The organism is Gilliamella sp. B14448G11 (assembly GCF_016101765.1).
GTDB classification, from domain to species: Bacteria; Pseudomonadota; Gammaproteobacteria; order Enterobacterales; family Orbaceae; genus Gilliamella; species Gilliamella apicola_N.
Map to the genome: position 1 here is coordinate 1 of NZ_JACFPX010000017.1, position 57,671 is coordinate 57,671.

The 57,671-nt window shown below is 31.4% G+C and carries 45 protein-coding genes, 2 tRNA genes, 1 other RNA gene and 2 pseudogenes; 21 read left to right on the forward strand and 29 right to left on the reverse strand.

The window, feature by feature from the left end; genetic code table 11:
• Positions 1-332 precede the first annotated feature (332 nt).
• Entirely contained in the window at positions 333-2,276 is a 1,944-nt protein-coding gene (locus H3S88_RS10475) for a U32 family peptidase (RefSeq protein ID WP_198227922.1), read from the reverse strand.
• A gap of 549 nt (positions 2,277-2,825) precedes the next feature.
• Here H3S88_RS10475 and H3S88_RS10480 point away from each other — a divergent pair.
• Positions 2,826-3,812 carry a glycosyltransferase gene (locus tag H3S88_RS10480; RefSeq protein WP_198227924.1) on the forward strand — a complete coding sequence of 329 codons (987 nt, stop codon included), beginning with the start codon at positions 2,826-2,828 and terminating at the stop codon, positions 3,810-3,812.
• Positions 3,813-3,881: 69 nt separating this feature from the next.
• Here the strand turns inward: H3S88_RS10480 and H3S88_RS10485 are convergent, their stop codons facing one another.
• The 19 genes and pseudogenes from H3S88_RS10485 to recO form a co-directional block, all read right to left on the reverse strand.
• Positions 3,882-8,003: a CDP-glycerol glycerophosphotransferase family protein gene (locus H3S88_RS10485; protein ID WP_198227926.1), complete on the reverse strand. Its 4,122-nt coding sequence runs from the start codon at positions 8,001-8,003 to the stop codon at positions 3,882-3,884.
• A 70-nt stretch (positions 8,004-8,073) separates the two neighbouring features.
• Positions 8,074-9,156: a stealth family protein gene (locus H3S88_RS10490; RefSeq protein ID WP_198227928.1), complete on the reverse strand. Its 1,083-nt coding sequence runs from the start codon at positions 9,154-9,156 to the stop codon at positions 8,074-8,076.
• Positions 9,157-9,190: 34 nt separating this feature from the next.
• Positions 9,191-10,405, reverse strand: a complete 1,215-nt coding sequence (locus tag H3S88_RS10495) for an acyltransferase (protein WP_198227930.1) — start codon at positions 10,403-10,405, stop codon at positions 9,191-9,193.
• Between the two features lie 32 nt (positions 10,406-10,437).
• Positions 10,438-11,631 carry a capsule biosynthesis protein gene (locus H3S88_RS10500; protein WP_198227932.1) on the reverse strand — a complete coding sequence of 398 codons (1,194 nt, stop codon included), beginning with the start codon at positions 11,629-11,631 and terminating at the stop codon, positions 10,438-10,440.
• 404 nt (positions 11,632-12,035) lie between these two features.
• Positions 12,036-14,126 (reverse strand): capsular polysaccharide biosynthesis protein, encoded by a 2,091-nt coding sequence (locus H3S88_RS10505; RefSeq protein WP_198227934.1) that lies wholly within the window; start codon positions 14,124-14,126, stop codon positions 12,036-12,038.
• Positions 14,127-14,155: 29 nt separating this feature from the next.
• Positions 14,156-14,803, reverse strand: a complete 648-nt coding sequence (locus H3S88_RS10510) for an ABC transporter ATP-binding protein (RefSeq protein ID WP_198227936.1) — start codon at positions 14,801-14,803, stop codon at positions 14,156-14,158.
• Positions 14,803-15,606 carry an ABC transporter permease gene (locus H3S88_RS10515; protein ID WP_198227938.1) on the reverse strand — a complete coding sequence of 268 codons (804 nt, stop codon included), beginning with the start codon at positions 15,604-15,606 and terminating at the stop codon, positions 14,803-14,805. Before H3S88_RS10515 ends, H3S88_RS10510 begins: the two co-directional genes overlap by 1 nt.
• Positions 15,606-16,505 carry a hypothetical protein gene (locus H3S88_RS10520; protein ID WP_198227940.1) on the reverse strand — a complete coding sequence of 300 codons (900 nt, stop codon included), beginning with the start codon at positions 16,503-16,505 and terminating at the stop codon, positions 15,606-15,608. The genes H3S88_RS10515 and H3S88_RS10520 overlap by 1 nt, the downstream gene beginning before the upstream one ends.
• A 28-nt stretch (positions 16,506-16,533) precedes the next feature.
• Complete coding sequence (locus H3S88_RS10525) at positions 16,534-17,673, reverse strand: polysaccharide biosynthesis/export family protein (protein ID WP_198227942.1); 1,140 nt, start codon at positions 17,671-17,673, stop codon at positions 16,534-16,536.
• Positions 17,674-17,761: 88 nt separating this feature from the next.
• An RNA gene (gene ffs / locus H3S88_RS10530) (signal recognition particle sRNA small type) lies at positions 17,762-17,857 on the reverse strand.
• Between the two features lie 152 nt (positions 17,858-18,009).
• Complete coding sequence (locus H3S88_RS10535) at positions 18,010-18,303, reverse strand: integration host factor subunit alpha (RefSeq protein ID WP_039126771.1); 294 nt, start codon at positions 18,301-18,303, stop codon at positions 18,010-18,012.
• A 5-nt stretch (positions 18,304-18,308) separates the two neighbouring features.
• Positions 18,309-20,696, reverse strand: a complete 2,388-nt coding sequence (gene pheT / locus H3S88_RS10540; protein ID WP_198227944.1) for a phenylalanine--tRNA ligase subunit beta — start codon at positions 20,694-20,696, stop codon at positions 18,309-18,311.
• Positions 20,697-20,712: 16 nt separating this feature from the next.
• Positions 20,713-21,696: a phenylalanine--tRNA ligase subunit alpha gene (gene pheS / locus H3S88_RS10545; RefSeq protein ID WP_198227946.1), complete on the reverse strand. Its 984-nt coding sequence runs from the start codon at positions 21,694-21,696 to the stop codon at positions 20,713-20,715.
• Positions 21,697-21,906: 210 nt separating this feature from the next.
• Positions 21,907-22,260, reverse strand: coding sequence for a 50S ribosomal protein L20 (rplT, locus tag H3S88_RS10550; RefSeq protein ID WP_024496189.1), 354 nt, complete (start codon positions 22,258-22,260; stop codon positions 21,907-21,909).
• A 32-nt stretch (positions 22,261-22,292) separates the two neighbouring features.
• Positions 22,293-22,490, reverse strand: a complete 198-nt coding sequence (gene rpmI, locus H3S88_RS10555; protein WP_025315575.1) for a 50S ribosomal protein L35 — start codon at positions 22,488-22,490, stop codon at positions 22,293-22,295.
• An 84-nt stretch (positions 22,491-22,574) separates the two neighbouring features.
• A complete protein-coding gene (gene infC, locus H3S88_RS10560) occupies positions 22,575-23,114 on the reverse strand; it encodes a translation initiation factor IF-3 (protein ID WP_025315574.1) in 540 nt (179 codons plus the stop codon).
• A gap of 27 nt (positions 23,115-23,141) precedes the next feature.
• Positions 23,142-25,067: a threonine--tRNA ligase gene (gene thrS / locus H3S88_RS10565; protein ID WP_198227948.1), complete on the reverse strand. Its 1,926-nt coding sequence runs from the start codon at positions 25,065-25,067 to the stop codon at positions 23,142-23,144.
• A 287-nt stretch (positions 25,068-25,354) separates the two neighbouring features.
• Positions 25,355-25,588 (reverse strand): annotated as a pseudogene (locus H3S88_RS10570) (carbohydrate kinase); the annotation flags it as partial.
• Between the two features lie 617 nt (positions 25,589-26,205).
• Positions 26,206-26,898, reverse strand: a complete 693-nt coding sequence (recO, locus tag H3S88_RS10575; RefSeq protein WP_198227950.1) for a DNA repair protein RecO — start codon at positions 26,896-26,898, stop codon at positions 26,206-26,208.
• A 153-nt stretch (positions 26,899-27,051) separates the two neighbouring features.
• Here recO and H3S88_RS10580 point away from each other — a divergent pair, with 153 nt between their 5' ends.
• From H3S88_RS10580 to H3S88_RS10655, 16 genes and pseudogenes are all read left to right on the forward strand, one after another.
• Positions 27,052-28,680 carry a Na+/H+ antiporter gene (locus H3S88_RS10580; RefSeq protein WP_198227952.1) on the forward strand — a complete coding sequence of 543 codons (1,629 nt, stop codon included), beginning with the start codon at positions 27,052-27,054 and terminating at the stop codon, positions 28,678-28,680.
• Positions 28,681-29,187, forward strand: a complete 507-nt coding sequence (locus H3S88_RS10585; RefSeq protein WP_198227954.1) for an SCP2 domain-containing protein — start codon at positions 28,681-28,683, stop codon at positions 29,185-29,187.
• 330 nt (positions 29,188-29,517) lie between these two features.
• Positions 29,518-30,591: an alpha/beta fold hydrolase gene (locus H3S88_RS10590; RefSeq protein ID WP_232352542.1), complete on the forward strand. Its 1,074-nt coding sequence runs from the start codon at positions 29,518-29,520 to the stop codon at positions 30,589-30,591.
• 828 nt (positions 30,592-31,419) lie between these two features.
• Positions 31,420-32,853, forward strand: a complete 1,434-nt coding sequence (gene sbcB, locus H3S88_RS10595; protein WP_198227958.1) for an exodeoxyribonuclease I — start codon at positions 31,420-31,422, stop codon at positions 32,851-32,853.
• Between the two features lie 103 nt (positions 32,854-32,956).
• Positions 32,957-33,412: a CidA/LrgA family protein gene (locus tag H3S88_RS10600; protein WP_198227960.1), complete on the forward strand. Its 456-nt coding sequence runs from the start codon at positions 32,957-32,959 to the stop codon at positions 33,410-33,412.
• Entirely contained in the window at positions 33,409-34,098 is a 690-nt protein-coding gene (locus H3S88_RS10605; protein ID WP_039126739.1) for a CidB/LrgB family autolysis modulator, read from the forward strand. The genes H3S88_RS10600 and H3S88_RS10605 overlap by 4 nt, the downstream gene beginning before the upstream one ends.
• Position 34,099: 1 nt before the next feature.
• Positions 34,100-34,729, forward strand: a pseudogene (locus tag H3S88_RS10610) (ElyC/SanA/YdcF family protein); the annotation flags it as partial.
• A gap of 155 nt (positions 34,730-34,884) precedes the next feature.
• Positions 34,885-35,613: an arginine ABC transporter ATP-binding protein ArtP gene (gene artP / locus H3S88_RS10615; protein ID WP_065737096.1), complete on the forward strand. Its 729-nt coding sequence runs from the start codon at positions 34,885-34,887 to the stop codon at positions 35,611-35,613.
• 21 nt (positions 35,614-35,634) lie between these two features.
• Complete coding sequence (locus H3S88_RS10620) at positions 35,635-36,369, forward strand: transporter substrate-binding domain-containing protein (protein WP_039126734.1); 735 nt, start codon at positions 35,635-35,637, stop codon at positions 36,367-36,369.
• Between the two features lie 133 nt (positions 36,370-36,502).
• Positions 36,503-37,234 carry an arginine ABC transporter permease ArtQ gene (gene artQ, locus H3S88_RS10625; RefSeq protein ID WP_198228132.1) on the forward strand — a complete coding sequence of 244 codons (732 nt, stop codon included), beginning with the start codon at positions 36,503-36,505 and terminating at the stop codon, positions 37,232-37,234.
• 9 nt (positions 37,235-37,243) lie between these two features.
• The gene (artM, locus tag H3S88_RS10630) at positions 37,244-37,921 is read left to right on the forward strand and encodes an arginine ABC transporter permease ArtM (RefSeq protein WP_198227964.1); all 678 of its coding nucleotides are present in this window, start codon (positions 37,244-37,246) and stop codon (positions 37,919-37,921) included.
• Between the two features lies 1 nt (position 37,922).
• A complete protein-coding gene (gene uvrC / locus H3S88_RS10635) occupies positions 37,923-39,758 on the forward strand; it encodes an excinuclease ABC subunit UvrC (protein WP_198227966.1) in 1,836 nt (611 codons plus the stop codon).
• Between the two features lie 109 nt (positions 39,759-39,867).
• Positions 39,868-40,422 (forward strand): CDP-diacylglycerol--glycerol-3-phosphate 3-phosphatidyltransferase, encoded by a 555-nt coding sequence (gene pgsA / locus H3S88_RS10640; protein ID WP_039126723.1) that lies wholly within the window; start codon positions 39,868-39,870, stop codon positions 40,420-40,422.
• Between the two features lie 223 nt (positions 40,423-40,645).
• A tRNA-Leu gene (locus H3S88_RS10645) sits at positions 40,646-40,733 on the forward strand.
• A 17-nt stretch (positions 40,734-40,750) separates the two neighbouring features.
• Positions 40,751-40,826: transfer RNA gene (locus H3S88_RS10650), tRNA-Gly, on the forward strand.
• A gap of 313 nt (positions 40,827-41,139) precedes the next feature.
• Positions 41,140-41,241: an Arm DNA-binding domain-containing protein gene (locus H3S88_RS10655; RefSeq protein ID WP_198227968.1), complete on the forward strand. Its 102-nt coding sequence runs from the start codon at positions 41,140-41,142 to the stop codon at positions 41,239-41,241.
• Positions 41,242-42,471: 1,230 nt separating this feature from the next.
• Here H3S88_RS10655 and H3S88_RS10660 read toward each other — a convergent pair.
• Genes H3S88_RS10660 through H3S88_RS10670 form a run of 3 tightly spaced genes read right to left on the reverse strand, consistent with a single transcriptional unit; the run spans position 42,472 to position 48,411 of the window.
• Positions 42,472-43,680 (reverse strand): restriction endonuclease subunit S, encoded by a 1,209-nt coding sequence (locus H3S88_RS10660; protein WP_198227970.1) that lies wholly within the window; start codon positions 43,678-43,680, stop codon positions 42,472-42,474.
• The gene (locus H3S88_RS10665) at positions 43,673-45,310 is read right to left on the reverse strand and encodes a class I SAM-dependent DNA methyltransferase (RefSeq protein ID WP_198227972.1); all 1,638 of its coding nucleotides are present in this window, start codon (positions 45,308-45,310) and stop codon (positions 43,673-43,675) included. Before H3S88_RS10665 ends, H3S88_RS10660 begins: the two co-directional genes overlap by 8 nt.
• Positions 45,310-48,411 (reverse strand): type I restriction endonuclease subunit R, encoded by a 3,102-nt coding sequence (locus H3S88_RS10670; protein ID WP_198227974.1) that lies wholly within the window; start codon positions 48,409-48,411, stop codon positions 45,310-45,312. The genes H3S88_RS10665 and H3S88_RS10670 overlap by 1 nt, the downstream gene beginning before the upstream one ends.
• A 529-nt stretch (positions 48,412-48,940) precedes the next feature.
• On the opposite strand from H3S88_RS10670, the gene H3S88_RS13385 reads away from it, so the two are divergent.
• Complete coding sequence (locus H3S88_RS13385; RefSeq protein ID WP_255519211.1) at positions 48,941-49,075, forward strand: hypothetical protein; 135 nt, start codon at positions 48,941-48,943, stop codon at positions 49,073-49,075.
• 165 nt (positions 49,076-49,240) lie between these two features.
• On the opposite strand, the gene H3S88_RS10675 is transcribed toward H3S88_RS13385, so the two are convergent.
• From H3S88_RS10675 to H3S88_RS10695, 5 genes are all read right to left on the reverse strand, one after another.
• The gene (locus H3S88_RS10675; protein ID WP_198227976.1) at positions 49,241-49,444 is read right to left on the reverse strand and encodes a hypothetical protein; all 204 of its coding nucleotides are present in this window, start codon (positions 49,442-49,444) and stop codon (positions 49,241-49,243) included.
• Positions 49,445-50,068: 624 nt separating this feature from the next.
• On the reverse strand, positions 50,069-50,527 hold the full coding sequence (locus tag H3S88_RS10680) for an SMI1/KNR4 family protein (protein WP_198227979.1): 459 nt from the start codon (positions 50,525-50,527) through the stop codon (positions 50,069-50,071).
• Positions 50,528-50,746: 219 nt separating this feature from the next.
• The gene (locus H3S88_RS10685; RefSeq protein WP_198227981.1) at positions 50,747-51,148 is read right to left on the reverse strand and encodes a hypothetical protein; all 402 of its coding nucleotides are present in this window, start codon (positions 51,146-51,148) and stop codon (positions 50,747-50,749) included.
• A gap of 530 nt (positions 51,149-51,678) precedes the next feature.
• Positions 51,679-52,200, reverse strand: coding sequence for an Imm15 family immunity protein (locus H3S88_RS10690; RefSeq protein WP_198227983.1), 522 nt, complete (start codon positions 52,198-52,200; stop codon positions 51,679-51,681).
• 422 nt (positions 52,201-52,622) lie between these two features.
• Positions 52,623-52,841, reverse strand: coding sequence for a hypothetical protein (locus H3S88_RS10695; protein ID WP_198227985.1), 219 nt, complete (start codon positions 52,839-52,841; stop codon positions 52,623-52,625).
• A 555-nt stretch (positions 52,842-53,396) separates the two neighbouring features.
• Here H3S88_RS10695 and H3S88_RS10700 point away from each other — a divergent pair.
• From H3S88_RS10700 to H3S88_RS10710, 3 genes are all read left to right on the forward strand, one after another.
• Positions 53,397-53,624, forward strand: coding sequence for a hypothetical protein (locus H3S88_RS10700; RefSeq protein ID WP_198227987.1), 228 nt, complete (start codon positions 53,397-53,399; stop codon positions 53,622-53,624).
• Between the two features lie 69 nt (positions 53,625-53,693).
• Positions 53,694-55,049, forward strand: coding sequence for a salicylate synthase (locus H3S88_RS10705; protein WP_198227989.1), 1,356 nt, complete (start codon positions 53,694-53,696; stop codon positions 55,047-55,049).
• A gap of 29 nt (positions 55,050-55,078) precedes the next feature.
• Complete coding sequence (locus H3S88_RS10710; protein WP_198227991.1) at positions 55,079-55,270, forward strand: phosphopantetheine-binding protein; 192 nt, start codon at positions 55,079-55,081, stop codon at positions 55,268-55,270.
• Between the two features lie 517 nt (positions 55,271-55,787).
• Here the strand turns inward: H3S88_RS10710 and H3S88_RS10715 are convergent.
• Positions 55,788-56,705, reverse strand: coding sequence for a helix-turn-helix transcriptional regulator (locus H3S88_RS10715; RefSeq protein ID WP_198227993.1), 918 nt, complete (start codon positions 56,703-56,705; stop codon positions 55,788-55,790).
• Positions 56,706-57,671 lie beyond the last annotated feature (966 nt).

The window sequence follows — 57,671 nt, forward strand, 5'->3', positions numbered from 1 at the left end:
GACTGTTCGTGAAATTCGATAAGTCAAAGTGTCTGATTGTCCAATCCCGAGCAGGTACAAGATGTCACAAATTTTTCAGTTAGCATTGTGATTTAGCGCTCTGCTTGTAAATTTATATCGGTTCGCATAATGTATATTATGTTAAATATAATTTATTGAAATGTATTTAAGTACCGGCCAATATCATTTAGTCCTCTTTTCTTCTCTTCTTTTATTTTGAACTTAATTGTTATTCTTGACTTTTATAAGTCACTATTAATTATAATCTGTATAATATAAGGCTCATTAAATAATGAGCCTTATATTAAAAATTCTCTTTTTATAATAGAATTTTAACTTTTGACCATTAAAATAATATCACTACCAGGTAATGGCATTTTTAATATATGTTTTTTTATTTTTCCCCAAATTTGCATTTCACAAGCTTTGCAATTAAACTTCAGTAATAATTCTTCATTATTATTTTGCACTAATTTCATGGGTGTTACTTTAGTTTTAACACCTTGTATACCTTTAGCTTGCTTTGGACATAAATTAAAAGCAAATCTTAAGCAATGTTTAGTTATCATTAATGGAGCGTCATCTTTGACTTCGTGGGCTTCATAAGCACTTTCAATTAATTCAACACCGTGTAGACTATAGAATTCTCGAGCTTTTTGGTTATAAACATTAGCTAAAAAACTCAATTGTGTTTCTGGATACATTGGCGTTGGGCTTATTTCTGGTTTTCGTATATTGCGCTTATAATTTGTTAATCTTTCTATAGTGAGTTTATCAATAACTTCTCGTCTTAACTGATTGAGTTGGCTATTACGAATAAAATAAACTTCTGATAAATTTATTTTGAGATCTAAAAGATAATAGATTGTATTTCCTAGTTTAGATATATTTTCTTGAATATTTTTAAGAATCTTATCTGGCTGAGTAGCAGGTTCAAAATTTCCTTTGAGTGCTAATTCAACACTAATACCCTCTTCACTTATTGCTATTAAGCTAATACCATCAGTACTATTTCGGAGTTCGAATGAAACACCAATGCATCGTTTACTCGAATCTTTTAGTAAATTTTGTTGCCATACATGATCTAAATTTCGATTAACAACATGTGGCAATTTAATAGAATAAAGCTGTTTAGGTATTTCATTAGGGTAAATGCGGTAATGATCTCGTGATATTTTTTCGACTTTGTCCGCTCTAAATCCAAAAATATCACGTTTAATTAATACATTAATTCCATCACCATTATTTAATGTGCTTTTGGATTTAATATCTAAAGTTTTAGATGTAACTTTAGTTATTTCGCCAATTTGTAAACCAATAAATTTTGGGGAATCAAAAGCACCAATATTTGGCTTTCTACCATGAATAAAATAATCTGTACTTCCTCTATGAAATGTTCGATTAGGGTCAGGTGTAAAAAAGTGTTCAACTCGACCGCTAGAAGCAGGAACTAAATCAGATGATTCATCTAAAATTTTATCCAATTTTTGCCGATAAAATGCTGTTATATTTTTGACATAACTCAGATCTTTATATCGCCCTTCTATTTTAAATGATCTTACCCCTGCTTGAACTAACCCAATTAGATTGTCCGATTGATTATTATCTTTCATAGATAATAAATGTTTTTCATAAGCAACAATTCGACCTTTATCATCTTTTAAAGTATAAGGTAATCTACACGCTTGTGAGCAATCTCCTCGATTAGCACTTCGTCCAGTTTGAGCATGAGATATATAACATTGGCCAGAAAAAGCTACGCACAGTGCACCATGTATAAAAAACTCAATGTTTGCATCAGTATTCTGATTAATATTAGCAATTTCAGTTAAATTAAGTTCTCGAGCTAACACAATTTGAGAAAAACCAACATCAGAAAGGAATTTTGCTTTTTCAGGTGTCCGAATATCCATTTGAGTACTAGCGTGTAAATCAATTGGTGGAATATCCATATTCAATATGCCCATGTCTTGGACAATTAAAGCATCGATTCCAGCATCATACAATTGCCAAATCAGATTCCTTGCTGATTCCAATTCATTATCATGAAGTATAGTATTTAATGTAACAAAAATTTTTGCATAATATTGATGAGCAAATTCAACTAATTGTGCAATATCGCCAACCGAATTACCGGCATTATGTCTAGCGCCAAAATTTGGTCCGCCAATATATACAGCATCTGCACCATGTAAAATGGCTTGTTTAGCAATTTCGATATTTTTGGCTGGGCTAAGAAGTTCTAATTTATTATTGGTGCTTTGTTGATGTAGCATTAATGACTCTTTTTAAAAATACAACTTAAAATGATTAGCTCACGAGTAAGAATCGAATGTTATAATTAATTTAGTAATTCTTGTCAAGAATTTTCAGGAAAGCATAGTTTGAGTAAAATTATACCCATACTATTCATTTGTTTTAGTATAACTATCTAGATAACATCCTGTTTATATATATTTATGTTACCTAGCACTTTATTAACGGCAATTATAATGAAAACATTATTAGCAGCAGGATAAATATAATTCTTTTTTACTCGCGATACTCCACATTACTCTGTTAACTAACATCATTAATAAAGCGTTTAAATATTAATATATTTATTAAAAGATAATACTTGTATATAAAATGAAACGAGAATTTAATCTAAAACATATAAGTTATGTAGATTAATTTGACCTAATTATTGCAATAATTAAAATACTAACCTATGGTACTTTAATAGTGAAAATATTTTATATAATTAAATTTATACTATAATATGTAGTTCTATTTTTAGACTTTTCCTTGTTAAGGGATTTTTAAATAATTATTTAGGGAAAAACATGAAAAAACAGGCGGTATTTATTGCGGGCGATGAGAATATTTATTTTCCCGCGCTCGTTGCTTTGGAAAGTATTAATGAACACAATGAAGGTATATTTGATCTGTTTATGTGTTTTGATGGTAGTAAATTGACACCATCTATGCAACAAACATTAAATAAATATTCGATAAATTTTGTTGATACTAAGGAATTAAGCAAATTTGGTATTGAAGAAAAATTTTCGACTATGATTGAAAATCATTGGCCTATTGATATTTTTTATAATTATGCATTACCTATTTATCTTGGTGAATTAGGTTATACTTATTCCTATAAAGTTGATTATGATATTCTTTGTGTTGGTAAATATATATTAGATGAAATAGAACCTTGTGATGTTTTTTTTTCCGGGTGGTCTAATAAAGTAGATTTAGAAAAAGAAAATATTGAAAAAGAAACTATTAAAAAACTCATAGATGAAAATATAATTTCAGGACAAAGTATTGATTACATGAATGTAGGATTTCTTGGTTTTAATAATAAAATTTATACTGAACAAAATTTTTTCGAAAAACTATCTGAAGTTTACCAATTACTTAAAAGAGAGTCTCCTAATGCAAAATTATTAGAACAAATTGCTTTTGCATTAGTCATTGAAAGTACAAAAGGAAAATTCAAGAAAATTCCAGAAACTTATAATCATCGAGTTCTATCCACACGAGAAAGTGATGATAATTTTGAGTTTGATACTAAAAATATCCATTTTATTACAAAATTTAAACCTTGGAAAAAACTTGAAAAAAATATAATCAAATGGTCTATTTTTAATAACGGAAGTCATATATATTTATATAGAAATTTATGGCTTGATTATGCATCCAAAATAGAGGGATTTGAGATTTTCTGCATGGAAAAACCATTAACAGTCAAACAACTTGTAGGAATGGAAATGCATGTTGTTCGATGCTTTAATGAAAAAGTTAACTCATTAAAAAACTTTAATTAACGGATAAGTTATCTTGTTATTTATTGACAACCTCTATATTGATAAAAAGGTTGTCAATTGAATAAAATATCATTTTTTCTCAGAAAATTTAATAATTTTATCTAAATTTGCCATTTCATTACTTACAAACATTGTTAATCCTTTAATGTAACAAGATAAAACTGACGGCGGCATCAACTGGTACTTATTATCAAATATCTTATTTAATAAATTAACTACTTTTTGATAATTTTTCTGAGCAAGGGACACTTTTGCCATTTGTATATGGCATTCTACATTATTAGGAGTGTGTTTTTCGAAATCGTCTAATAACTCATTTGATTTTTCAAATTGCCCTATGTTACGAAAAATATCAGCTAAAATTAATTGTGGTATATATTTTTTCAAAAAATATACAGATGTACTAGAATTTATTAAAGGATTAAGCTGCATAATAGCCCCACCCCAATTTTGTTGTGTCATTTTCACGAGCCCATTTAATATATCTAATTCATTTTGTTCAAATAATCCTTTTTCTAAAAAATCAAAATTAATTTTAGCTGTATGCAGCGAATTGGGGATATAGTAGCAACACGTTAATTGATAAAAAAGATCTATCACTTTTTTATCATTGATTTTTTCCCAATATTGAAACGCTTCTTCCCATTTTTCTTGAGTCATTAAAATAAATGCTTTGGTTTTATTATCTTTAATATCTTCAATCCGGACTTTTACATTATTAAAAAACAGAGATATTTGATATTTTCGATAACCAGCCTCTGCTAACATTTGTTGTGCAAGAATTTTCCAATATCCTTCTTTCTTCAATAAAACTTTAGAGCAAGCTATGATTTCATCCCAATTTGCAGACATATCTAGTGCTTTAATGTAAAGATTCAAAGCTGAAACAGGAATTATCATATAGTTATTATTAAATGTTTTCTTTAAATGAGAGAGCACATTAGAATAATCTTCTTTCATTAGAGATAATTTAATTTTCTGTAATTCGAATTCAAAATTGTCCGTTTTGTGTTTTTCAAAATTAACTAACTGTGTTTGACATTTATCAGGTTCATTATTTTTCCTATATACATCTGCCAGAATTAATTCAGGAAAAAATCTTTTCAAAAAATTATCTTTTACATTACTTTTAAGTAGAATATTTAATTGTTCTATAGCATCATTCCAATTTTCATTAGATGCTGATATTAATGCATTAATTAATAATGACGTTTCTTTATCATATTTTGAGTGTTGCAAAAATTCATTTTGAACTTTAACAACATAATCATTATTAGTTAAATACTGACAACAAATTAACTGATAAAAGAATTTAGAGCTTGAATTTTCCTTTACTTTACTCCAACTAACATAAGCATTCTCCCATTGTTCTAATCCCATAAAAAGAAATGCCTTCACTTTATCATTTTTAATATTATTAATATCAACAGGAAATATTGAAGGTTTTCTCTGATAGTAACATGCTTCTGCTAAAATAAGTTGTGCTATATCTTCTTGAGTTTTATCAAAGGATAATAATCGTTTAGCGCGCTCTATAGCTATTGGCCAATTAAGTTCTTCATACGCCCTTAACAGAAAATCAGCTAGTATTGTAAAATTTACTTCCTCAAGCGCTTCATTAGGTTTATCTAAATCTTCAATAGCTTGAAAAGTCCTTTCACAGCATTTACCATCTCTGTAAGGGTAAACATTTTTAATTCTTGAAAAATACGGTTCTTGAATAGCAAAATCATTTTTAACAATTTCTTTTAAAGCATTAGTCAAATCTTCTTCTGTCGTAACAACAGGACCAAAAGCATGTTTTCTATAATCAAAATAACCTTTAGAAAAAGTATGTTTCCCTGAAAAAAATTCATGTTCATCAAATTGATAGTATATAATCTGTTTTTCAATATATGCCATTTCAAAGGCAATAGATGAATAGTCTGTGATAAGAAGTGTTGATTTCAAAAATAATTCTTGAATGCTACAGTTTTCAGAACGCCATTGTTCTATATATGAGGGTATATTAAATTCGTCCAAGTATGGTTCTATATTTTTATGTAGTGCAAAAATAACTTTTATTCCATCATTCGTTATTTTTTTTAACTCTTCGCTATGTATGAAACTTTTCCAATGTACAGCATAATCAGTTAACATAAAATCAGGATTTTTATCGCGCTCTGAACGATCTGTTTTTGCTTTAGGTAAAATAGAATCACGCCATGTAGGCATTATTAAGATCGTTTTTTTATCTGATGCAAATTTGTCTTTTTGAAAAAATAATGCATCATGCCTTGGTAAACCTGTTAATTTTACTTCTTTATTTGTTAAAAAGTATTTATCGTCAAATGCAATTGAATTGAACTCCGGTTCTGTACTCGTAAGCATTATACTTACATTTTTCTTGGTATTAATCCAATTTGATAAATCGTCTTTAATCACACCGTGTTGTAAAAATACAAATTGTTGATTTAACATTGATCCGTCAGGAAAATAATCATTAACATATTTATCAATATGACTACTCACTACTTTTGATGCCGTTCTTAATAATTTTTTATGTTCAAAGGAGCCAAAGTTTAATAAATTAAAATTATCTTTTTTCAAACGATTCCAATCATGAGATTTGTTAGATAATACATAGTAAATATCTCGCTCTGGATGTGCAGATCTTATATACCGATATAAGTGCTCTGCATTATCGTCAGCTGCAGAATCTCTGTCCATTAAAATCCAATGATCTCTTCTGTTTGTTTGAACGAACTTTGCTAAATTTTCTATCATTTTTTCATAAGAAACCCCAGTATAAAAAAAAGTTCCTTTGATGAAAATTTTTGAATGAACACCATTAAATTTAATTTCAAATTTATTGAAGTTTTCTGGTAACTGAACCCATAGTTTATATGTTGTTACAAAATATCTATCACCAAATGTGTGTTTTTTCTTTTTTTGATACTTTGGAATTGTATCATTATTATCAAACAGTATTGCAATATTACTATCATTATAACTATGATACGAGATTAGTATTTCTTTTTTAGCTTGATCATATCTTTCTATATAGGCGATCTGACTTATATCCGTTATACCTTTAAAAAATCCTAGTATTCCTACTTTGAATAAGAACCAAATACCTGCTAAATCAAAACTCAAAATTACTTCTTTATCTATATAAGATAAAACCTTTTTGGCATTTTCATAAAACCTAATTTTTTCATCTTCACTGAGGATATTTAAAGGATTTGGATTATTGATTAAACGTTTACAAATCCAAGCGAAATCATATAAAGCTTGTCGTTGAATAAATTCTGGTATTTGTTCTAATCTTTCCTTATAAAATTCCAAAACAAATATTGGACCGCGTTCTAAAGCATCTAAAAATTTACGTTTATCATTCCAAGATGTATCTAAGGTTGAAGAATTGTCATCTCTTTTTCTATAATAATATTTAGCGGAAGGTAAAAAAGCTACTTTTAGTGCTTTAACATAGTATATGTATTCTGAAGCAAAACGTGCATCTTCAAATGAAGGTTTCAATCTAGTGTCAAAAAATAAATCGTTTTCAAGAATTACTTGTGTAAGAAATACTCCTGAATTAACGGACATCACGATATTTTTTCCAAACTCAAAATTAGAGTTATATTTTACTCCATTTGCAAAACGATATTTTAGTGGATGTGTATCACTGTATTGATCAACATTTTCATTATAAAAAATGAAATTGCAACTAACCATTCCTATATCTTCAGGATTTTTATCCAACACTTTTGCAATTTCTTCAAAATAATCTAAACTGACAAAGTCATCAGGATCCATGAAACTTACCCATTTAGTTTTTACATAATCCATACCGAAATTACGTGCAGATGCTTGCCCACCATTTTCTTTATGAATATAAGTAATATTATTTGGATATTTTTTTATCCATTTTTTAATGAGCTGTGCAGAATTATCTTTAGAATCATCATCGACTAAAATTAAATGAATATGATCCTCAAATCCAATAGTTTGATTGACTAAACTTTCAAAATAATCATTTAAATATCTCTCTACGCCATAAACTGCTGATACTACAGAGAATTCTTGTCCTGTTTTGTATTTTATTGATGGGGCATGCTTTAAAATATAATTTTGCCTTTTTACATACATATCTGAGAAAAAAAGCTTAGGATTCTTTTTTAATTTATTCCATTTTTTTATTATTGACATAATCTTTTAAGACCCTATAATTCATGAAGTTAGCCGATTAAAGAAATAATTTTAATCTGTTATTATTTATTTAAATATAAAATCTACTCAAAAACTTTATTAAATTATCTTTGTAGTTTTTTTCATTAATATTTTTTGCTGAAAAATCATTTGCACAAAAAGAATGAGGCAATGACTCATATCTATTACTAAGGAAAGTATAATTAGTTTTAGCTGTTGATGAACGTACATTGAAATAGTAACAAATATCACGTGACAATTTGGATTTACCTTCTAAATACATCATCCAAGGAACTAGGAATGTCGCTAAATTGAGATCATTTTCATATCTAAATCGATTGGGAAGAAATCCATTAATTTCATTTGTAAACAATGTCCAAGCTAACTCGAAATATGATTTCTTTAATGGAACATAAGTATGAGCTAATGGATTATTTATTTTTTTATTATATTTTTTTAATAGTAAATTACGACAATTTAAACTAGCAGATAAAGTTGGAGTATTAATACCTTTCTGAATCATTTGATCCAAATTTTTTTTATTTAAAAACAAAGATGACAAATTATTGCCACTTAAAAAATGTGTTTTAGGTAGTTTTCTGGCAATAAACACATCATCATTAAAGTAAATAAAATTTTCAGACAATCTAGGAATATTATGTAAATGTGCTTCAATAACATGAGAGTTAAATGTGGGAAGATATTTATGATTTATTATTTGCTTGTGATCAATTATTTTAACTTTATTGGACAAAGGAAATTCTGGAATTTGTTCATCTGTAACTAAATATATTGAGTTTACCCAAGGTATGTGAGATTCAATACTTTTTATTACATAGTATAGTTCACCATGATTTTCAAATCTTGAATTATCAATCGATAAATGATTAATATCACTTTTACTATGAGCTTTATAATAATTTAGCTTTTTAATCCAATTGGGATCATTATTATTAACCCATGTAATAACCACATCAATAGTTTCTGAACATTGATTTTCATAAATGTTATATAACCTAAAATCATCCGTGATTAATATATTTTCATTAATAACATTGTGACCTTGTTCATCAAATGATAAAGGATATTTATTTATAAAATAGTCCCTAAGAAAAATACCTGGATTTCTTACAAATTTATTGAATTTACTCATACTATCAAATTAACATTTACTCATAATACAAAACTTATTTTAATTTTTTACTTACTTTCTCAAAATAAACAGAGTGTTTAACACAATATAACTTTAAAATAATTTCTGAATCTTGAAAAACTGACTCTTTCAAATTTTCAATTTTTAGATCACTGTAATATTCCAATTCGTTAAAGGTTGACTTCACCCCTAATTTATAAATACCATCAGGAATATCATCAATTAATAAACCTTCATTTTTAAATGTAAACATTCCAGCTTTATCATAACTAATATAATCTCCATTAAATAATTTCCGACTAATATTTGGATCTGAAAATTTTGCTAACTGTTTTTGATAACATGAATTCTCTTTACTAAATAATAAGAAGTTTTTTATACAAGGAGTATAATCAGGGCAAGGGATGCCAATAATAGCAGCGATACCTGTTAAATAGAGTTTATTGTTTTTTAATAAAATGTTATACAATTCAACATAATGATGACATTTTTTTTCATCAATAGAGTCTTTTATAGGTGAGAGTTTATAGATATTATGAAATACTCCTTGGCCTACATATATTGGCTTATTTTTAATTGTCTTATTCCAATAATGCTTTTGCGCTTTTATTTGACTAGCATGTGTTCTAATCCAGGGCTCAGTTAACATGATATTTTGCCGTTCCCAAGCAATATCTTTTTTAGTGGTCCTAGCAGGAGATCCAACAATTACACAATTGTTTGGATATCTTCCTTTTACAACGCTGGCAAAACCAATTACAGAACCTTCACCTATTTGACTACCAGATAAAACGACAGAATTAAAAGCAAACCATACATGCTCACCTATAATGATATCTTTTGATTTATTTACTCGATCTCCTGTATTAACATCATAAATTGCATGAGCATCATCCGAACGAATTTGATTACCTGTTGCGAACATGCAGTCATCTCCAACTACAATTTTCGTTTTTTCTGCTGATGTTATATATATTTTATTAGTACAAGTTACATTATCGCCAATGTTAATATTACAACAATAACCAGCTCTTATTTGCCCTGATAAGTTTCCATTTTCACCAATCATAATAACTGCATTATGTGATGGAAAATCAAAATTAATATTACGAATTTTACTTGTATCAGCAATGATTAATTTATTGTTTCCGCCAACAAAATTCACTGTAACATTATGTAAATTTTTAGGCGCGAAAACCAAATTTCCATTATGGTCCGAATAATTACCAATTATATTTATATTTTCCATTCTAGTTTTCTCGCTAATATTTTCGAAAGAAATTAATTAATGTTCAACTCAAAATCAGTATAATAAACTGATCCCTTTATCTGGGATTTACTACATAAATAAGTTCGATAACGTTCAAACAATTCAGCATCAGGTTTTTGCCCTTCTTTCCAGAAATAATGGAGCCCTTTTTGAAAAGTTAGTCCTTTTATATCATAATGAGCATTACCTAATACCTTAACTGGTAATCCATGGATAAGCGCTGAAAGTCCACAAGTACTGTTAACTGTAACTAATCCTTTGGCTTTCCTTAACAAAACAGGCATAGGAATACCATGCATATATATTATTCTTTTACTAACACCATATCGTTCAGCTAATTTTTTAATCAATTTTCTATAGTTATTAAAACCTTCATCCATTGGGTGATGCTTAATAAGTAGATAACTTTTATCATCAGCAAACATAGAGAAGGATCGAATAACCCTAAAAATATATGATCTCATTGAATGGTAGTAACTGTGAACTTGTATTTGAAAATCTTGATCACATTGCAATGGAAAAATATAAAATGGATTATATTCGTCATTAACCACTTTTTTTGTTAATCTTGGCAATATTAGTCTTGACTTAAATTTTCTTATTAATGCTAAGCTCCAATGAAAAGCATAAAAAGTTAGTGAGTTTTTTCTGTGATGTATATAATTTGGGTATTGCCGTCTTTTTAAAAACATTAAAATATAATAAACACAAGTATAGTAAACCATCGTATAAAAATGTGATTTTTCTTTGTTTTTCTTAAAAGAGGTAATTTGAATATTTTGATAAAAATCGTAATTTTTAGGAATTAGAGAAAAGCCATTCACACCATTTTTTTCAAACGTAATATAATGTGGTCTTAAATAGCCTTCTTCAAAAACCCAAAATGATAAACTTGGGTTGGAATTAACTACTAATTTAGCTATTTTGTGGTAAGCTCGACAATCACCAAAAACAACAATTGCATTAATATTATATTTTTCAATATAATCGACTAAAAATTGATGAAATTTGGCAATCGGTTCATAAAAAGACATACTATTCCGCGGAAAGAAAAACTCATCGCCTCCATTTAAATTAATCTTATAAACTTTACATCCTTGATTTTGTAACCATTTTGCAACATTTTTAAAAAATGGACCAACAGGTCCTTGTAACAAAAGAATATTTTCTTTCGTTTGAACTAACTCATATAAATAATGACTCATTCCATAATTCACATAATAAATTATTTCGCATAAAAAAACATATTATTTGTTATAAATACAAGTATATAATTTATTAATCTAGTTCCTTTATAAATCCATTTATGAAACCAAAAACTTGCATATAATTTATTAATTTATGATTATAAATATAACTTTATTCTAAGGTTTAGTTTCAATAATAATTAATGTAATAAAACACAATAATATTTATTATTAATTTACTATTATGATAAGCTAATATTAAATTTTTGTAAAATTTATTAGAATTATTTTTGAGCAAATTGCATGTTTGAGTAAAAGATGTTAGTAAATGGTAATAATTTCTCTATTTTTTAAAATAATTAGATAAAATTTCACATAGTAAATTATATTATAACATTCATAACGTTTTCAGACTTATTTAATCAATTTTTACTAAACTTTATTTTAACAATAAGATGGAGGATGTGCTTTATTTTTTGAAGTTGCTTTTTTAACCAAAATTGGTTAATTAGTCGTGTCTTTTCTAATTTTTCATTATTTAAATATTTAACCAATGTTTCTGGATCTGTGAAATCTAGAGATTTAGGATGAATATATATCGAATATTCATACATCACAATATAAATTAACTCATCTAATGATAAAATTCGACGCCTAAGAGAATTAGGATATAAATCTGTAGTTAATCCCCAACCTGAATAAAATGGTTGACCATAGCAAACAACTTTTTTATGACGGATTAATGCTTCGAAACCTGCTAATGATGTAATTGTATGAATTTCATCAACCTGCTCAATGCAATGAATAATATCAGCAAATTCAATAATATCATTCACATATTTTTTTAATTCCGTTTTATTTATCTCCCCTATTCTATTACCACTTAAAACATCAGGATGAGGTTTATAAATAATATAAGCGTCTTGATTTTTTTTTCTAACCATTTGAACCAGTTCCAAATTGGTTTTGATTATAGGTGATCCAAATATTATCGACGCATCGTCTTCAACTTGACCAGGTATTAATATTATTTTTCTTTTTTCATGATTAGGTTTAATATTCTTTTCATTACCAACATTATATTTGCTTATTTTTGTTTCAATTATCAATTTTTGTAATGATTTAGCTTTTTCTTGCTCTTGTTTTGTCACCACTCTAGTCGCTAATAATGACTCTAATTCGCTAATTTTTTGAGAATTAAAATATATACCTAACCCATCTATCACTAAGGAATATGGCATTACTAAATTAGAGCCTAATCCTATTGATCGAATAAAGCCATCCTCTATACGCATAATACAAAATTTTTCGTTCTGAATAATTGGAATAATACTTTTTTTACCTTGCCCCCAGATTAATATTTTTTGGGATTTGACATCATGATTTAATTTGTTGTCATTTTCAATCTTTCTAAACTTATTAATAGAATAAAAATGAATTTTGACTGAAGGAAGATTTAAATATGGCAGTAATACGTGTTTTTTCCAGAATGAAAATCCAACTAATTTAACTGAACCACGAAGTTTATTATTTAATTTTTTAATTTTAGTGAGATAATTAATAACGTCGAATATTGTTCCTTTTTTACCTGTATATGGATTTATATATTGGCAATATAGGATATAACTTGCTACAAATAATTCGGTAATAGTCGCCTCTGTTCTTCTTTCATTATTTTTTAAACTTTTTATATTTTTATGTCGATCGTCTGTCACTCCCCATCCAGCATACCATGGTAATCCGAAGGTAATAACTTCTTTACCTAATAAAAGAGCTTCAAATCCCATATGAGATGTGACTACATAAACTTTATCAATTTGTTTTAACAATGAAATAGGATTAATATCCTCGCTGAGTAAAACTATTGAATCTTTATTTAAATTACTTGTTAAAAAACCTTCTTTATAACCATTAATAACATCTGTATGTGTTTTAACATATATGGTTGCGGTAGGATTTTCCTGTAATGCTTTATCTAACATTTCAAGAAAAGTTTGATGATCTGCATCACCATATTTGACAGACATATCACCAACAGTTTGATCAATTACTAAAACTTTCTCATTTTGAAGATGATGTTCATTACTGAAACCTGTAAAGTTTGGCGCGTGATTGTATTTTGTTAATTCATTGTCAGTTATTAATTTTATCGCTTGTATTGCATAATCTAAATGGAGAACTAGACGGCTTTTATCTTTTATCAATTTTTCTAATTCTGAGGGAAAACGAGCATCATAATAAATACCTGTACTATCAGCTATAAGTGATAATGGAGAATACCCCTCTAATCCCAAACCCACAGAACGTAAAAAACCATCTTCAAGCGAAATAAACGGCAGTTTATTTTCTGTTGCATATTTTCTTGCTTTTTTTGTAGTTGGGCGAAGTCCCCATCCAGCAATTGCATTAGCTTGTTTTTTATTTTTCTTATCTGTAAAAATTAAATCAGGAAAAAAATGATTAATGTTTTTAATTTTGATGATTTTTTTCGAAAAAACAGCAATTTTTTGCATAAGAAAGCGAATGACTTTTAAATTAAACGTTATTGCTTATTGTGATATTGATAAGCTTCGTCTATAGTTTCAAATTGATGTAATAGCCCTTCCTCTAAAACCATTGCTTTATCACAATAACTTTTGATAGCATTCATATTATGTGACACCAATATTAAAGAACGATCTTTTTTATTTTCAAATAATTCGTTTTTGCATTTTTGAGTAAATCTTGAATCCCCTACAGCGATAACCTCATCAATTAGATAACAATCAAATTCTATTGACAAAGATAATGCAAAAGCTAAACGAGCCCTCATGCCTGAAGAATATTTTTTAATAGGTTCATATAAATAATCTCCTAATTCGGCAAAATCTTCTACATATTCCTTCGTTTTTTTTATTTCAGTCTGGTAAATTCTACATATAAACCGTAAATTATCCATACCAGTCAAACTACCCTGAAAAGCACCAGTAAAAGCTAATGGCCAAGAAATGGACATACTGCGTTTGATAGTACCTGATGTTGGTTTTTCTATTTCACTTATAAGTCTTATTAATGTTGATTTACCTGCCCCATTGCGACCCAGAATTCCGAGTTTTTCACCTCGATGTAAAGTAAAACTAATATTATTTAAAACAGTTTTATACCCTTTTCGTGTAGCGTATTTTTTGGATACATTGTCGACTATAATCATTATCCTTCCTCAATTATATTGTTTTCGTATATTTTAACCATAGCCAATCCAATGAAAAGTAGAACCACATTACATAAAATTAGATAGCTTATACTTTCATGAGTGATGACAGATGAACCAAAATATCCAAAACGGAACATTTCAGTTCCATGTACAGGAGGTAGAAAAAGTAATAACCCTTGAATTTCGTTAGGAAAAGTGTCAACCCAAAAAAATGCACCAGAAAAAGGGATCATGATAAAACTTAGTGTTCCCCATATTTTATCAAAAGATTCAAATTTGGCTGATAAAACAAAAATGATCAATCCAAGTCCTAGAGAAAACCAACACATTAGCCCCCAAGCACATAGCATATAAAATGGATCGTTCGGTATGGATATTAATCCCAAAAAAATGAAAATTATCATCACAAAGATTTGAGCTGCACTTGCACCAATCATTTCAAGAAAAATACGCGCATACACAACGTCCAAAATACGTATATTATGGTGATATAGTAAAGCTTGATTGGCTTTAACAGCACCCTTAGCTCGAGAAGAGCTATTACGCCACATCATAACTATTGGATAACCTGTCAGCACAAACGCAATGATGTTAAGATTAGAAACAACGTCAACTTTAAAAAAGTACCATATCAGGCTTATTAATAATGTTAATGACATGGGCTCAACAAACAACCATAAAAAACCAATATTATTACGACCATAGCGAGTAATGATCTCACGTAATATTAAAGCTTTTATCACATTAATTTGTATAATAAGTGAGCGTAAAAATTGAGTTCTAGAAATTAATTCATTCATCAATCTTTATGCTCCCTTATCCCCGCTAACATCAAATTAAATATTCCATATATAATCAGGCATATGACAAAAGTTGCGATAATATTATAGATACGTGAAGGTTTAAATGAGACATCAGAAACACTAGGCTGCTCTATACGTTCTAAATAAAGCTGTTTCTTCGTTATCTCCACTTGAGCATTACGTAAAGATAATGTAGCTGCTTCAAATTGCTGTTTTGCAACAGTATTATTTATGAGAATTTGTTGATATTCAGCCAGATTAGCATCTTTATTTTTATTTTTTTGGAAGTCAGCGAGTGCTTGAGCTTCTTTTTTCATTTGTAGTTCAGCATCTTTTAGCTCAGCTAAAGATGCAGTTATAAGGTCTTGTTTAGCACGCAAATTTATTTGATTAACAAATCCTTCAGCTTTTTTTAATAAATTTTCATTAATATCAAAAGCATCTTGCATATCAAATGCATTGACTTTAATCGTAGCAATACCGGTAGAAATATCAAAGTTGACATTTATCATGTTACTCATGTAACGATAAAAATATTCATTTTTATCCATAAATTCAAAGTTGAATCCATTAAAACGAGCTATGACATCACCTTTTTGAGTATACCATTGTTTAATGGGTAACAATTGTTCAATAGAAGACAATGCATCTCTAGACTTTATATATGAGAGAACAACATATGAATCATCATTAGAACGAGAAAGACCAACTTTTGAAAAAATACTCCCCAACCCTCCCAATGATGATTGGGTATCAGATGACCGTATAATATAGGTTGCTTCGGATGTATAAATATTTTCTGCTATCAATCCAAAATATATTATTGACAATAAAGTCGGTAATGTTACAAGTAAATGCAGTAACCATTTTTTTTTAAACTTTATGAATAAAGACATAATAGTATCAAGCCTATCGATTAATAAATTATTCTGTTATTTGGCTAACTTGATTAATCATCCCTACACCTGGTGAAAACACCGCATATAAGAATTTCTGTAGTTCAATAATAGGTGCAGATGCAACATAAACAATATCATTATTTTGAATTTGGAAATTTTTCATAATGAAAAATGAGTTAGGATTAGTCAAGTCAATTTGATAAACTGTTGGAATAGTTTCTTTATTGTTATTGGATAATTGGTTATCTTGATATCTAAATACAAACACGCCTTTTGCATTTGCTTTATTGTCATTTAGACCTCCAATACGACCTAGTGCTTGAGATAAATCAATTCCTATAGCTTCAAATCGTACTTCTCTGGTTGCCCCTGTAGCTCCCATTGAAATAAAAGAACTTGGTTTATTAATTAAAGTAATAACATCATTTTGTTGAAGGTGAACATTAAATTGAGGATTTGATAAAACTAAACTTAGTGGAATTTGGCTATTTTTTTTATTTCGAGTGAGTTGTATTAATGTATCTTTAATATCATACATATTACCACCTAACATGGCAACAGCATCTAATAATTGCTCACCCTTAGCGGTAAGGGTCAATTTTCCACTAAACTTGTCCCCAATAACAGTTACTGTTGACGATCTTTTCTCTAAAACCGTAATTATAATTTGGGGTCTATTGGCAATACCAGATAGTTTTTCCATTATCTCATTTTGTACTTGCGAAGGGGTTTTGTTATCAACTTCTAAAATTCCAACAAATGGTAAAGAAATAAGGCCTTTTGAATTAACTGTCACTATTGGCAAATCAGTTAATCCAGTTCTAGGAGCTCCTGTATCACTTGATCCTGTAAATAATATTGCTGGTGGAGTTTCAATAATTGAGATTTTTAGACTATCCCCTTTCCCAATTTTATCGACTTTTTGAATTTGATTTGTTGTTTCATTGATAAATTTTATAGGACTCTTAGATGAGTTAGCATCTTTAGTAAAATTAATTGAATTATTGAGATCGACTAAATTAACTTTACTATAGATTGCATCTTGGCTGAGATTATTTTTATTTATATCTTTTATTGAAGAAAAACTTGGTCCAGAATGAGGTAAAATCGAACAACCGCTTAAAATCATGACTAGCGTTATGGGAAGAAGGGATGGTAGTTTCAAAATAAATTTCCTTATACATCATTTCTTATTTTTCTTATTTTTATTATAAAACAGATAATCTTAGACTAAAAGTATTTTGTGGTGGAGACTCTATCAGCCACATCTCACACACATATTTTTTACTTTGGCTGCTTCCTTCCGGACCTGACCTGATGAGCAAAAAAATGTTGCAAGAGGACCCATAGTGCCTCCATAGGAAAGGTTATATTATGCTTTAATTATAAAATTATTTCAATTATTATTTTATCCAATACTACCCAATCGACCTTTCTTTAATCTTAATTTTAAAGAAAGGCGATTGTAATAAGAGTATAGAATTTAATCCTACATTGTAAATTATAGTGCTAAATTCTTTTCTACTCGTTCTCTGAATTTAATACCTGGTCTGAATGTAACAACTCGACGAGCGGAGATATCCACACTTTCACCAGTTTTTGGATTACGACCTGGGCGCGAATTTTTATCACGTATAGCAAAATTACCAAATCCAGATAATTTTACCGGTTCCCCTTTTTCTAAAGCCACTCGAATCTCTTCAAAAAAAAGTTCAACAAGGACTTTAGCTTCTTGACGATCAATATTAAATTTTTCGGCAAGACGATCTGCAATATCAGCTTTAGTTAATGTCATAGTTATTATTCTCTTAATAGGGCTTTAAAATGATTTTGTAAAGCAGTGACACACTTGCTTACAATGTTTGCTATATCTTCTTCTTCAAGTGTACGTGATTTGTCTTGTAAAATCAAACTGATAGCAAGGCTTTTTTGATCTTCTTTAATGTTATCTCCTTGATAGACATCAAAAAGATTAACTTTAACAAGTTGCTCTCCTCCAGCTTGCTTACACACTGAAATAATTTCTGCTGCTGGAATTGTATTTGAAACAATAATCGCTATATCTCGTTTGTTTGACGGATATTTTGAAAGGTCTTGAGCAACAGGCACCTTTTTAAAGTTAATTTTAGCTAAATTTATTTCAAAAACAAGCGTTTTACTATTTAAAGATAATTTTTTTTCGATTTCTGGATGTAAAACACCAAAATAACCGATAACCTCATCATTTAAATTGATTACTGCACTTTGTCCTGGATGTAAAGCTGATAATTCTGCTCTATTAAACTGGACTTTTCCATCACAACCTAACAGTGAGAAAATGGCTTCAAGATCCCCTTTTAGATCATAAAAATCAATGCTCTTTTTAGGTAATTGCCAATGATCTTCGTATAAATTACCCGTAATAACTCCAGAAAGCATGAATTCTTGACGAACACCAAACTCACATTTTTCATCTGGTATAAAACGTAAACCCGTTTCAAATAATCGTAAACGGGATTGTTGTCGATTTTGATTATAGAGCACCGCATCTAATAATCCTGACCACAATGATAAGCGCATTACAGACATTTCACTGGAAATTGGATTTGGTAAAGTGATTGCAGGTTCATTCGGATGAAGAATATGCTGAATTTTAGGATCAACAAAACTATATGTCACGGCTTCTTGATAACCATGATCAACCAATAAGTCTTTTATTCGGCGTAATGATATAATACTTTCTGGTTTTGGCTGCATTATCGATTCAATTTTCATATTTGCATTCGGAATATTGTTATATCCGTAAATGCGGGCAACTTCTTCAACCAAATCTTCTTCAATTTGTAAGTCAAAACGCCAGCTAGGTGATTTAACGATCCAAATGTCGCCTTTATATTCTACTTCACAACCAAGTCGAACCAATATATCCGTAATTTTTTGTGCTTCAATGAAATAACCTATAATTCGATCAATTTTGTTACGGTGTAACTTTATTGTTGCTTGTGAGGGTAATTCACTTTGATTTATAACTTCAATAACAGGCCCAACCTCCCCGCCACAAATATCAACTAATAATTGTGTCGCTCTTTCCATTGCAACAAACTGTAATGCAGGATCGACACCACGCTCATAGCGGTGAGAAGCCTCTGTATGTAGACCATATTCTCGAGCTTTACCTGTAATTGCTAATGGAGCAAAAAAAGCTGACTCAAGAAAAATATCTGTAGTTGATTGTGTTACACTTGATTTTTCACCGCCCATAATACCGGCAATTGCTAAAACTTTATTATGATCAGCAATAACTAATGTTTTATCATTCAATTTAACTTCATTACCATTAAGTAATGTCATTTCTTCGTCTTGGTGAGCATAACGAACAATAATGCCTTTTTCAATTTGGTTTAAATCGAACGCATGCATTGGATGACCAAGTTCAAGTAATACATAGTTAGTAATATCAACGACAGCATCAACAGAACGAATGCCTCCTCGGCGCAACTTTTCTCTCATCCATAATGGTGTCATCGCATTGATATTGATATTTTTAATCACTCTTCCTAAGTAACGAGGAGCTGCTTTTGGAGCATCTATTTGGATTGATAAGGTATCAGAAATTGTTGCTGGTACATTTGCTATTTTAATTTCTTTCATTGGAATATTATTAACGGCTGATATATCTCTAGCCACACCAACAATACCAAAACAATCAGCACGATTAGGTGTAACACTTATATCAATCATAACATCGTTAAGATTTAAATATTCTCGAATATCTTTTCCCAAAGGCGCATTATCAGGTAATTCAATAATACCATTATGATCATCAGTAATACCTAATTCTGAATAAGAGCATAGCATCCCTTCTGAAGGCTCACCGCGTAGTTTTGCTGATTTAATTTTAAAATCACCAGGTAAAACTGCCCCAACAGTAGCGCAAGCAACCATTAAACCTTGTCGGCAATTTGGTGCACCACACACAATATCAAGTAATTCATCTTTACCTATGTCCACTTTAGTTACACGAAGTTTGTCTGCATTAGGATGTTGTTTACACTCAACAACTTTTCCTATCACTACACCAGTAAAATCCCCTGCAACCTTTTCCACATTATCAACTTCTAAACCAGCCATTGTTAATTGATCGGCTAGCATTTCGCTACTAATTTCTGGATTGATCCATTCACGTAGCCAACTTTCACTAAATTTCATGTTTTGATCTCCAGAATTAATTAAATTGCTTTAAAAAACGTAAGTCGTTTTCAAAGAAAGAACGTAAATCAGTGACACCGTAACGTAACATTGTCAATCTTTCTATTCCCATACCAAAGGCAAAACCGCTATAAATTTCAGGATCAATACCAACATTACGTAATACATTAGGGTGAACCATTCCACATCCCAATACTTCTAGCCATTTACCATTTTTAGCTTTAATGTCAACTTCTGCTGAAGGTTCTGTAAATGGAAAGTAGCCAGGCCTAAATCTTATTTCCATATTATCTTCAAAAAAGCAATGAAGAAAATCATGTAATAAACCTTTCAAATGGCTGAAGCTGATGTCTTTATCAACTAATAATCCTTCCATTTGATGGAACATCGGAGTATGAGTCTGATCATAGTCATTACGGTAAGTTCTTCCTGGAGCAATGATTCTGATTGGCGGTTTTTGATTTTCCATAGTTCGAATTTGAACTGTTGAAGTTTGGGTACGCAATAAACGTTTCGCATCAAACCAGAATGTATCATGATCAGCTCGAGCAGGATGGTGAGCAGGAATATTTAGTGCATCAAAGTTATGATAATCATCTTCTATTTCTGGTCCAGTTTCAACCACAAAACCAAGTTCCCCAAAAAAATCAACTAAGCGATTAATTGTTTTTGTTACTGGATGTAATCCCCCTAACTCAAGAGATTTACCTGGTAAGGTAATATCAATCATCTCATTTGCAAGTTTTGCATCTAGGGCTTGACGCTCTAAAAGATTGCGTTTTTGATTTAATATTTCAACAACTTCTTGTTTTGCATCATTGATTTTTTGGCCGACTGCTGGGCGTTCTTCGGCAGGAACATCACGTAAAGAAGCCATCTGCAATGTAAAGTAGCCTTTCTTACCAAAATATTCCACTCTGATCTGTTCGATCGTATTAATGTCGTTAGCATTTTCAATAGCGGATTTGGCATTACTTACCAGTTCAACTAATTGAGACATAAAATTCTCCTGCTTATTGTTCATTACATAAAAAAAGCCTCTCCTGAGGCTTTTATAATTATTTTTCGTTTTTCCATTGCCTCACGAATGAAAATTTTTAATGAAGCTAAAAAAGAAACGAAAAACAACTAATTTCATAATTACTTTACTCTTAAATAATATTGTCAATAAAATGATAAAAGCCGAGATAACTCGGCTTTTATAAAGCTATTATAATGCAGCTTTTGCTTTTTCAACTAATGCAGCAAATGCATTTTTGTCAAATACAGCAATATCAGCAAGGATCTTACGGTCGATTTCAATTGAAGCTTTCTTTAATCCATTGATAAAACGGCTATAAGAAAGACCGCATTGACGAGCAGCAGCATTAATACGAACAATCCATAATTGACGGAATTGACGTTTACGCTGACGACGGTCACGGTAAGCATATTGTCCAGCTTTGATTACTGCTTGGAAAGCAACACGATAAACACGTGATCGAGCTCCATAATAACCTTTTGCTTGTTTTAAAATTTTCTTGTGACGTGCACGAGCAATAACACCACGTTTAACACGAGCCATAAACTATATCCTCTAATTAATTAACCAATAAATTAAGCGTATGGAACACACGCAGTAACTAAACCTAAATCGCCTTTTGACACAGTAGTCAAACCACGTAAATGACGTTTACGCTTAGTTGATTTTTTGGTTAGGATATGACTCTTGTTAGCTTGTTTATGCTTAAAGCCACCAGAAGCTGTTTTTTTAAAGCGCTTTGCTGCGCCTCTTACAGTTTTAATTTTAGGCATTTTATTAATTTCCACTTCGCATTGTTAATAAAAATAAAATAATGGTGTAATTTTTAGAAAACTAAAGATTAACTTGCAAAACCATTACTTCTTCTTCGGCGCGAGCACCATTATCATTTGACGACCTTCAATCTTAGTTGGATAAGATTCAATAACCGCCAAATCAGCTAAGTCTTCTTTAATGCGATCAAGCATCTCAGTACCTAACTGTTGGTGAGCCATTTCACGTCCACGAAAACGCAACGTGACTTTAGCTTTATCGCCATCTTCTAGAAAGCGAATCAGGCTGCGGAGTTTTACCTGATAGTCGCCTTCATCTGTACCAGGTCGGAATTTAATTTCCTTAACCTGAACAACCTTTTGCTTCTTCTTCTGTTCTTTTGTTGCTTTACTCTTTTCATAGAGGAACTTGCCATAATCCATAATTCGACAAACAGGTGGCTCTGCATTAGGGCTTATTTCGACTAAATCTAAAGTTGCTTCTTCCGCTTGTTTTAAAGCTTCTTCTAAGCTTACTATACCGAGCTGTTCACCATCGACGCCGGTTAACCTCACCTCACGAGCAGTAATCTCATCATTGATCTTATGCGCGCGTGTTGACTGAATACGTTTACTGACTTTAATATCTCATTCCTCCAAATTAATTTATCGTTAATTCATTTGTTCTAATGAACGACTATGAATTTCATTAAGCAACAATTCTATAACATGTTTCACTTCAAAGCTACCAAGATCTTTACCTTGACGAGTTCGAACTGAAATTGTTCCTGATTGCATTTCTTTGTCTCCACAAACAAACATATACGGAACACGTTTTAGAGTATGCTCTCGAATTTTAAACCCAATTTTCTCATTTCTCAAGTCTGCTTTTCCTCTAATTCCAACTTTTTGCAATTGCTCGGTTAATTGTTTGGCATATTCAGCTTGATTATCGGTAATATTTATTACTGCAACTTGCAAAGGAGCAAGCCACGTAGGGAAGAATCCAGCACAATCTTCGGTTAAAATTCCCATAAAGCGTTCCATTGAACCTAAAATTGCTCTATGAATCATAACTGGTGTATGGCGTTCGTTATCTTCACCTACATAAGTCGCATCTAAACGTTCTGGCAACATGAAATCAAGTTGTACTGTACCACATTGCCATGCTCGACCTAAGCAATCATGTAAAGTAAATTCAATTTTTGGTCCATAAAATGCGCCTTCGCCTGGTAAATATTCGAATTCAATACCATTTTCAGTTAAACATTCAGCCAAATCTTTTTCAGCTAAATCCCATGTTTCATCTTTACCAATACGTTTTTCTGGGCGAGTTGATAATTTAACGGTAATATCTTTAAAACCAAATGTGCTGTAAGTGTCATAAACCATTTTAATACAGCTGTTTACTTCACCTCGAATTTGCTCTTCAGTGCAGAATATATGCGCATCATCTTGGGTAAAGCCTCTAACACGCATTAAACCATGTAATGAACCTGACGGTTCGTTACGATGACAACTACCAAACTCAGCCATACGTAAAGGTAAATCACGATAAGATTTTAGACCTTGATTAAAAATTTGTACATGACCCGGGCAGTTCATTGGTTTAATACAATATTCACGATTTTCAGACGAAGTAACAAACATTAACTCTTTATAGTTACCCCAATGACCTGTTTTTTCCCACAATACGCGATCCATCATAAATGGACCTTTTACTTCTTGATAATTGTATTCTTTTAGTTTAGTACGAACAAAAACTTCTAGTTCACGAAATATAATCCAACCATCATTATGCCAAAATACCATACCGGGTGCTTCTTCTTGCATATGATAAAGATCTAGTTGTTTACCAATTTTACGGTGATCACGTTTAGCAGCTTCTTCTAAAAATTGTAAATAACTATCAAGTTGTTTTTTATCCGCCCAAGCCGTGCCATAAATACGTTGTAACATTTTATTATCACTATTACCACGCCAATAAGCACCTGCAATTTTTTGTAATTTGAAATGATGACAAAAACGCATATTAGGAACATGTGGTCCTCGGCACATATCAATATATTCTTCATGATGATAGAGTGCCGGTGTTGAATCTTTAGGAATATTTTCGTCTAAAATAGCAATTTTATACGGTTCACGACGATCCCAAAATACTTCTCTTGCACGTTCCCAACTCACAACTTCTTTTTTTACTTCATAATCTTTTTTTGCTAATTCGTGCATGCGTTTTTCTAAAGCATCAAGATCTTCCTGAGTTAAAGAATGTTCTAAATCGATATCATAGTAGAAACCATTGTCAATAGTTGGACCAATTGCCATTTGCGTGTCAGGCCATAATTGTTTAATAGCATGACCTAATAAATGAGCACAAGAATGGCGAATAATTTCTAAACCATCTTCATCTTTGGCAGTAATGATAGCTAATGTTGCATCCTCTTCAATTACATCACAAGCATCTTTACGTTGACCATTTACACGCCCAGCAATACAAGCCTTAGCAAGCCCTGCTCCAATACTTTGAGCAACTTCTAGAACAGTAACTGGTTTATCAAATTGACGTTGACTTCCGTCAGGAAGAGTAATAATTGGCATAATAAATCCTTATAACAGTGGTGCGCCACACGAAAGCGCACATGCGTACATAAATAAGCGGAATATACTATCACTTATTACAAGGTTTTTAAATAGGATTAAGCTTGATTTAAAATTAGATTTTTATCGATTTAATCATCTATGATGATTTCATGAACTTAAAAAGCTCAAAATCAATTTATTAATGGTATTTATGAATATTAGACAAGAATTATGTAACACTATAATGTTGTAAGTTAAATTACCTAGCTTTAATTTTTTTACTAATCAGCTAGGCTTATAAAAAATTATAATTCTGCTAAATATGTTTCAGGTATAACTGGTATTGAACCATTTGGGGTACAGACGTAAGAAGCGATACGATTTGCTTTAATATTAATTTCCTGTAATGCTTTACCTTTCAAATCTAACACACTACTAATTGCCATAAATGAATCGCCAGCACTAACAGTATCAATCCCTGTGATTTTTTCTGCTGGACGATAATCTTGCTCACTTTTGGTAATTAAATGACTACCATTGTTACTACAAGTTTAAATTAATAATTCTAATAGTTGATCCTATCATAATAATGGCTATACCATTTGCACAAAGCTCATCGATAATTTAATAGATTTCAGCATTAGCGCCAATATCAATTATTCGAGTTAGTAGCTCTAATTTGATGTGGGAATTACTAAAGATTAGATAATTCAAATTCCACAAAATGATGAAAAAGTTATAAATTATTTGTCAAAATTAAATATCAAACACGTTGTTTGTGGTAACAATTTTACGGCAATGCAATTAATTTCGTTAAATCAAAGAATCAATCCAAAACAAAATTATTTACAATCAGTTTTGATGACGCGGATTATGCCTATTATCCTTTAACATTTCTTTTGAGATATAAGCAATCTTTGGCTAGTATCGCCCTAATTGCAGTTAAAAATTTGATTCAATGAGTTTATAACCCAACATTACCAATTCGTACTGTAGAATTAGTCATTCGAGCTTCAAGTGGAACTTGATTTGGCTTTTGATTATGTTAAACAGAAATGCAAATAAAATATAATAATTACATTTATTTAAATGCGACGTTGTCACTATATTGAGCGAAATAATAATCTTTATTTAACAAAAAATTTGATTAAAATGTCTAAATTTTCAAAAATAACTCCCTACTTTTAAAAGGTTTTGAACCAACATAAGGTTTTAAAGCCATTCGAGTAAAGCGTTTAGCTGCTTTTAGTGTATCAACAGTGCTAAAATCACGATTTCCTAAAGCCAATACTTGTTCACCAGTGAAACTGGTACTATTTCTTAATAAACTACCGATAAATCCCTTTTCGGATTGATATTGATAATACATTGATTCAACAATATTATCTCCTGTCGCGCTACAATGAAAAAAATCAACGTAATAACCCATATTTTCTAATAATGATAGTTCAAAAGTACGTAGTACATTCTCAGCAGGAGCTTGTTGTGCCAATTGTTGTAAACTTTTTAAATAATCATCAAAAAGTGTTGGCATCTCAGTATCTGCGATTAATACCCGATGTAATAATTCATTTAAATAAAAAGCGCTATATAATGAAACTGAAACTAATGGTAAAGTGAGTGACATAGCTTCAACTTGACGTAATATTTTTATATTACCTTTACCAGAATATTGTACTATTAAAGGGGTAAAAGGTTGTAATAACCCTTTCAAAGAAGAATTTTTTCGTCGAGCTCCTTTAGCTAAAACGGTTATTTTGCCACCATTTTCAATGAATAGATCAACTAATAAGCTGCTTTCAGTTTGAGTACGTGTGTGCAAAACAAATGCTCTTTGCCAATTTTCCATGCAAAACCTTTAATTAGATTGTTGTTTTTTTGTTTAATAATAGTGTGTGAATAAAAATTAAGTAATTTTATGAAATTTAACCTGAAATTAAGATAAAAATCCGATATAATCAAACGATAACAATAGGATTATAGGATAAATAAAAGACAAGCTATGGAACTTTTTTCAATAATTTTACTTCTCGTATTAATTGTATCACTTTCTGGTGTCGTTGTTAAAATGCTGCCAATTCAAATACCATTACCGCTAATGCAAATATTATTAGGCTGCGTACTGGCCGCTTTTGGTGTTTATGTAAGATTCGATCCAGAACTATTTCTTGTTTTATTTATTCCACCTTTACTATTTGCTGATGGACGAAAAACCTCTGTAAAAGATTTCGTATATAATTTCAGAGAAATTGTTGGATTGGCGCTTGTATTGGTGGTTATCTCAATTATCGCTTTAGGTTACATTCTTCACTGGATGTTACCAAATGTCCAATTGGCAGCAGCTTTAGCTCTTGCAGCAGTCTTATCTCCTACCGATGCTGTTGCCTTGAGTGGAATTGTTGGTAAAGGCCGTATAGAAAAGGAAAAGATGGAAATCATTGAAGGTGAAGCATTGATGAATGATGCTTCGGGTCTTGTTTCGTTAAAGTTTGCAATTGCAATTGCGACAGGACTGCTTGAATTTGATTTATTACAAATCAGTATATCTTTCTTTGTTGTTGCTGTCGGTGGTTTAGCGGTTGGCGTTTTATTTACTTGGTTATATGCTAGGGTTTTACGTAAAATAAATCAACTTACTAATAATGACCCAGCAATTCAAATCGTATTATTATTCTTACTTCCATTTGCCGCTTATATTATTGCTGAAGAATGCCATTGTTCTGGTATTTTAGCTGCTGTAAGTGCAGGTATGACCGTTAATCATTCAGGTATGATGCGTAATGCACCTTTGACAACACGTTTACAATCAGATAGTGCATGGTCAATGTTAACTTTTGTATTCAACGGATTTGTTTTTGTTCTTTTGGGTATTCAGTTACCTAGCATTTTGAATAATACTTTCGCTGAAAATCAAACAGATGCATCAATTGAGCTATGGCAATTATGCTTGATTGTTTTATTTGTTTTTATTGTATTAATGGGAACAAGATTTGCTTGGCTATGGGCTATGAAACACATGCCAACCATGCCTTTTGGAACAAAACGACCTCTAGCATTTAGAGCATATACAAATCGTGATTTATTAATTTCAACTTTTGCTGGTGTCCGTGGAGCAATAACATTAGCTGGTGTATTATCTATCCCAATGACCATTGCAGGTAGGTATCAACTTGTCTTTATTGCTACAGGAATTATCTTAATTTCATTGATTGTTGCAGTAGTTATATTACCTATTTTATTACGAGGTAGTGTAATTTTAGATAATTCAAAACAAGACAATGAAATTTTAACAGTGAAAGGACAAATGGCAGAAGAAGCTATTATTAGTCTGGAAAAAATGCAGAACAACTTACTACAAGAAACTTCTGAAGCAGGTTTGGATCAAGAAATAATTCACGAAGTTGGCTCGCGTGTTATCGGTTCATTAAGACGTAGGACAGGTCTCAAAGATTTAGAACAAAAAGCACTTGAAGCTGAGAACCTAGAAAGACGTATGCGCTTAGTTGCAATTGGTGCAGAACGTACTGCACTATTACAAATGAAAATTCGTAATGAAGTAAGTGAAGAAACTTTTGAGCATCTAAACACTGATTTAGATATTTATGAGAAAATGATCTCTGGAGATGTTTAAATGATAGAAAGCCAGCATAATTTATTAGGAAAAATACATTCAACATTTGTTGATAAAGCGCCTCAAGTATTGGGAATTACTTTACGCTGTATTCCTTTTAATTTAAAAAAACAAGTTATTGAACAATTGTTACAATTACAATTTAAACATTCACTTGAAGATGGTGATCTTGATTTTTTAGAAAATCGCTGGCTTAAAATTGAAGTTACAGATCTACAATTAATATGGTTTGTTAGCCTAATAGAAAATAAATTAGTTGTCAGTCGTGAAGAAATTGCTGATGTAAGCTTCATTGGCAATGCTAATGATTTGATAATGATTGCAACTAGAAGACAAGACCCTGATACACTCTTTTTTCAACGTCGATTAATTGTTGAAGGAGATACTGAGCTCGGTCTATATGTTAAAAACTTAATGGATTCAATTGAATCAGAAACTATGCCTAAACCTCTCAGAATCACTCTTGAAAAGTTGGCTGATTTAATTGAGAGTGCCCCAAAAGAGTAAAAATTGTCTATTATTCATAATTAAATAAAAAGGGAATGATATTAATTCATTCCCTTTTTTATTTTTACTTAAATTAAATATTCGTTTTTAAATTAGATATTACTATTTGTTTATTCACATCCTGATAATCAATTACATATTTTTATCTGTTTCATTATTAGAATGATCTTTTGAATAATGATTTTTTTTAGAAAATTTGATAATTAATTCTTAATGTTAATTTTAATGAAATATTGAGATATAAATCACAATAAACAAAGTATTTATTTTCGATTTTAACCTAGTAAAGTTAAATTAAAGGGATAAATAGTGAATATAGGTAAAAAAATTATGGTCAACTTTAAGAAAAAACTATGCATTGTTATTTTATTAATAATTCCTTCTTTAGGGTATTGTCTCGATTTTAATAATAAAAATGAAACAAATTACATTATTAATAACTTCAAATTTAATGATGGGAGTACAATGTCAAATCTATCAATACACTATATTACTCTTGGCAATCCGAAAAATAAGCCCGTATTAGTATTACACGGTACTACTGGTAATGGAGCATCAATGTTAAATGATAGTTTTGGTCATGCTTTATTTGACAAAGGAATGCCACTAGATGCAGAAAAATACTTTATTATCCTTCCTGATGCTATTGGTACAGGTCAATCTTCGAAACCGTCAGATGGTATGAAAGGTGACTTTCCACATTATGATTATACCGATATGGTTAATGCTCAATATCAATTAGTGAAAAATGGATTAGGCATCGATCATTTAGAGTTAATTATAGGTAATTCCATGGGAGGGATGAATACTTGGAATTGGGTTACAATGTATCCAGATTTTATGACTGCTGCAGTACCAATGGCTGCAACCCCTGCCCCTATGTCAAGCCGAAATTGGATAATGAGAAAAATGGTTATTAATGCTATTAAAGACGATCCTGATTGGAAAAATGGATTCTATGACAAACAACCAGAAAAATTCCAAACCGTTTATAATTATTATAATATAGCAACCAATGGAGGCGATATTGCTTGGCAAAACAAAGCCTATAATACTGCAAAAACAGAAGAATTATTAGCTAGTACATTAAAAGAGCGCATTACAATGGATACTAATGATTTTTTATTTCAATGGGATGCAGCAAGAAACTTCGATCCAACTAAAGACTTGATTAAAATAAAAGCTCATATATTAGCAATAAATTCAGAAGATGATGAAAGAAACCCTCCTACTACAGGTTTAATGGAAAAAGCGATAAAAAACATTCCTCATGTTAAATATGTATTAATACCAGCTAGTATCAAAACCAGTGGGCATAGTACCACAATGACCGCCAATTTATGGAAAGATCATTTAACTTCATTTTTAAAAGAGGTAGAGGACAACAAATATCTTAATTTTTAAATAAAAATTAATGATTTATAATTAACTACTATTATAGATAATATTATTTATAATAGTATTGTACTTTTAATTTAAAGTTACAACGTCACAAAAAACTTTATTTGATTAATGCCAAGTTACTAATTTAAAAAAAAGTTATAACATTTAATGTATATGAACTAGAAAAACCATGATTTAAAGATTTAGTTAATTAGTAGTGCATTTAAAAGTTAAAATAAATCTCATGTTAACATTATAAAATTTGCTATAACAATATGATATATCCTGTTTATTAATTATATCTAATATCATAAAATTTACCTTTTGATATCATAACGTATTGGACTTTAAATCCGACATAAAGACCATAATTGCTTTTTGCTATCACAAAAATGGAAATAGCCCAACCATAACTAGTTCTATCGCAATATAAAAAGTAAGTTTAAAAATTAGATGTTACCATTTTTGAGAACTTTATTAAACGCAGATATTTGTAGGATTTTTAAATATATTGCATCGTTAGCTATTACAATTAATGATAAATATCATTCATGGATTAAAATTAAATCTCAAGTATTGCTCTATACCGAAATTAAAAGGCAATACTCCCTTTTTATGATATCCTTACACTTGAACCATCAAGTAGTAATTTCTGGAAAACTAGGATAAGATTTATTTGATAGTGCTATTTGCTTTGAATCATTAGACATCATTTTAATTTTCTACATTTTGTACACAATTAAAAGCATAACTATATATTTTGTATGTTCACAATTGCAAATAAATAAATGAACAATAAAACAGTTAAAAATCAAGAAATAAAATAATAATTAAGAGCCCAAAAGAATAATGAAAAACGACTTAAATCAGCCAACTTTTTACTTTCATGATTATGAAACTTTTGGTATAAATCCAGCTTTAGATCGCCCAGCACAGTTTGCAGGTGTTCGAACTGACGGTGATATTAACATCATTGAAGATCCTTTAGTTATTTATTGTCAAATTACTCAAGATTATTTACCAAATCCTGAGGCTGTACTTATTACAGGTATTACTCCTCAGAAAGCCAATCAAAACGGCATTTGTGAAGCTGAATTTACTAAACAAATCTATCAAGCTTTTAGTGAACCTAATACATGTATTTTAGGATATAACAATATCCGATTTGATGATGAGGTCACTCGTAATATTTTATATCGTAATTTTTATGATCCCTATTCCTATAGTTGGCAGAACGGTAATTCTAGGTGGGATCTTCTTGATGTTGTTAGAGCTTGTTATGCATTAAGACCTGATGGTATCAATTGGCCCATCAATGATAATGGTTTTCCTAGCTTTCGTTTGGAGCATCTAACTCAAGCAAATAATATTAAGCATGAACATGCTCACGATGCTATGTCCGATGTTTATGCAACTATTGCTATGGCTAAACTAATAAAAGAAAAACAACCCAAATTATTTAATTATTTTTTCTTATTACGTAATAAAAACAAAGTTGCTGAACTTATAGATGTTGTCAATATGACACCTATCGTTCATGTATCGGGCATGTTAGGTAGTCATCGAGGTAATCTATCAGTGGTTGCTCCAATAATTTGGCATCCAATACAAAATAATGCAGCTGTTATATGTGATTTAGCGGGTGATATTGACCTCCTTATTGATTTGTCGGTTGAACAAATCAAAGAGAAACTGTATACAAAAACAGAAGATCTAGAGTTAGGAGAATCGCGAATTCCTTTAAAATTAATTCATACCAATAAATGCCCTATAGTTGCTCCATTAAAAACCTTGTTACCTGAAAATGCAAAACGATTTGGGCTTGATGTAGAACAATGTTTAATTAAACTACAAAAACTACAAGAAAATCAAAATTTGCTGCAAAATAAGATGCAAGAATTGTTTAATATTGATAATAATTATCCAATTAATTCAGATGTTGATGCTCAAATTTACCAACGTTTTTTGAATAATCAAGATAAATTGCGCTGTGAAACGATTCGAACAACACCCACTCAACTGTTAGATAGCCTATCTTTAACATTTGATGATCCTCGTTTAACTACTCTTTTTTTTAGATATAAAGCCCGAAACTATCCTCAAGCATTAACTGAACGAGAACAAACCATTTGGTACAACTATTGTCGAGACAAACTTAATACATCCAAAATACAAGATTATTTATTGAATCTAGAACTATTAGCTGAAACGTATATTCAACAACCTGAAAAATTAACAATAATTAAACAACTTTATAACTATTGTCATTATTTAGTTGGATAATTGAATTTGACGGGCGTATGATAAGATCAATTCTATTTATATCATTGAAGCCGCAGATATAAATAATCATCATAAAGTTTAATATATTTAACAATATAATATTATGAAACATTTTTTAGCCAAACATGCAACGATAAAACATCGACTCTATTCTTTATACTATACGCTGTTCAGCTATGGTCGAGGATTGATTATTTTAACTCTCTGTTTATGGGTGGGAAATATAATCTCAAAAATAATACCGATAATGATTCCTGGCAGTATTATTGGTTTGTTACTTCTATTTTTCTTACTTGCTTTCCAGCTTATCCCAACTTGTTGGATCAAAAATAGCTGTAATCTATTCATGCGTTATATGACGGTTCTTTTTATTCCTGCTGCTATGGGCATAATGGATAACTATTCACTTTTATTAGAAAATTGGATCCCTATTATCTTTAGTAGTGTAGGTGGATCGCTCATTGTGTTAATTTTTACCGCTTATCTAACCGAAAATTTCCAAAAAACAATACTCCAAAAAAGAACAATTTTATCAAAAAATCAGGAGAAGCAGCCATGATATGGATGCTACCACTCACACTTTGTGTGTTTCTCATTATTCGTAAAATTTCATTTAAATTAAATAGTCCTTTATTTAATCCATTAGTCATATCGGTTATTGTTTTAATTCCAATTTTATTAATAACTAAAACCAGTTATGCACAATATGTAGCAAATGTACAAATTATTAATGATTTATTGCCTTATTCGGTTGTAGCCCTTGCCTATCCTTTATACGAACTTATTCCTCAAATTAAAGCACGTTGGAAATCAATCATATTTATTACCTTTACTGCTTCGATTGCATCAATGATAACTGGCGTTTGCATAGCTTTTTGGTTGGGTGGCAATAATGCCATTGCAGCATCTGTTTTACCTAAATCAGTTACTACCGCTATTGCGGTAACCATTGCTGCCGATCAAGGTGGTGTGCCTTCTATAGCTGCATTATGTGTAATATTAGTCGGCACATTAGGCGGAATTTTTGGGCATCAAATATTAAATCTTGTTAAAATAAAATCGGCTTCGGCTAGAGGACTTTCTATTGGAGCTGTTTCACATGCGGTTGGAACTGCCCGTTGCATTGAGGTTGATTATAACGAAGGAGCTTACAGTTCCTTGTCGCTTGTTTTATGTGGTATTATGACATCATTGACAGCACCTTTTTTATTTCCAATAATGGTATTTATTTTTGATTGGTTTTAGCATGAATTTAAAAAAGCTTATAGCTTGTTTCATTGGTTTGTGCTTGATTACAATATCGGCGATTCTTATTCTTGACTATTGGATCAGCTATAAAACAGCACCTTATATCTATCACGATGAGAAAAATCTTCCATATCGTGCAGTTGGTGTAGTACTTGGCACATCCAAATATGTTCGAGGTGGCGGATTAAATGGTTTTTATCGAAACCGTATTGATGGAGCAATCGATCTTTATTGGCGAGGTAAAGTCGATTATCTTTTACTGAGCGGAGATAATGCTCTATTAAGCTATAATGAACCAATCACTATGCAAAAAGATTTAATCAAGGCTGGCATTCCTAGAAAAGCGATAGTTCTTGACTACGCAGGTTTCAGAACGTTAGATTCAATTGTTCGCGCTAATAAAGTTTTTGATGCGAATGATTTCACAATTATCACTCAAGAGTTTCATTGCGAACGTGCAATTTTTATAGCTATTGCACAAGGAATCCAAGCACAATGCTTTGCTGTGCCATCGCCTAAAAGTATGAAATTAGTGCGTATCCGTGAAATGTTCGCGCGTGTTAGTGCCTTTATTGACCTTTATATCCTTACTAAAGAACCAAAATATCTTGGTCCTGTCATTCCAATCATATCTAATAATGAGTGATTTTTTGTAAAAAAGTTTCAGGTTATGGGTACGTTTCAGTAAAAAAATAGGCAGAAAGCTATTGTCTAATAAATTAGATTGCATTTTTATGCAAAAAAAAGTAATATTTAGTCAATTTAAATTTAAGAAAACGAAGAATGAATATTGAACTAAACCATATTAATTGCTTTTATGGTTCTCATCAGGCATTAAATGATGTTTCATTATGCTATCCACTTGGTGAAACGATTGTTTTACTTGGTCAAAGTGGTGCAGGAAAGAGCTCTTTATTAAAAGTATTTAATTTACTTGAAATTCCAACGTCTGGAGAAATGACAATTGCTGACTCACATTTTGATTTTTCAAAAAAAATCAGTGAATCAACAATTCGACTGCTTCGAAAAAATGTTGGTATGGTTTTTCAAAATTATAATTTATGGCCACATTTAACTGTACTTGAAAATCTAATTGAAGCACCTTGTCAAGTATTAAAAATGTCTAAAAAAGAAGCCAGTGACAAAGCAATGTCCATCTTAAAACGTTTGCGGATAGATGATATGGCACACCGTTACCCTCTTCACCTTTCAGGAGGACAACAACAACGTGTGGCTATAGCAAGAGCATTAATGATGGAACCTCAAATTTTATTATTTGATGAGCCAACAGCGGCTTTAGATCCAGCTATAACATCGCAAATAGCAGAGATCATTAATGAATTATCACAAACAGGGATTACACAAATTATTGTCACACATGAAGTTGATTTTGCTCGTAAAGTTGCTTCGCAAGTGATTTATATGGAACACGGTAAAATTATTGAACAAGGGCAATTAGAATGCTTTGCTCATCCTAAAACCAAAGAATTTAAAGCTTATTTATCACATTAAATAATATAATTGGGTGAAAATATGAAGAAAACATTATTAGCTGTTTTATTAGCGGGAACAGCATTTATTGCGCAAGCAGCAGAAAACCTTATCATCGGTACAGAAGCAACTTATGCGCCTTTTGAATTTACTAATGATAAAAATGAAATTGTCGGTTTTGATATTGATATGATTAATAAAATTTGTGACGAAATGAAAGTTTCTTGCAAAATTGTTAATCAATCATTTGATGGTTTAATTCCCAGCTTAAAAACTCGTCGAATTGATGCTGCAATTGCAGGTATAGATGTAACAGCTGAAAGACAAAAACAAGTTGATTTTACAAAAATTTATTATGATGATAGTTCAATTCAATTCATCACATTAAAAGACTCCCTAACAAGTTTAGATCAACTTAAAGGAAAACGTGTCGGTATTCAAAAAGGTACGACTTATTTAAAATATTTGAATGAAAAATTCCCTGATGTGAAACCGGTTAGTTACGATAGCTATCAATTTGCATTTCTTGATTTAAAAGCTAAACGTATTGATGCTATTGTTTCGAGTTCATTCGTAGCTGGTGACTGGTTAGGTAAAGATGCCGAAATCGTACCATTAGGTGATAAAATCACTGATCATGAATTTTTTGGTGAAGGTTTAGGTATTGCTTTACGTAAAGGTAATGATGAGCTTCGTGAAAAATTTAACCAAGCAATCGATAAGCTAAAAGCAAATGGAGAATTAGACGCTATTTATAAAAAATGGTTTAATAACTAGTCGTTAAAATTTAATTCCTAACTTGATTTATGATCTCGCCGCATACATTGCGGCGAGTTTATTTTTTTAATTTAAATACGGTTTTTTTATGTCAGACTTTCTATCCAACGGAACAAACTGGATTCTATCTTCGATGGACGGATATATCTTGCCATTAGCGCAAGCAACGTCAATCACATTATCATTAGCTTTTGTATCATTAATTGTAGGCATGATATTTGCTTTTATTTTTACACTGTTAGAATCTGCACCTTTCAAACCCGTTGCATGGTTAATGTCCTTATTTAATTTGACTATCCGCGCCCTACCCGAATTATTAATTGTGGTAGCAATTTATACAGGGCTACCTTTGTTATTGATATCATTAGATGATGGAATAGCAATTTCGCTTGGATTTACCTCCTTTACATTGCAAATCGACATAGCAAACACAAAACCCGATCCATTTTTATGTGGTGTAACTGCCCTTTCATTACTTTATGCGGTTTATGCATCTCAAACATTACGCGGTGCTTTTAAAGCAATTTCAAACGGTCAAAAACAAGCTGCACAAGTACTTGGATTAAGCAAATCACGAACGTTCTTTCGAATTATCATGCCACAAATGTGGCGTCATGCCTTACCTGGATTGAGTAATCAATGGCTAATACTATTAAAAGATACCGCGTTAGTTTCGGCAATCGCTATTGATGATTTGATGATGCAAACAAAAACCATAATTGCTCGAACTAATCAACCTTTTCTATGGTATTTCATTGCGATGATTATTTATTTAATTATCTCTATTTTAAGTCAAAAGGTTATTACACGAATCGAAAAGCGTTCAACCTATTTTGAACAACCAAAATCAGCCAATAGTTTGTAAGGTCACGTTATGTTTGATAATTTTATTTACTATCTTAAAGTCATTTTACAAGGACTTCCTGATACCTTAAGTTTAGGTATTTTAGGCATTATTTCAGCAGGTCTATTGGCTGTTGTTTTATCTTGCTTATTATCGCTAAATTCTAGTGTGATAACTAAAATTATACGCACTTATATTATTATATTTACCGGTTCACCGCTATTAGTTCAGCTATTTTTAATCTACTATGGACCATCACAATTTGGCAATGTTTTAAACAAAGTACCGACATTTTATGAGATTATCTCTTCTCCTTGGTTCTGTGCTTATCTTGCATTAACACTTAATAGTGCAGCCTATACTACGCAAATATTTTATGGCGCTTTAAAATCCGTACCACAAGGTCAATGGCAAGCATGTGAGGCTTTAGGTATGAATAAAAGACAAACATTAAAAATTGTCATGCCATATGCACTAAAACGAGCACTTTCGACTTATTCTAATGAAGTGGTTTTTGTAGTAAAAGGTACGGCTTTAGCTTCAATGATTCCTGTTATGGATATTATGGGATATAGTAATCAATTAAATGGAGATTATTATGATTTTTCAATTTTTGTGGTTGCAGGGCTAGTCTACCTCTTGATAAATGGGCTTTTAAGCACCATTATGAGGGTAATAGAGAAAAAAGCCCTCACTTTTGAAAACTAATATGAGCCAATTCGATTCAGCATCATTTTTAAAAACAGTCCCACATAAACCAGGAATTTATCAAATGTTCAATGATAAACAGACCATTATTTATGTGGGAAAAGCCAAAGATCTCAATAACCGATTAAAAAGCTATTTCAACAGTAGTAAAAAAACGCTTAAAACAGATAGGCTAGTCAGCCATATTCATCATGTTGAATTTACTATTACCAACACCGAAACTGAAGCTTTACTACTTGAACAGACTTACATCAAAAAATATCAGCCTCGTTATAATGTATTATTAAAAGATGATAAGAGCTATCCATTTATAAAGCTTAGTAAAGAACGTCATCCACAGTTATCACTTTATCGTGGCGCAATTAATCGAAAAAAAGATGAGTTTTTTGGTCCTTATCCAAGTGGATATGCAGTTAAACAGATTTTAGCCCTACTACAAAAAACCTTTCCGATTAGACAATGTTTGGATAGTACTTATCGCAATCGTACTCGTCCATGTTTGCAATACCAAATTAAACGTTGTTTAGGTCCATGCGTACCAGGATTAGTTAGCGATGAAGATTATAATGAACAAGTTAATTATGTTAGATTATTTTTGTCTGGACGATCAGAGCAGATTATCCAAAAAATAACTGAAGATATGCATAAAGCAAGTAGCGAGCTTAACTTTGAAAAAGCCGCAGCATTACGTGATCAGTTACAAGCCATAAAACATATTAATGAAAAACAAGCTATATATAATAATAATGATAATCTTGATGTCATTGGATTCCATTATGAGTCGGGCTTAGCTTGTATTTATGTTTTGTTTATCCGCAATGGGCAAACTTTTGGTCACCGCTCCTACTTTCCTAAAGTGCCATCAAATACTGAGCTCGAAGAAGTTATTGAAACCTTTTTAGGTCAATTTTATCTGCAAGGTAATCAAAATAGAAATATTCCTCAAAAGATTTTATTAAATTTTTCATTATCAGATAAACAAGCAATGGAAGAAACTTTATCTATCATTGCAGAGCATCAAGTTAAATTAGTTGATGAACCTAAAGGCGATAATCTAAAATTACTTAATATTGCTACTGTTAATGCACAAACAGCAGTCAAAAATAAGTTATTAGAAAATTCAACCATAAAACAACGCTATGATGCACTTAAGGCATTTTTAGGGATTGATAAAATTAATCGTATGGAATGCTTTGATATCAGTCACTTTATGGGTAAAAATACAATAGCGTCTTGTGTGGTATTTGATGAAAATGGTCCAGTCAAATCTGAATTTCGTCGCTATAATATAACGGGCATAACTCCAGGTGATGATTATGCTGCGATGGATCAAGTATTGACACGTCGTTACAATAAAAAAGATCTACCTGATGAAAAAGTTCCTGATATTATCTTCATTGATGGTGGTAAAGGGCAACTTAACCAAGCATTACAAGTATTTGAACAATTAGATGTAAATTGGAATAAAAATCATCCAATTTTAATCGGTGTGGCAAAAGGTGCAGAAAGAAAAGAAGGTCTAGAAACACTATTTTTTGAAGCACATGGGACAGGTCATTATCTTGATGATCGCTCCCCTGCTCTATTGCTTATTCAACAGATACGTAATGCGTCTCATGATCATGCTATTGTAGGACAACGTAAAAAAGGGACAAAACAACTTACGGATAGTGCATTAGAACATATTGATGGCGTGGGCGCAAAAAGACGAAAAGCACTTTTAAATCATTTTGGTGGATTAAGAGAGTTAAAAAATGCCAGTATTGATGAAATAGCCCAAGTACAAGGTATTTCTAAACCGTTAGCTGAAAAAATTTATCTAAATTTACAACAATAACACATTGAAAAAATAACACATTTCAGGCAACATAAGTGTTAAAAGAACACTATTTTTTTATTATCACTAATACTTTGATTAATAAGATAAAAAAAAGAGCTTATTTCACATGAAAATCAACCTACCAACATTTTTAACCCTATTTCGAGTTATTCTAATTCCTTTTTTGGTGTTAGCATTTTATCTTCTACCCCACGAATGGTCTGGTTTTTTTTCAGCGTTAATTTTTTTAATCGCAGCAATAACGGATATTTTTGATGGCTATCTTGCTCGCCGTTTAGGACAAACTACTAAGTTTGGGGCTTTTTTGGATCCAGTTGCTGATAAAATTATGGTGACAATTGCACTAGTATTAATTACTCAATATTACCAAGCATGGTGGATCTCTGTTCCAGCAATAATAATTGTCTCACGTGAAATTATAATCTCCGCTTTACGTGAATGGATGGCTGAAATTGGCAAACGTAGTAATGTTGCCGTGTCGTCCATTGGCAAAATCAAAACCATTGCTCAAATGACTGCATTAACTTGGTTACTTTGGCGTCCTTGTGACATTGTTATTTATGCCGGCTTAGTCACTTTATTACTTGCTACAATTTTAACCATATTTTCCATGATCCAATATTTATGGATAGCACATACGGATCTTTTAGAGGAAGAATAATACCTCTTCTTCTAAATTTTAAAAGTGTAATTTTATTGTTTAACTTTGACTCAATAAAATTACACAAATCTACTTTAAGTCAGCAAAAGAATATCTTTAAGCCATTATCAAGTTAAACATTAAGCAATCAATCGATTTATTTAAAATTTCTATTGACTGAAAAACTGAGATAGGTAAAATGCACAGCATCCAAAGCGAATTACTTTTTGATAATTAGTTTTGAGCCCGGGTGGTGAAATCGGTAGACACAAGGGATTTAAAATCCCTCGGCCTTTTTGGCCGTGCGAGTTCAAGTCTCGCCCCGGGCACCATTTAAAACACTTCTCTTGCGGGAATAGCTCAGTTGGTAGAGCGCAACCTTGCCAAGGTTGAGGTCGCGAGTTCGAACCTCGTTTCCCGCTCCAATTCAGGATTCATAGTCTTTTATAATCAAATATTTATCGACTTTTTTTATTTTAAAATCAGTCAGTAAGCTTTGCTTTGTACTCCATTAAAGAGTACTGAGTTGTATTATAATCCACTCGTAAATGGTACATCCAACGGTACATTGCATTTTTTACTGTTTTTTAGTTCTATCTCCTTATAATTAAAATCTCCTTTTTTCTGTTTTGTTGTTTGAGGAGATTGTCCATGGCTTTATCTGATGCCTTAGTGAAACATGATAAACCTAAATCGAAAGCTTAAACTCTGAAGAATATTGAGGGCTTGGAGTTGTTTGTGTCGCCTTCGGGCAGTAAAACGTGTCATTTTCGTTTTACGTTACAAGGTAAATGGCAACGTATTTCGTTGGAGGTGTATTCAGAAGTTGGCCTTGCATAGGCAAAAGTGCAGTGTGAGTCTAATCGTTAGATTTCACATGTTTCTGTAACTGCTGGTGTTCCTTTTACTCATACTATTGCCGGTATGTCTAATGCGTCTAACTTGGGGTGTGTTCAACAAGAAATTCATGCCTTTGCTATTGAGGTGGCATTCGCATTCGTTAGGAGAAATTCGGATGATATGGCGGCCTCTTGTGTTGTTTCGTCTTCGAGTTTGCTGAGTTTAATATGCATTGAGAGTTGTGTAAGTTTCGTAAGCTAGGATTAGATAAAAAGGATAAACGGAAAAGTACTGCGTTGCAAATTGAGCTGTATTTGTGTAAGGATATAGTGAGCCTAGGTTCGGTACTGGTAAAGCGGATGTGCTTCGGATATTTAGAGCTATTGAGGTTTGAGGTGCGTTATCGATTGCGGAGAAGTGTCGCAGTTGATTGTTTGAGCTGTTTCAACATGCATCATCTAAGGATTTGATTGAGAGTAATCCGGCCATGGAGATGGTACTATTGGCTCTGCCAAAAAAACCAACACAGCATAATTCGTTTTTATGCCAAGAGGAACCAGCTTTTTTGGTGAAGTTGTCAGGTTCTCAAGATTCGCCTCAGATACGGTTGGAAATTCTACTATTCGTGTTAACGAGGATGCTCAGCGGGGAGTTACACAAATCCTGATCGGTTTGATTTGAAGAAGTGTCTTCGGTACATTCCTGCGTAGCAGGCCAAGCAGTTGCAACTCTGCAGACATCATGGGGAATTCCGTCTTATGTAGTGCTATTGTTTAGGCAGACAATTATTGTGTTAAAGAGTTGTTGTCTTAGATGTATCCATGGTAGCCTTTTTTGCTCTTCAATCGCCCTTACCCTAAATTATCCACCAGTGAAAATACACTGAATTATGAGGTGAAACGATTAGGTATTATGGGTATTTAACAAAGCATCGGATTCGTTCGACGTTATCTACAGATCTCGATGAGTTAGATTATCCTAAACACTAAATTTAGGCGAAATTGTCGACTCAACCGTTATTGTTGCATGAGTAACAAGCACACGCTGTTTGTCGCAAAACATTCATAATCCTGCGAGGTATTTATTTAGGATCATTCGTAAGGCTCAGTTAGGGACATTTAGGACGACTAAATTGGATTATCAAGACAAGGATTAAGTTTAGTCAATCGTTATAATACTCAAATGTTAACCTTGATAATACTCGCTTTAGCCAAACTAAAGCGAGTGCTGTTATTTCACGGTGACTTGACCATTCATTAGCATGGGGAGGAGCCAGTCTCTTAATTCTATAAGTCTTTTGTTTTCTAAACTTTTAGCTAAAATTAATTTATTATACTGTGAAACTATATTTTCATATTTTGTTAACAAGCTTTTTGGTGGATAAGCCAATAGTAAAGAGTATAAATCATCTTTTGTAATAGAACCAAACGTAGTACCCTCTGAGTTACGTCTATCAAATACTGTTTTAAAATATTTCATTACATAAAAAAGAAAACTATCAAATTTGTCTCTACTATTTAATGCTGCTAATCCTCGCCCGATACAACAATCATTGTCAGCAATATTGATATCGCCTACAGGAGCTCGCACGCTTAAAAGAATATCTCCTTTTTTTGCAATCCTATTAGGTTTCGTGGTGTACTGTCGAATAGATGGAAAGCGCCAATTAAAATCTGTAGCTCCTTGAAAGAATATAACACCATCGCAAGATTCATTATACGATGCTCCGTCGGGTGATTGCCCCATGGTAATACTTGCAATATCTGATAACTTTACCCCATTCCAGCCTAACGGTATTTCACGTTTTAAAGTGCTGTTATAAACCATCTTTCCGCCTGAGCTTTTATAGGGTTTTCCTTCCTCATTAGGAAAATCAAACTGCACAAACCAGTAGTCATATAAGATTTTTGCCATCGATTCTAATTCAGCATTGATGCGGTTGTTTAGTTCGATTTTTTTGTCTAAAACAAAAAGAATATTTGCTATGTTAATTTGATCTTTTAACGAAAAAATTGGTATTTTCATATCAAGAAACATAAAATGATTTAAATCTGGTATAACAGTAATACCTGCTCTTTTTTTCATCTCTTTTTGTTTTTGAGGCATTGAGAGACAATAAAATAGATATCTGGCAAATATTTTTTCTCTATCAAAATTCACTTTAAAAAAATTATTATGGAAGCATCCTACAATTCCAGTCAATACCTGACCTGTACTACCAGTTCTTACTACGAGAATGTCATCCTCATTACAAATTGTTGTCTTAGGAGGATTTTCTATATAAAAAGTATCATCTTCGATTTCTTTTTTTAAAAACTGGATAGTTATATAAAAATATCTATTTTCCCCAGGTTGCTTGCATCGTTTAGAAATAGGGATCTGTAGCCCTTGGTTTACAGTACATATCTCTTTCAATGAAATATATTGAACTTTATTCATACTTCAACCCAGCCAACTGCTTTTTAATTTCTTCTTCCAACGTATTAGATTCTTTAAACAGCTTTTCTAAATTTTGGGTATACCCTTGCATTTTGGCAGCGAATTCTTCGGGGGTAATATCCACGTACTCAATTTTTACATCAAAATATTGTCCGGCGCTTAAAGAGTAGTTTTTGTTAATAATGTCCTCATAACTCACCACGACAGAAAAATCTTCGTGTGCTTGTTTTTGGTTGAAAGCTTCGATAATTTGTTGTTCTTCGGCTGGGGTGAGAACAGTTTTTTGGTTTTTACCGTCTTTCACTTTTTTACCAAGGTTGGAGGCATCAATTAAAACCACCTTATCTTTATTGGTAGCATCAATAAAGATAATCGAGACATTGGTGCCAGTGGTGGCAAAAATATTACTAGGCATAGAGACTACGCCGGCCAGTATTTTATTATTCACCAAATATTCACGAATTTTTTTATCAATGCCTGATTGAGCAGTAATAAAGCCGGTGGGCACGACTACTGCTGCTTTACCTGTTGGTTTTAAGGAAGTGATAATATGCTGTAAGAACAATTGGTAAATCTCCATCTTGTCCTTATCTTTAGCTTTGATTTTTGGAATACCTGCAAAAAAACGGTCTTTATTAGCTTTGGTATCTAAGTCATCGCGGTAGTCGCTAAAATCCAGCTTAAAGGGTGGATTAGACACAATGTAATCAAAATGTTTTAGTTGATTGCCTTCTTTATGATATGGGTGCAATATAGTATTACCCTGTATCACATTAGGAATAGAATGTACAAGATTATTCAAAATCAAGTTTAAACGTAATAAATTAGACGACTTTTGTGAGATATCTTGGGTATAGATGCTACATCTGGCTTCACCAATAGCATGGGCTACGTTCATTAATAAAGTGCCAGAACCCGCCGAAGGGTCATAACAGCTAACGTTATTCACTTTACCTCGTTGTTCAACAGGTACTAGTACCGCCGCCATAATACGGGCTACAGCATGAGGGGTGTAATATTCGGCATATTTACCACCACTGTTGCTGTTATAGTCTTTGATAAGGTATTCAAAAATAGTAGCGTAAAAATCAAAGCCTTTTGAGAAAACATGTTCAAAGCTAAAGCCTACCAACTTGTTAATGATAGCACGACAAAAGTCATCTTTTTTGCTCTCGTCGGCAATAAAGTTGCTTACGCGATCAAACAAAACCACCTTAGCTCCGCCTTCAGTTTTTATGGAGAATACGTCGGTATTGCTACTGGCGATGTCGATTAGCGTATCATCAAAGGTTTGAGCAAAATCTTTTTGATTTTGGCTATTAAACAAATAGCCAATAAAGTGCACAGGTTTTAAATGCGCAACCCCCGCGGGTAAACTCAACAGGAGCATTTCGTATTGTTCACACTCCATTGAGGTCAATACTTCTTCCCACTTATCGGCTTTAGCTATGTGAGGTTGCGTTTTTTTAACGGCTAAAGCAAATTGGTCGTTTAAAAACTTATAGAGAAAAGCTTGAGTGATGATTTTAAATTCGTTGCCATCATTACCTAGGCCATAGTTAGCACAAATAGCTTTTAGATCGTCAATTAAGGTTCTAGTTTGTTCTTGAAAGGAGAGTTCAACTACCACTAAGGAGCTCCGTTAGTAAATTCTTTAAGGTATTCTTTAACCACCAGCTCATTAATACAATGAGAGATAGCAGGATTTAATTTAATCTGTTGTTGTGTCATAAAATGCTTAATGACCGTTGGCATAGTAATTTGTTTAAAATACCCTTCATTTTTTAGAAGTTGTAAGTTTTGTAATACTTGCTCGTCGGTATCGTGTTTTACACCATTTAATGCTTCGAAAATTTTACGTTCATTCGCGCTCATTTTGTTTTTTTCTGTTAAGCGTTTATGAATGCGGGCGTATTTTACATCACCTGAGTATTTTTGGCGAAGCAAATTATTTTCTCTATTTAATATTTTAACACGCCCATAAATTTTATTGAGTATCTCGGTATTGGCTTTCATTTCTATTTGGGTGATTGCACTCAAGTTCTTTTTCTTAAATAGCCGTTCCAGTTCTTCTATTAAGGTGATAAATTCAGGGTCATCTTGGTCAAAATTAGTGTTCAGCGCCTCACGGGTACGTCTGAGTGTTTGCTGAAAATCATCTGCCAGTTGTAGTTCTTCCTCCCCCACTTTAATAAACTCAAAGATAATATCTTCTAAGGCAATATTTAATAGGTTAGTATTTTCTGTGCCTTTTTCTAGGTTTTCTTTTAAGTTGAGTATATTAAGCCGATTAGTCGCTTCACGATAAAGTAGATTAAGCTTATTAAAATCGAGTTGTTCTAAAAAGTTAGATTCACCTTGTAGGCGAATAAGGTTGTATAGACTCTTGGCATTAGCTAAGGCTTTTTTAAGCTCTAAAATAGTTTCACGATTGTGGATTTCATTAATTTGCTGTGAAAAAATTTCAGCATTGACGATATCGTATTTAAATAGTGCATCTTTAATCTGTTCGATTTCTTGCTGAATTTCTTGTTGCGATTTAAATAGCTGTGAGTAGCTCTCTATTTCGTCACCCAGCTCGTCTTGTAGTTCTTCGAAATAAGCTTTATTGGTAGCATCAAACTCTTTGCGAATATCAGCAAAATCGACCACGTAACCATAACGAAAATCTTTATAAGGCCGATTTACCCGCGTTAGAGCTTGCAATAGATTATGAGAACGGATTACACGCCCTAAATAGAGCTTTTTTAATCGTCTGGCATCAAAGCCTGTTAATAGCATGTTAAATACAAAGAGCACATCTATTTTGCCTGCTTTAAAGTCTTCAACCGAGTCTTTACGCTGTTGTTTTGTGCCTACATCGTGTAAAATTAACGCAGCTGTTTTAACTTTGTTCTCTTGCTTACGCTTAACAGTATAGGTTGTAATTGGTTCTGCTACTTTTAATAGAGTCAGTTCGCTATCGTTAGCCGCTGCTTGGTTAAGTAGCTGGTTATTTTGAGGGTGATGGTCATTAAATAGCTTAAAGAGTTGCTTGGCTTGTTCCGCGCTGTCACAGATGACCATTGCACCAATAGTGGGGTCAGCAAGGGCGACTCTGCTTTTTTCAAAATCATTAACAATATAATCCAGCATAGGTTCAACAAAGCTAGGGTGGGCATAAATAAATTTTTTATCTACATCGCCTTGTTGAATCTCTGCTTCCTCCAAGGCTTTTTGTAAAGCCATTTTGTAGTGAGTGGCGATTTCTTCACGTATTAGCCTTAGGGTGTAGCCATCGGCAATTGAGGCGTTATAGAAGTATTTATGAATGTAATCACCAAATAATTGGCGCGAGTTATAGTCTGTTCCCAATAATGGCGTACCAGTTAAACCAATTTTAATCGCGTTACGGTCTGATTGCTCAAGATTGGCTAAAAAGCTACCTTTGGGGTTATAGCTACGGTGTACCTCATCTAAAAAATATACCCGTTGAATAGTGACATCATAATCGTTCGTTGAAACAACATCGGGGTCATCCTTAAATTTTTGAATGTTGACCACGGTAATTTCGGGCTTACCGGTATTATTATGAATCGCTTTAGTGGCTTTAATATCTTGACTAAATGCCTCACGCGAATCAATGGTATAAACAGTTAAGCCACGACAGGTAAATTCTCGCTGTGCTTGAGTAAGTAGATCGATCCGATCCACAATAAAATAAAACTTAGGAATAGTCTGCTTTTGCTGAAAATGATCGGTTAAGAACCTCACATTATAATAGGCCAAGGCTGTTTTACCGCTACCTTGGGTGTGCCAAATAATGCCTTTTTTAATACCCTCATTAAGTTTTTCCTCAATCGCTTTCGTTGCAAAAATTTGGGGGTAACGCATTATGTGCTTTTCAAGCCCTTGTGTTTCTGCCACATAAGTAAGCGCATAGCGTAAAATAAAAGCTAATCTGTCTTTGCTTAATAATGAAGTACAAATACGATTTGTTGGCCTAAACTCATTTTTATTAATCTGAAACTCATTACTGCTTCGAAGCGTCTCTTTGTTATTATCTTTGAGAATTTCTAACTCTTTTTGCTCATCCAACGGCTTAGAAAGCTCAGATAAAATCAATGTTTGTTCTTCTCTAAAGTAGTTAAAAATAGGCTCGCCATAAGAGGCACTAGCATAGAAAGCGCCTTGTAGTGGTTGGACTGCGCCATCTTCATATTCCATGTTATTAGAAAAGATCATAAACTGAGTTATATTTATAAAGCGCTTAAACTTTTTATTTTGAAAGCGTTTATTAATTCGATCACGTTCAGCTAATATTCCTTCAGGATTATTTGGTTTTTTAACTTCAATAAAGACTAACGGCATACCATTAATTAGTAACGTTATATCGGGTCTAAATTCTTCATCACCATTTTTGTAGGTTAGCTCAGTCACCACATGAAAGCTGTTGTTATTAAAACACTCGAAATCGATAAGTTTTGTGCCTGAACTCGCTGTTAATTTTTCATAAAAGGCTTTACCTAAATCTTCATTATCTAACGTTAATTTTACTTCTTCCAGTAATCGCCTGACATCATCTTGCTCTAGATTAGGGTTAATTTTTGCAATCGCTTGAAGGAATAACTCAGGAAAAATATTGGTCTTAATATCCCACTGCTGTGTTTTGAGTGATAAATACTGATACCCTAAACGAACCAAATGCAGAATGGTTGGAATTTTAACGCGCGTGTCTTCATTGAATGCCATAGCTAATCCCTATTATTCGATGTTTTTCTCCTTAATGGTAAGATTATTATTGTAATAATCTTACCATTCGTCCAGATCTTTTTTGTAATTCTGCTAAGCTAATGTCTCGCATTTTCTTAAAAATAGTCAAATAAAACGCCTATATATGCTTTTATTCTATATCAATCTGATTGCCATATTATTATATTGATGTTAGAAAATACTTAAATTCACAAATAATCACTGCATATGTTGGTAAGCAGACTTAGTAACATAAATATTTAACACAAAGACGTAGCTCCTAACACATATCTAATGCACTCAGTATTTTAATAATAAACACTTTATATGTATTTGAAGCTGCTTCTGTAGCGTCGAAATCGATAATACCTTAAAGCATGCTATGTAAGTCCACTTGATGTTTTTAATTGAACAATATAGCATATAGTTTGTGTGATCATAGCGTTCGCTAAAATTCAACATTTTGATGCGTATTTCGATCAGTGAATAAATCCTCCAGCATATAATTCAGCTCGTAGGGAAGTAATAGATGTGTAGTTCATGGCAATGCACAATTCGCGCAGTTAATGTCGCCATCGTAATGGTAATAATGAGAAACATCGGCAGCCTATTTGCTGCTGCAATGTCCACAGGCATTGTAATAAAATATATTTTTTCAATCTAAAGAATATTTACTCACCAATATATTTAATTTAGTAAAATATTATAAATAAATCATCCAGTAGAATGACTTATTTGATATTTAAATGATTAGATAAAATCATTAATTTTATTTTTTATAACACAATACCTATCCTATTTTAATATTTTTTGAATAATTACTCATTTCTTAATCCCCTTCAGCTAGTATTATTTCATCTTGAGAAACTGCTTCTCTAAAATAAACTAATAATTCTTTTATTTCATTGTCGTTATTATTCGATAAATAATTAATTAAGATTTTTTGATGGTCAGGATAAACTTTTGTTGTACCATAGGGATCAATATAAATTCCAGTTTTTTTCTCTAAATGAAAAAAAGCATCAGTTAACAATTCAACATTTTTGTCGTTTAAAACTACTTATGGTTTACTTCCATCAGTATCAGATAAATATGAAAAATTTAGCATTATATTAACTCTTTTTATGGGTTGGATAAGATGTAATCTGTTTATCTTTTTGGGATTATCAACAACAATATGCCTTTTTTGCTTTTACACCTATTACATAATTATATTCCTTTTCACAACCAATTCTGTTGAATAACTCTATCTGGTTTTTTCATAGTTCAATTTTCTAGCTTAGAATATTGATTATATTTACTTTAAGATTGGAAATAATTTTTTCTTAAACTATATTTGATTTTACTGATTTTGTTATACTGTGTAATATTAGGTACATATTTAGTACATTTAACCATACAACGCAGTCCCCAATTATCAATCAATATCTGAGCACTAGGAGATTAAATACACCAACCAATCCAATCCTGTCCGTCTAAGTAAAAACGCCTGTTTGTGGGTTATTGTATTTAAGCCCAATTTCTTCATCTAAACATTGTTCTTGATATCGCTTATTTTACTGGATCGGTATATATTCCTTTTTCCTGTATTTATTTGTTCTTTATTATGTTCAATCTTGTAAAGATAAATTAAATTCATCGCTCAATACGGTTAAAATTAAATTATTTCTTCTTTATAGAGATCATTTATGAACTTAGTAAAAGACTGATTGATATAATAAACATTATCCATATTAGGTGTTTCCCCGTCATCTACTTCAAACTCATGATCCCAAAAATAAATTCTATTACTATTAGATTTTAATTCCATAATAATGAGATTACCGCCAGCATCATGAGCTATGGGAATGAAGTTTGATGGAATTCTATCCTTATAATTCTCATAATAATTTAATAAATTACTATGTTTTTCTCTGCCTAAGCTAAGAAATTGATCAACCGAAGAACCATCATTTCTATCAGAAAAAAATCTAAATGAACTTGGCTGAGGTTGTCCTCCATTATATTTCATTAAGAAATTTTTATAATCAGTTGGTAAATTATCTTTAATAATTTTCTCAAAATTGGAAATATCTTCTAAGGTTGCGGGAGTTTTAGAATAAATAATAGTATCCATAAATTATTTTTTTCCTTTACTTGTTTAAATTCTAAATGTGTGTCTCACAGCATCTTGAATAATATGACAAAGCACGGGTTGCATATATCCAGAACGCTGATAATGCAAAGTATATATCGTGCTGGTCGTAGATTTCCTAGACCATATTCAGCTCATTATTATTGAACAAGAGTTAAATTAAAAAAGCAGGAAAGTTTCATTTTTCTTACACTGTTTTTATTAGTTATAATAAGTAAAACCAAAAAAATTATTTGGGTCTAAAAACAATTGCCTTTCATTTTCTCCATCTTTGTAATTAATCTCTAGGGTCGAAAAACGGATCGCTTTGTAGTCAATTTGAGTTACCTTTATTTCCTGTTCAGTTTTAAATAATTGTGAATATATAGACATTAAAGAAAATTGATCATCTTCATCAACATCAAACCATTCATTTATATTTTTCAAATAATTATAACAAATAATTCCATCATCAATGTATAATTCGAAGATATCTTCATTTATGATGAAATAGATCCTATCATACATTGGGTGGAAAACTGGCGGAGTTTCAGTATCTATATAACCTGTAACCATAACGTCACTTATATTTCCTTGTAACATGCAGTTAAATAATTGTTTCATATTCCACTATTCTCTATGCAAAAAGATAACCCAAAATATTCATCTCCTTACTGGATTCAATACCGTTACAAATTGCTTTAGGCAATCAGATAAATTTTTGGGTTTATAAATCATTTTTTCCTCTTTGTATATTTTCATTAATTACTGCCTTTTTTATTGTACACAGACGAACATGGACTCACTTCCGACCGCTTTGCAACATGACAATATCCTTTAAAAGTTCAGTTTCCGCATTATTTACTATTTTGGTCATTTTCGCCTAAGTAATTTTCAAAGAGACCTTTGTATCGAATAAAGTCATCTTCAAATTTTTTACTGGTTTAATATTACAATCAGTTAATCTCAGTTGTTCAATATAGGTCAGCTTGTTTTAACATCTCCATTAAAATATATGATTATAGTTGTTACTGTTTTTTTAATTGAAATCATAAAATTATTTTTAATTAACTAAATAATCAATTTCGCTTTCAATCATATCTCTATTTTGTTCTAACTGTTCAAATGCAAAATTTCTTTTTAATATTGGATTTCTAATTTAATTCTATATCTTCATTAATAATAGATTTATGTACAATATACACTCTTTTATATGCTTCAAAATCTTTTGAAATGAGTACTGTATAATCAAATTCCTTAATTGAAAATAGATATTCTCTTATGAGGTTTTCTTCTATAGTTTGAGAATGTTTCAGTTTTAAGAGCGACAATAACCAATTTTTCTTTCTAGATATGTATATATTTGGAGTTAAACAATTTATCTCCTCATAATCTTCCCAATCAGTTAAACTCACACAGATAAAATAGTTATTTATATTTTTATCGTCAATATAATCTTTAACTTTCAATTTACATGTATTGATTAATTCAAGACATTTTTTTATCAAAATCTTATTTTTTTCATTAAATGAAAGAGATGATAAAAATGAAATATGTTTGAACCTTGAAAATAATGGAATTTCCTCAAAAGTTTCGTAATCAGAAAAAAAGACTGAAAAATCGTCTAGACCTTCTTTTTTTATAAGGAATTGCATTTCTTTATCAAATTTATTCATGTTTAATTATTCCGTATACCAGCTTTTTTATTTAAGACATTTTAATGTTTTTTAGAGAATTCAAACCTGTTGTATTTGGCTGAGTAAAGCGATCTATATCAGGTTCATGATACTTAAAAGTATTGTATTGCTGCCCTATTTCTCCGTCTAACTATTGTTTTTTTTATACCTCAGATTTTATTGGATCGAGATAGTTTCAATTTCCTGTATCGGTTTACTCGATAGCAGATATGAGTACACTTAGACAAGTCTACAAGCTTCATCCGTCAATTTTTTCAGCATACCATTAAGAGGTCGTAATAGAAATTATTATGGTAGGGTAAGCCGTCTTTATTTAGATATTTCACCCGAAAAGGTTAATAATACTGTTAAGTGTAAAGCCTCAAATAATACATTGAAATTTATATATTTTAATAAGTAATTTACTCATTATTATATGACGATTTAATATTAACAGGATTTTCTAAATCTAAGATTACTTTATAATTAGCGCTAGATTCTACCTCAAGCAATTGACCTGATAATTCGATCGCATTTATAAAAGGATTGGATTTTTTAAAATATATCACCCAATTTAGCTTTTCATCAGCTGCTATATAGGCAATAAACCCTTCTGAACCAAAACTTCCTTCACCCAACAAGCATGTTCCTCCCATCTGTATTTCAACTTTCTTAAAAATATCTATATTTGTTATATCGTCAGGATTTTGATATAAAAAATCAACAAGATTAAATGACTATCCTTTTTTTATAAAAATATTAGGGTAGAAGTTTGCAAAAAAAGAAAACGACTCTCCATTTGCAAAATAAACACAATCTTTAGTTGGTAATTGTCCTTTATTCCATAATTCACTTATTTTTGACATTTAAACACTCTAAATTTTATAAATTTTTTTTAACTCTCAATTAATGTTTAGCGCAATAACTTTTCAACATTATCCTGTTGAAAAAAATTTCTTATTTATTAAATCATCTCATGATTTTTTATTTGTTAAAAAATAAATAGTTAACTATAAAAATTAGAAAAATTCTAAAAAAATAAATCTGATAGGGTTATTTTTAACCGATAAGGGGAGAAGTTTTTAAATTAAACGTTTAACTTATGAATGATAATCATTCTTATTTATAAATATATTAATTAGCATAATCAAATGGAAGTTTAATTAAATTATGACTTACTAAAAAAGGTTAATGCAATGACAAATTCTGAAACAGCAACTTGGAGTATAGAAGAACAAAAGCTTATTGAGCCCCTTTCTATCGAAAACTATGCCGTAGTACCCGTTAAAGATAGTCGGTTAGAAGATATTAATTGTGCTTTCATTATTTCCTCTAATAAACAAATAACTTTAAGTGATGTTAGAAATTTTCTAGAACAACAAGGTATAGCTTTTTACAAATTGCCTGATCAATTAGAACACTAGACTAAATGGCCATTAACCTCTGTAGGAAAAATTGACAAACGCTGCTTATCTATTATAGGTGAACAATAAATGAAAAATAACCAACAACAAACTTATTTTGAACAATTAATTAGCATTAATAATCAGCCATTAGATCTTGCTGTTGCTTTGATTAACAATAAACTAAATGAACAATATGCGGTCTATGAGCATAATGGTGAATGGTCAGTTGGTTTAGGTAATATTGCACAACTTACTGTGTCTGCGGACAAAGCGATCATTTGTTATAACCAACAACAACAGTATTGGGACCAAGCTGAGATTATAGACAATATTAATGCGGCATTAGCTTCTTTATCCATTGCCGATTGGCGTGCTTATGGCGCTAGTAAATTTGAATTAGCTCATATCTTCCACGATCCAGATTATATAAGTAATAATGATGAAACATTATTACAGCTATTTATTCCTAGCCAAGAAGTTAGATTTACTCATAACCAAGCATTACTTAGAAGTATAACAGAGGAAGGCTTACAACAACTGCATGCTGTTGTAACAAAGTTAGATCAACTTAATCATACCGATCCAAAAATTAATAATACGTTCAAAGAAAACGAAGCGATCATTCGTTCAACTAATGCTGAACTTTATAAAGAAAAAGTAGCAATCGCAGTTAATGAAATTAAAGCAGGTCAATACCAAAAGATTATTTTATCCCGAAAAGTTCCGATTCCAGCTGATATTGATCTTGTGGCCAGCTATCAACTTGGTCGCAAACATAATACCCCTGCTCGCTCTTTTGTACTTAATTTTAATGATCTAAAACTAATTGGTTTTAGCCCAGAAACAGTATTAGAAGTTAATAAAGAACGCATAGTAAGCACCCAACCTTTAGCTGGCACTAGAGCCTTAAAACAAGATGATCCAGAACAGTCAGCAAAACTTTATGACGAGTTAATTAATGATACTAAAGAAATCGCCGAACATGCCGTATCTGTAAAACTTGCTTTTGAAGAATTAGAACGTGTTTGCGAAAAACACACCGTTGTTATTCCACAATTTATGACAGTTTCCAAACGTGGCACAGTACAACATCTAGCGTCACGTGTTACAGGTAAATTAAAACCTAATTTAACTGCTTGGCATGCTTTTAAATCACTCTTTCCTGCTGTAACTGCATCTGGTATACCCAAACGTGAAGCTTTAGCAGCCATTCGACATCATGAGGCAAACAAACGCGGGGCTTATAGTGGTAGCGTAATGATTGTTGATAGCAATGGTAGTTTAGATGCAGCTCTTGTTTTACGAAGTCTTTATCAACAAAACGGACAAGTTTGGTTGCAAGCAGGTGCTGGCATTATTGATCAATCATTACCTGAACGAGAACTAGAAGAAACCATCGAAAAGCTTAGTTGTATATCACGCTATTTAGTGGTTAGAGGATAATAATCAGTGGCAGGGATGGAGCCATAATTATGTCTCTATCAGTAACGGATATTAGTTATGACGAAATTTATGATCAAATAAAGAAATTATTACCACATGGAACAGGTGAAATTAAAGACACGGATAACCTCATTGAAAGTGGACTTGACTCATTACATATTATGCATTTGGTTAGTCAATGGCGTAAATCTGTGGCTATAATATCACCTTTGCTGAACTGATAGAATATTCAACCTTACAGCAATGGTAAACATTATTATTAAAGACTTTTAGTAAGATTATCTTTATTACAAGTTGACTCACTGTGATGGATAGAGTTACAAATGACCATTTTCTTTAACCGATGTTCAATATGTTTATTGGATTGGTCGTGACGGTAATAGAGAACTTTAAAATGATGTTTTTTTTACGTAGGCGGTTCTAGACTATCAGCGATTAATTGACTAAGTATTTTACTGGCTAAAGGTTACCCTGTCACCTTAGAGTTAATTTTTAATAAAAGTATTTTTGTTAAAACTGTAACCGTGTTAGAAAGCAGTAATAAATCAAAAAATAGATGGTCAGAAAGTATCTATTTTGTCACTATGGCTGAACAAACAATTGTCGGTTTAACTCGTGCAGAGCATTTGATAACGATCATCACAAAAAAATAAATTACTAACAGGCACTATTGAAATGCAATGTTTATTTAGTCAATAATCGATAAACAAACATCAAATAAAGTCAATAGTAGCTGAACTATTCACATTTATTAATTGTATAAGCATTTTGTCGGCGTACTTCTTTTGGTAATACCCCAAACTGCTTACGAAAAGCGGAGCTAAAATGGCTAATATTGCTATAACCCATTATAATCGCTGTTTCAGTTACGCTATTAGTCACTAATAACTGCTTAGCTTTATTCATACGCTCGGCTAAAAAATAGGCATAAATACTTTTACCAAATACCTTTTTAAAGCCTTTTTTTAACTTATTTTGATTCATTCCTACTTTTTTTGCCAACCAATCAATTGTTGGAGGACTACTTAAATCTTTTAACAAATAATCATGTGCAACATTGATTTGTTTATATTCTCTTTGGGTAAATTCTTGTTTTCCAAGACAACTATTAAAAGAGTGAAAATACCAATTTAAATATTCTAAAACATAAGCATACAACAATAATCTATTAGTAACTTTACAATCGGTGTTTTGTATTAAATGGTACAGTTGCCTTGCTGAAGATAGCACATTATTATTAGCTTTTAATTTATGATGGTGTAAAAAAAAATTCATATTATGATCTAAACATGAAAATTGAAAATCAATATCGCCTAGCAATACTTCTAATAATTTTGGCATTACCATGACTTCCACATTACAAAAATCATCAGAATGCTGTAAGCAAAAGCTTTCACCACCAGTAAAACCAAAGATCAAGTCACCTTTATGAGTGCGAAAGTGTCGATCTTTAATTTGCATATGTAATTTACCCTGTAATTGGCAATTAAAACATAAATAATTATTACAGCTAGAAAATTTTTTACAAACATCTACTGCATTTAAATGTTCTGCTGTTACCACACTCACAGATAAGCCAGGCTGAAGCTCTATATAGCTAGAACCATTGATATGATTTTCAGATCTATAATTTCTTAATATTTCATCTGAATGCATATATGCTCCTTCATAATCCATAAACGATAACAAATGTCATTTGCATTTACAATAAAATAAAGCTACTATTTCATATAATTTTTTTAGCAGTAAATGCTCTTTTTTATAGATTTATTAAAAATAAAAGATTTATGAAAATGCTTTATGAACAACCAAAATACTAGCAGTAACCACCAACCTTATTTTCTATTTATAATTTACAAACTCTATATTATTCAAGACATTTCTGTTGTTTTAGCGTTTGATGCTCATCCTATTTTATTGCTTGATGCAGGCATATCACTGGCTGTAATTGCAATAATTCTCCTAGCAAGAATACATTGATGGTTAAGTTTCTATGAGCACCTTTAGTGGAAAATTATTGGCTGGATAAAATAGGTTATCGTTAAAGTTAGCTACTACCTATGCAGTTTTTATTAGCGATACTAATTACCGTGGTTAGTATCTATACCTTTACCATGATTTATGCTAAACAAAGCAAACAAACAGCTACTGATTACGCCGTATTTCAAAGTACTTTGCTACTTTCTGAAATTATTGGTTCTTCTCTCTATGACACTAGCAGAATATTTTAACTATCTTGTCGCATTCTTTAGCGCTTTAATGGCTATCATTGCTATTTTTGTTATTAATAAGAAATATTTGAAAATCTTTACATAATATCATTGATAATTATTAATCTATTTATAAGTATTATTATGTTACTCTTTTAAAAATCTGTATAAACTATAGGTGGTTAAAAAATCTTTTATATTAATAAAGCTTTTTAATTTGCTGTTAAATGGGTATTTTTATAAACATTGTTACTCACATTAAGACAATTAGTGCTATCTTTTTTATTATAATAATCCCTGTTTTGAAAAATTCCTTTGTCAGAACACTTTTAATTGAATAATTCAAAACGTTTTATATTCTTTAAGTTATAACACTTTCAATTTATCGTTTTACTAGTTTACTAGATATATA

Bases quoted from the DNA above. Each gene is read 5' to 3' on its own strand.
- artQ (WP_198228132.1), top strand. From the start codon at position 36,503: ATGGACGGATATATCTTGCCATTAGCGCAAGCAACGTCAATCACATTA.
- H3S88_RS10715 (WP_198227993.1), bottom strand. From the start codon at position 56,705: ATGCATTCAGATGAAATATTAAGAAATTATAGATCTGAAAATCATATC.
- rpmI (WP_025315575.1), bottom strand. From the start codon at position 22,490: ATGCCTAAAATTAAAACTGTAAGAGGCGCAGCAAAGCGCTTTAAAAAA.
- H3S88_RS10520 (WP_198227940.1), bottom strand. From the start codon at position 16,505: ATGTCTTTATTCATAAAGTTTAAAAAAAAATGGTTACTGCATTTACTT.
- H3S88_RS10680 (WP_198227979.1), bottom strand. From the start codon at position 50,527: ATGGATACTATTATTTATTCTAAAACTCCCGCAACCTTAGAAGATATT.
- H3S88_RS10580 (WP_198227952.1), top strand. From the start codon at position 27,052: ATGGAACTTTTTTCAATAATTTTACTTCTCGTATTAATTGTATCACTT.
- H3S88_RS10480 (WP_198227924.1), top strand. From the start codon at position 2,826: ATGAAAAAACAGGCGGTATTTATTGCGGGCGATGAGAATATTTATTTT.
- H3S88_RS10620 (WP_039126734.1), top strand. From the start codon at position 35,635: ATGAAGAAAACATTATTAGCTGTTTTATTAGCGGGAACAGCATTTATT.
- H3S88_RS10605 (WP_039126739.1), top strand. From the start codon at position 33,409: ATGATATGGATGCTACCACTCACACTTTGTGTGTTTCTCATTATTCGT.
- H3S88_RS10495 (WP_198227930.1), bottom strand. From the start codon at position 10,405: ATGGAAAATATAAATATAATTGGTAATTATTCGGACCATAATGGAAAT.
- H3S88_RS10690 (WP_198227983.1), bottom strand. From the start codon at position 52,200: ATGAATAAATTTGATAAAGAAATGCAATTCCTTATAAAAAAAGAAGGT.
- H3S88_RS13385 (WP_255519211.1), top strand. From the start codon at position 48,941: ATGTGTAGTTCATGGCAATGCACAATTCGCGCAGTTAATGTCGCCATC.
- recO (WP_198227950.1), bottom strand. From the start codon at position 26,898: ATGGAAAATTGGCAAAGAGCATTTGTTTTGCACACACGTACTCAAACT.
- H3S88_RS10700 (WP_198227987.1), top strand. From the start codon at position 53,397: ATGACAAATTCTGAAACAGCAACTTGGAGTATAGAAGAACAAAAGCTT.
- H3S88_RS10710 (WP_198227991.1), top strand. From the start codon at position 55,079: ATGTCTCTATCAGTAACGGATATTAGTTATGACGAAATTTATGATCAA.
- rplT (WP_024496189.1), bottom strand. From the start codon at position 22,260: ATGGCTCGTGTTAAACGTGGTGTTATTGCTCGTGCACGTCACAAGAAA.
- H3S88_RS10585 (WP_198227954.1), top strand. From the start codon at position 28,681: ATGATAGAAAGCCAGCATAATTTATTAGGAAAAATACATTCAACATTT.
- H3S88_RS10475 (WP_198227922.1), bottom strand. From the start codon at position 2,276: ATGCTACATCAACAAAGCACCAATAATAAATTAGAACTTCTTAGCCCA.
- artM (WP_198227964.1), top strand. From the start codon at position 37,244: ATGTTTGATAATTTTATTTACTATCTTAAAGTCATTTTACAAGGACTT.
- uvrC (WP_198227966.1), top strand. From the start codon at position 37,923: ATGAGCCAATTCGATTCAGCATCATTTTTAAAAACAGTCCCACATAAA.
- H3S88_RS10600 (WP_198227960.1), top strand. From the start codon at position 32,957: ATGAAACATTTTTTAGCCAAACATGCAACGATAAAACATCGACTCTAT.
- pgsA (WP_039126723.1), top strand. From the start codon at position 39,868: ATGAAAATCAACCTACCAACATTTTTAACCCTATTTCGAGTTATTCTA.
- H3S88_RS10685 (WP_198227981.1), bottom strand. From the start codon at position 51,148: ATGAAACAATTATTTAACTGCATGTTACAAGGAAATATAAGTGACGTT.
- H3S88_RS10535 (WP_039126771.1), bottom strand. From the start codon at position 18,303: ATGACATTAACTAAAGCTGATATTGCAGATCGTCTTGCCGAAAAATTT.
- H3S88_RS10500 (WP_198227932.1), bottom strand. From the start codon at position 11,631: ATGAGTCATTATTTATATGAGTTAGTTCAAACGAAAGAAAATATTCTT.
- pheS (WP_198227946.1), bottom strand. From the start codon at position 21,696: ATGTCTCAATTAGTTGAACTGGTAAGTAATGCCAAATCCGCTATTGAA.
- H3S88_RS10670 (WP_198227974.1), bottom strand. From the start codon at position 48,411: ATGGCATTCAATGAAGACACGCGCGTTAAAATTCCAACCATTCTGCAT.
- H3S88_RS10660 (WP_198227970.1), bottom strand. From the start codon at position 43,680: ATGAATAAAGTTCAATATATTTCATTGAAAGAGATATGTACTGTAAAC.
- H3S88_RS10510 (WP_198227936.1), bottom strand. From the start codon at position 14,803: ATGATTATAGTCGACAATGTATCCAAAAAATACGCTACACGAAAAGGG.
- H3S88_RS10505 (WP_198227934.1), bottom strand. From the start codon at position 14,126: ATGCAAAAAATTGCTGTTTTTTCGAAAAAAATCATCAAAATTAAAAAC.
- thrS (WP_198227948.1), bottom strand. From the start codon at position 25,067: ATGCCAATTATTACTCTTCCTGACGGAAGTCAACGTCAATTTGATAAA.
- artP (WP_065737096.1), top strand. From the start codon at position 34,885: ATGAATATTGAACTAAACCATATTAATTGCTTTTATGGTTCTCATCAG.
- pheT (WP_198227944.1), bottom strand. From the start codon at position 20,696: ATGAAATTTAGTGAAAGTTGGCTACGTGAATGGATCAATCCAGAAATT.
- H3S88_RS10705 (WP_198227989.1), top strand. From the start codon at position 53,694: ATGAAAAATAACCAACAACAAACTTATTTTGAACAATTAATTAGCATT.
- H3S88_RS10515 (WP_198227938.1), bottom strand. From the start codon at position 15,606: ATGAATGAATTAATTTCTAGAACTCAATTTTTACGCTCACTTATTATA.
- sbcB (WP_198227958.1), top strand. From the start codon at position 31,420: ATGAAAAACGACTTAAATCAGCCAACTTTTTACTTTCATGATTATGAA.
- H3S88_RS10590 (WP_232352542.1), top strand. From the start codon at position 29,518: ATGGTCAACTTTAAGAAAAAACTATGCATTGTTATTTTATTAATAATT.
- H3S88_RS10485 (WP_198227926.1), bottom strand. From the start codon at position 8,003: ATGTCAATAATAAAAAAATGGAATAAATTAAAAAAGAATCCTAAGCTT.
- H3S88_RS10490 (WP_198227928.1), bottom strand. From the start codon at position 9,156: ATGAGTAAATTCAATAAATTTGTAAGAAATCCAGGTATTTTTCTTAGG.